At 61.7% G+C, this 56,415-nt stretch carries 55 protein-coding genes (2 of these 55 running past the window's edge); 29 read left to right on the top strand and 26 right to left on the bottom strand.

The features are described 5' to 3' along the window. Positions 1 to 152, bottom strand: partial view of a [protein-PII] uridylyltransferase gene (locus AB8A33_RS23440; protein WP_439094946.1) — the 5' portion only. It extends 2,644 nt beyond the left edge of the window; 152 of the gene's 2,796 nt are visible here — the first part of the coding sequence; its start codon is at positions 150 to 152; its stop codon lies off the left edge, out of view. Positions 153 to 423: 271 nt separating this feature from the next. On the opposite strand from AB8A33_RS23440, the gene AB8A33_RS23445 reads away from it, so the two are divergent. From AB8A33_RS23445 to AB8A33_RS23470, 6 genes are all read left to right on the top strand, one after another. After that, a complete protein-coding gene (locus AB8A33_RS23445; RefSeq protein ID WP_439094947.1) occupies positions 424 to 1,398 on the top strand; it encodes an aliphatic sulfonate ABC transporter substrate-binding protein in 975 nt (324 codons plus the stop codon). Between the two features lie 96 nt (positions 1,399 to 1,494). Continuing rightward, positions 1,495 to 2,343 (top strand): ABC transporter permease, encoded by an 849-nt coding sequence (locus AB8A33_RS23450; protein ID WP_439094948.1) that lies wholly within the window; start codon positions 1,495 to 1,497, stop codon positions 2,341 to 2,343. Then, positions 2,343 to 3,122 carry an ABC transporter ATP-binding protein gene (locus AB8A33_RS23455; protein ID WP_439094949.1) on the top strand — a complete coding sequence of 260 codons (780 nt, stop codon included), beginning with the start codon at positions 2,343 to 2,345 and terminating at the stop codon, positions 3,120 to 3,122. The genes AB8A33_RS23450 and AB8A33_RS23455 overlap by 1 nt, the downstream gene beginning before the upstream one ends. A 56-nt stretch (positions 3,123 to 3,178) precedes the next feature. Then, positions 3,179 to 3,688: an OsmC family protein gene (locus tag AB8A33_RS23460; protein ID WP_439094950.1), complete on the top strand. Its 510-nt coding sequence runs from the start codon at positions 3,179 to 3,181 to the stop codon at positions 3,686 to 3,688. A 59-nt stretch (positions 3,689 to 3,747) separates the two neighbouring features. Continuing rightward, a complete protein-coding gene (locus tag AB8A33_RS23465; protein ID WP_439094951.1) occupies positions 3,748 to 4,545 on the top strand; it encodes a hypothetical protein in 798 nt (265 codons plus the stop codon). A gap of 76 nt (positions 4,546 to 4,621) precedes the next feature. Continuing rightward, the gene (locus AB8A33_RS23470) at positions 4,622 to 5,134 is read left to right on the top strand and encodes a hypothetical protein (RefSeq protein WP_439094952.1); all 513 of its coding nucleotides are present in this window, start codon (positions 4,622 to 4,624) and stop codon (positions 5,132 to 5,134) included. Here AB8A33_RS23470 and mutS read toward each other — a convergent pair whose 3' ends face one another. After that, on the bottom strand, positions 5,135 to 7,858 hold the full coding sequence (gene mutS / locus AB8A33_RS23475) for a DNA mismatch repair protein MutS (RefSeq protein ID WP_439094953.1): 2,724 nt from the start codon (positions 7,856 to 7,858) through the stop codon (positions 5,135 to 5,137). A 232-nt stretch (positions 7,859 to 8,090) separates the two neighbouring features. Here mutS and pcaF point away from each other — a divergent pair, with 232 nt between their 5' ends. Genes pcaF through pcaG form a run of 3 tightly spaced genes read left to right on the top strand, consistent with a single transcriptional unit; the run spans position 8,091 to position 10,642 of the window. After that, complete coding sequence (pcaF, locus tag AB8A33_RS23480; protein ID WP_439094954.1) at positions 8,091 to 9,299, top strand: 3-oxoadipyl-CoA thiolase; 1,209 nt, start codon at positions 8,091 to 8,093, stop codon at positions 9,297 to 9,299. 60 nt (positions 9,300 to 9,359) lie between these two features. Beyond that, positions 9,360 to 10,061, top strand: a complete 702-nt coding sequence (gene pcaH, locus AB8A33_RS23485) for a protocatechuate 3,4-dioxygenase subunit beta (RefSeq protein WP_439094955.1) — start codon at positions 9,360 to 9,362, stop codon at positions 10,059 to 10,061. Further along, positions 10,061 to 10,642: a protocatechuate 3,4-dioxygenase subunit alpha gene (gene pcaG / locus AB8A33_RS23490; protein ID WP_439094956.1), complete on the top strand. Its 582-nt coding sequence runs from the start codon at positions 10,061 to 10,063 to the stop codon at positions 10,640 to 10,642. The genes pcaH and pcaG overlap by 1 nt, the downstream gene beginning before the upstream one ends. Before the next feature lie 46 nt (positions 10,643 to 10,688). Here the strand turns inward: pcaG and AB8A33_RS23495 are convergent, their stop codons facing one another. The 4 genes from AB8A33_RS23495 to AB8A33_RS23510 form a co-directional block, all read right to left on the bottom strand. Continuing rightward, on the bottom strand, positions 10,689 to 12,260 hold the full coding sequence (locus AB8A33_RS23495) for a DHA2 family efflux MFS transporter permease subunit (protein ID WP_439094957.1): 1,572 nt from the start codon (positions 12,258 to 12,260) through the stop codon (positions 10,689 to 10,691). A 4-nt stretch (positions 12,261 to 12,264) separates the two neighbouring features. Continuing rightward, the gene (locus tag AB8A33_RS23500) at positions 12,265 to 13,419 is read right to left on the bottom strand and encodes an HlyD family secretion protein (protein ID WP_439094958.1); all 1,155 of its coding nucleotides are present in this window, start codon (positions 13,417 to 13,419) and stop codon (positions 12,265 to 12,267) included. Beyond that, positions 13,412 to 13,891 (bottom strand): MarR family winged helix-turn-helix transcriptional regulator, encoded by a 480-nt coding sequence (locus AB8A33_RS23505; RefSeq protein ID WP_439094959.1) that lies wholly within the window; start codon positions 13,889 to 13,891, stop codon positions 13,412 to 13,414. The genes AB8A33_RS23500 and AB8A33_RS23505 overlap by 8 nt, the downstream gene beginning before the upstream one ends. Positions 13,892 to 14,053: 162 nt before the next feature. Then, on the bottom strand, positions 14,054 to 14,899 hold the full coding sequence (locus tag AB8A33_RS23510) for an outer membrane protein (protein WP_439094960.1): 846 nt from the start codon (positions 14,897 to 14,899) through the stop codon (positions 14,054 to 14,056). 257 nt (positions 14,900 to 15,156) lie between these two features. Between AB8A33_RS23510 and AB8A33_RS23515 the strand changes: the two genes are divergently transcribed. The 4 genes from AB8A33_RS23515 (at position 15,157) to ispG (ending at position 19,086) form a co-directional block, all read left to right on the top strand. Next, positions 15,157 to 16,152 (top strand): AraC family transcriptional regulator, encoded by a 996-nt coding sequence (locus tag AB8A33_RS23515; RefSeq protein ID WP_439094961.1) that lies wholly within the window; start codon positions 15,157 to 15,159, stop codon positions 16,150 to 16,152. Positions 16,153 to 16,310: 158 nt separating this feature from the next. Beyond that, positions 16,311 to 16,796, top strand: a complete 486-nt coding sequence (locus AB8A33_RS23520) for a Fur family transcriptional regulator (RefSeq protein ID WP_092139844.1) — start codon at positions 16,311 to 16,313, stop codon at positions 16,794 to 16,796. 42 nt (positions 16,797 to 16,838) lie between these two features. Beyond that, positions 16,839 to 17,753 (top strand): DMT family transporter, encoded by a 915-nt coding sequence (locus AB8A33_RS23525; RefSeq protein WP_439094962.1) that lies wholly within the window; start codon positions 16,839 to 16,841, stop codon positions 17,751 to 17,753. Positions 17,754 to 17,802: 49 nt separating this feature from the next. Then, positions 17,803 to 19,086, top strand: a complete 1,284-nt coding sequence (gene ispG / locus AB8A33_RS23530; RefSeq protein ID WP_439094963.1) for a flavodoxin-dependent (E)-4-hydroxy-3-methylbut-2-enyl-diphosphate synthase — start codon at positions 17,803 to 17,805, stop codon at positions 19,084 to 19,086. Between the two features lie 66 nt (positions 19,087 to 19,152). Here ispG and AB8A33_RS23535 read toward each other — a convergent pair whose 3' ends face one another. From AB8A33_RS23535 to AB8A33_RS23545, 3 genes are all read right to left on the bottom strand, one after another. After that, a complete protein-coding gene (locus tag AB8A33_RS23535) occupies positions 19,153 to 20,757 on the bottom strand; it encodes a Na+/H+ antiporter (RefSeq protein ID WP_439094964.1) in 1,605 nt (534 codons plus the stop codon). Between the two features lie 72 nt (positions 20,758 to 20,829). After that, positions 20,830 to 21,528, bottom strand: a complete 699-nt coding sequence (locus AB8A33_RS23540) for a DUF1345 domain-containing protein (RefSeq protein WP_439094965.1) — start codon at positions 21,526 to 21,528, stop codon at positions 20,830 to 20,832. A 13-nt stretch (positions 21,529 to 21,541) separates the two neighbouring features. After that, positions 21,542 to 22,468, bottom strand: a complete 927-nt coding sequence (locus AB8A33_RS23545) for a polyprenyl synthetase family protein (protein ID WP_439094966.1) — start codon at positions 22,466 to 22,468, stop codon at positions 21,542 to 21,544. Positions 22,469 to 22,634: 166 nt separating this feature from the next. On the opposite strand from AB8A33_RS23545, the gene mtgA reads away from it, so the two are divergent. From mtgA to AB8A33_RS23560, 3 genes are all read left to right on the top strand, one after another. Then, on the top strand, positions 22,635 to 23,312 hold the full coding sequence (mtgA, locus tag AB8A33_RS23550; RefSeq protein ID WP_439094967.1) for a monofunctional biosynthetic peptidoglycan transglycosylase: 678 nt from the start codon (positions 22,635 to 22,637) through the stop codon (positions 23,310 to 23,312). A 171-nt stretch (positions 23,313 to 23,483) separates the two neighbouring features. Continuing rightward, entirely contained in the window at positions 23,484 to 23,669 is a 186-nt protein-coding gene (rpmF, locus tag AB8A33_RS23555) for a 50S ribosomal protein L32 (RefSeq protein WP_068732923.1), read from the top strand. A gap of 257 nt (positions 23,670 to 23,926) precedes the next feature. Beyond that, entirely contained in the window at positions 23,927 to 24,601 is a 675-nt protein-coding gene (locus AB8A33_RS23560; protein WP_439094968.1) for a hypothetical protein, read from the top strand. Between the two features lie 15 nt (positions 24,602 to 24,616). On the opposite strand, the gene AB8A33_RS23565 is transcribed toward AB8A33_RS23560, so the two are convergent. Next, positions 24,617 to 24,943 (bottom strand): hypothetical protein, encoded by a 327-nt coding sequence (locus tag AB8A33_RS23565; protein WP_439094969.1) that lies wholly within the window; start codon positions 24,941 to 24,943, stop codon positions 24,617 to 24,619. A 231-nt stretch (positions 24,944 to 25,174) separates the two neighbouring features. Here AB8A33_RS23565 and AB8A33_RS23570 point away from each other — a divergent pair, with 231 nt between their 5' ends. The 3 genes from AB8A33_RS23570 to AB8A33_RS23580 all read left to right on the top strand — a co-directional run bounded on the left by AB8A33_RS23570 (position 25,175) and on the right by AB8A33_RS23580 (position 28,984). Then, positions 25,175 to 26,905: an EAL domain-containing protein gene (locus AB8A33_RS23570; RefSeq protein WP_439094970.1), complete on the top strand. Its 1,731-nt coding sequence runs from the start codon at positions 25,175 to 25,177 to the stop codon at positions 26,903 to 26,905. A gap of 188 nt (positions 26,906 to 27,093) precedes the next feature. Next, complete coding sequence (locus AB8A33_RS23575; RefSeq protein ID WP_439094971.1) at positions 27,094 to 27,459, top strand: DUF1304 domain-containing protein; 366 nt, start codon at positions 27,094 to 27,096, stop codon at positions 27,457 to 27,459. 322 nt (positions 27,460 to 27,781) lie between these two features. After that, the gene (locus AB8A33_RS23580) at positions 27,782 to 28,984 is read left to right on the top strand and encodes an ABC transporter substrate-binding protein (protein ID WP_439096021.1); all 1,203 of its coding nucleotides are present in this window, start codon (positions 27,782 to 27,784) and stop codon (positions 28,982 to 28,984) included. Between the two features lie 97 nt (positions 28,985 to 29,081). Here AB8A33_RS23580 and AB8A33_RS23585 read toward each other — a convergent pair whose 3' ends face one another. Continuing rightward, a complete protein-coding gene (locus AB8A33_RS23585; RefSeq protein ID WP_439094972.1) occupies positions 29,082 to 29,444 on the bottom strand; it encodes a hypothetical protein in 363 nt (120 codons plus the stop codon). Positions 29,445 to 29,568: 124 nt separating this feature from the next. Then, a complete protein-coding gene (locus AB8A33_RS23590; protein WP_439094973.1) occupies positions 29,569 to 31,767 on the bottom strand; it encodes a KAP family P-loop NTPase fold protein in 2,199 nt (732 codons plus the stop codon). 919 nt (positions 31,768 to 32,686) lie between these two features. On the opposite strand from AB8A33_RS23590, the gene AB8A33_RS23595 reads away from it, so the two are divergent. Further along, positions 32,687 to 34,966, top strand: a complete 2,280-nt coding sequence (locus AB8A33_RS23595; protein WP_439094974.1) for a transglycosylase domain-containing protein — start codon at positions 32,687 to 32,689, stop codon at positions 34,964 to 34,966. Positions 34,967 to 35,019: 53 nt separating this feature from the next. On the opposite strand, the gene AB8A33_RS23600 is transcribed toward AB8A33_RS23595, so the two are convergent. The 4 genes from AB8A33_RS23600 to AB8A33_RS23615 form a co-directional block, all read right to left on the bottom strand. Next, the gene (locus AB8A33_RS23600; RefSeq protein ID WP_315840470.1) at positions 35,020 to 35,856 is read right to left on the bottom strand and encodes a M48 family metallopeptidase; all 837 of its coding nucleotides are present in this window, start codon (positions 35,854 to 35,856) and stop codon (positions 35,020 to 35,022) included. Between the two features lie 290 nt (positions 35,857 to 36,146). Then, positions 36,147 to 37,472, bottom strand: coding sequence for a polyhydroxyalkanoate depolymerase (locus AB8A33_RS23605; protein WP_439094975.1), 1,326 nt, complete (start codon positions 37,470 to 37,472; stop codon positions 36,147 to 36,149). 136 nt (positions 37,473 to 37,608) lie between these two features. Next, complete coding sequence (locus tag AB8A33_RS23610) at positions 37,609 to 38,424, bottom strand: ABC transporter permease (protein ID WP_439094976.1); 816 nt, start codon at positions 38,422 to 38,424, stop codon at positions 37,609 to 37,611. After that, on the bottom strand, positions 38,421 to 39,215 hold the full coding sequence (locus AB8A33_RS23615; RefSeq protein ID WP_439094977.1) for an ABC transporter ATP-binding protein: 795 nt from the start codon (positions 39,213 to 39,215) through the stop codon (positions 38,421 to 38,423). Before AB8A33_RS23615 ends, AB8A33_RS23610 begins: the two co-directional genes overlap by 4 nt. Positions 39,216 to 39,324: 109 nt before the next feature. Between AB8A33_RS23615 and AB8A33_RS23620 the strand changes: the two genes are divergently transcribed. After that, the gene (locus AB8A33_RS23620) at positions 39,325 to 40,641 is read left to right on the top strand and encodes an ActS/PrrB/RegB family redox-sensitive histidine kinase (protein ID WP_089262725.1); all 1,317 of its coding nucleotides are present in this window, start codon (positions 39,325 to 39,327) and stop codon (positions 40,639 to 40,641) included. 221 nt (positions 40,642 to 40,862) lie between these two features. Beyond that, a complete protein-coding gene (locus AB8A33_RS23625; RefSeq protein ID WP_439094978.1) occupies positions 40,863 to 42,086 on the top strand; it encodes an LON peptidase substrate-binding domain-containing protein in 1,224 nt (407 codons plus the stop codon). Between the two features lie 88 nt (positions 42,087 to 42,174). On the opposite strand, the gene AB8A33_RS23630 is transcribed toward AB8A33_RS23625, so the two are convergent. Together AB8A33_RS23630 and AB8A33_RS23635 are read right to left on the bottom strand one after the other, a co-directional pair. Next, the gene (locus AB8A33_RS23630; RefSeq protein ID WP_439094979.1) at positions 42,175 to 43,413 is read right to left on the bottom strand and encodes an MFS transporter; all 1,239 of its coding nucleotides are present in this window, start codon (positions 43,411 to 43,413) and stop codon (positions 42,175 to 42,177) included. Positions 43,414 to 43,527: 114 nt separating this feature from the next. Beyond that, entirely contained in the window at positions 43,528 to 44,208 is a 681-nt protein-coding gene (locus AB8A33_RS23635; protein WP_439094980.1) for a DUF938 domain-containing protein, read from the bottom strand. 145 nt (positions 44,209 to 44,353) lie between these two features. Here AB8A33_RS23635 and AB8A33_RS23640 point away from each other — a divergent pair, with 145 nt between their 5' ends. Together AB8A33_RS23640 and AB8A33_RS23645 are read left to right on the top strand one after the other, a co-directional pair. Next, positions 44,354 to 45,394: an MBL fold metallo-hydrolase gene (locus AB8A33_RS23640; RefSeq protein ID WP_439094981.1), complete on the top strand. Its 1,041-nt coding sequence runs from the start codon at positions 44,354 to 44,356 to the stop codon at positions 45,392 to 45,394. A gap of 49 nt (positions 45,395 to 45,443) precedes the next feature. After that, a complete protein-coding gene (locus tag AB8A33_RS23645; RefSeq protein ID WP_439094982.1) occupies positions 45,444 to 46,274 on the top strand; it encodes a class II aldolase/adducin family protein in 831 nt (276 codons plus the stop codon). Between the two features lie 10 nt (positions 46,275 to 46,284). Here the strand turns inward: AB8A33_RS23645 and AB8A33_RS23650 are convergent, their stop codons facing one another. After that, positions 46,285 to 47,340, bottom strand: a complete 1,056-nt coding sequence (locus AB8A33_RS23650; protein ID WP_439094983.1) for a HoxN/HupN/NixA family nickel/cobalt transporter — start codon at positions 47,338 to 47,340, stop codon at positions 46,285 to 46,287. Between the two features lie 167 nt (positions 47,341 to 47,507). Here AB8A33_RS23650 and AB8A33_RS23655 point away from each other — a divergent pair, with 167 nt between their 5' ends. Both AB8A33_RS23655 and AB8A33_RS23660 read left to right on the top strand, forming a co-directional pair. Continuing rightward, positions 47,508 to 47,795 carry a transcriptional regulator gene (locus AB8A33_RS23655; protein WP_439094984.1) on the top strand — a complete coding sequence of 96 codons (288 nt, stop codon included), beginning with the start codon at positions 47,508 to 47,510 and terminating at the stop codon, positions 47,793 to 47,795. Next, positions 47,795 to 48,049, top strand: coding sequence for a hypothetical protein (locus tag AB8A33_RS23660; RefSeq protein WP_068732885.1), 255 nt, complete (start codon positions 47,795 to 47,797; stop codon positions 48,047 to 48,049). Before AB8A33_RS23655 ends, AB8A33_RS23660 begins: the two co-directional genes overlap by 1 nt. 6 nt (positions 48,050 to 48,055) lie before the next feature. Here the strand turns inward: AB8A33_RS23660 and AB8A33_RS23665 are convergent, their stop codons facing one another. Continuing rightward, complete coding sequence (locus AB8A33_RS23665) at positions 48,056 to 48,304, bottom strand: hypothetical protein (protein ID WP_439094985.1); 249 nt, start codon at positions 48,302 to 48,304, stop codon at positions 48,056 to 48,058. Between the two features lie 161 nt (positions 48,305 to 48,465). Between AB8A33_RS23665 and AB8A33_RS23670 the strand changes: the two genes are divergently transcribed. After that, on the top strand, positions 48,466 to 48,615 hold the full coding sequence (locus AB8A33_RS23670; protein ID WP_439094986.1) for a hypothetical protein: 150 nt from the start codon (positions 48,466 to 48,468) through the stop codon (positions 48,613 to 48,615). 82 nt (positions 48,616 to 48,697) lie between these two features. On the opposite strand, the gene AB8A33_RS23675 is transcribed toward AB8A33_RS23670, so the two are convergent. From AB8A33_RS23675 to AB8A33_RS23690, 4 genes are all read right to left on the bottom strand, one after another. After that, positions 48,698 to 49,624 (bottom strand): dihydrodipicolinate synthase family protein, encoded by a 927-nt coding sequence (locus AB8A33_RS23675; RefSeq protein WP_439094987.1) that lies wholly within the window; start codon positions 49,622 to 49,624, stop codon positions 48,698 to 48,700. A gap of 71 nt (positions 49,625 to 49,695) precedes the next feature. Then, complete coding sequence (locus AB8A33_RS23680) at positions 49,696 to 50,679, bottom strand: TRAP transporter substrate-binding protein (protein WP_439094988.1); 984 nt, start codon at positions 50,677 to 50,679, stop codon at positions 49,696 to 49,698. A 28-nt stretch (positions 50,680 to 50,707) separates the two neighbouring features. Next, positions 50,708 to 51,973, bottom strand: a complete 1,266-nt coding sequence (locus tag AB8A33_RS23685; RefSeq protein WP_439094989.1) for a TRAP transporter large permease — start codon at positions 51,971 to 51,973, stop codon at positions 50,708 to 50,710. Then, complete coding sequence (locus AB8A33_RS23690; protein WP_439094990.1) at positions 51,973 to 52,596, bottom strand: TRAP transporter small permease; 624 nt, start codon at positions 52,594 to 52,596, stop codon at positions 51,973 to 51,975. Before AB8A33_RS23690 ends, AB8A33_RS23685 begins: the two co-directional genes overlap by 1 nt. 180 nt (positions 52,597 to 52,776) lie before the next feature. Between AB8A33_RS23690 and AB8A33_RS23695 the strand changes: the two genes are divergently transcribed. Next, the gene (locus tag AB8A33_RS23695) at positions 52,777 to 53,454 is read left to right on the top strand and encodes a GntR family transcriptional regulator (protein WP_439094991.1); all 678 of its coding nucleotides are present in this window, start codon (positions 52,777 to 52,779) and stop codon (positions 53,452 to 53,454) included. 29 nt (positions 53,455 to 53,483) lie between these two features. Here AB8A33_RS23695 and AB8A33_RS23700 read toward each other — a convergent pair whose 3' ends face one another. Continuing rightward, positions 53,484 to 54,662, bottom strand: a complete 1,179-nt coding sequence (locus AB8A33_RS23700) for a M20 aminoacylase family protein (RefSeq protein ID WP_439094992.1) — start codon at positions 54,660 to 54,662, stop codon at positions 53,484 to 53,486. Positions 54,663 to 55,203: 541 nt separating this feature from the next. On the opposite strand from AB8A33_RS23700, the gene AB8A33_RS23705 reads away from it, so the two are divergent. After that, positions 55,204 to 55,674, top strand: coding sequence for an aminoacyl-tRNA deacylase (locus tag AB8A33_RS23705; protein ID WP_439094993.1), 471 nt, complete (start codon positions 55,204 to 55,206; stop codon positions 55,672 to 55,674). 92 nt (positions 55,675 to 55,766) lie between these two features. Here the strand turns inward: AB8A33_RS23705 and AB8A33_RS23710 are convergent, their stop codons facing one another. Continuing rightward, positions 55,767 to 56,415 carry the 3' portion of an AMP nucleosidase gene (locus AB8A33_RS23710; protein WP_439094994.1) on the bottom strand. Its footprint extends 152 nt past the window's final position, so only the last 649 of its 801 coding nucleotides appear in the window; the start codon falls outside the window, past its right edge; it ends in the stop codon at positions 55,767 to 55,769.

Consider the following 56,415-nt stretch of genomic DNA (forward strand, 5'->3'; position numbering starts at 1 on the left):
AGTTCCGCCTTCAGCAGCTTGGCGACCGCGGCGCGAAACAAATCGTTCTTGCCGCGATGCTGCGCTGCAAGCGCATCGATCTCGGCGGTAATCCGCGTCGTGTCGAAGTCGGTTTCGGTTGTCGGTCTGTCTTGTGTAGCAACGCTGTCCATGAACAACCCGGATATCGGACGGCGCAAGCGCTGTCACTGTGATTGTAGCCCCACAGCTAGTCCATGCTGCCTTTTGCGCAATCCGGGCAACAACGTTCTCGCGGCGGTGTCCTTGGCGCATCATATCTTCTCGTTGACGAAACACCATAACTAATTGAAATTAAAGCACGTTTTCGCACACAGAGCGACCCCGGCATGGTGCCATGACGCCCGCAGGATGTAAGTCGCCTTCGAACCTCACGTTTCGACAGTCCATCAGGGAGAGACCAGAATGTTCACGATGTCACGGCGCGCTGTCGCCGGTCTGATTGCTGCGGCTGCACTGCTGCCCGGAGCTACCTTCGCCGCCGAGCCGCTCAAGGAAATCCGGCTCGATTGGGCGACCTACAATCCGGTCTCCATCATCCTCAAGCAGAATGGCCTGCTGGAGAAGGAATTCGCCAAGGACGGCGTGAAGATCACCTGGGTACAGTCGGCCGGCTCCAACAAGGCGCTCGAATTCCTCAATGCTGGGTCCATCGATTTCGGCTCGACCGCGGGCTCCGCCGCGCTGGTGGCAAAGATCAACGGCAACCCGATCAAGTCGGTCTATGTCTATTCGCGTCCGGAATGGACGGCGCTGGTCACCGGCAAGGACTCCAAGATCACCTCCGTCGCCGATCTCAAGGGCAAGCGGGTCGCGGTGACCCGCGGCACCGATCCCCACATTTTCCTGGTCCGCGCTTTGCTCGGCGCCGGCCTGACCGACAAGGACATCACGCCAGTTCTGCTGCAGCATGCCGACGGCAAGGCCGCGCTGATCCGCGGCGACGTCGATGCATGGGCCGGACTCGATCCGATGATGGCGCAGGCCGAGGTTGAGGACGGCGCCAAGCTGTTCTTCCGCAAGCCCGACGCCAACACCTGGGGCATCCTCAATGTGCGCGAGCAGTTCCTGAAGGACTATCCGGATGCCGCGCGCCGCGTGCTCGCCGTCTATGAAGACGCGCGGAAGTATTCGCTGGAGAATTATCCGGAGCTGAAGAAGGCCTTCATCGGCGTCACCAAGCTGCCCGACGCCGTCGTCGACAAGCAGCTCAAGGAACGCACCGAACTGACCCACAGCCGCATTGGCGCACCGCAGCGCGAGTCGATCCTCGCCGCAGGCCTCGCATTGCAGCAGGCCGGCGTCATCGACGCCAAGGTCGATGTGAAGGCGACAGTGGACGCGCTGATCGACGATCAGGTCCCGCTGCCGAAGAGCTGATGCTCTCGCATCTGCGAAGCTATCCTTCACCCTCCCCGCAAAGGGAGGGTGAAGCTTTTGACCACCTTGCAAACCAGATCGAGACGCGCTTCAGCTATGGCCATGACGCTCGACACGACCGCACCCGACGTCGCGGAGATCCATGAAAAATCCGCATCCAACAGGCGCTGGCAGCGTTTTGCGCGGCCGGCGCTCGGCGTTGTGCTCCCGCTCACACTGGCGCTGGCATGGGAGCTGGCCGTCTGGTCCGGCTGGTCGAACGGCCGGCTGGTGCCGCCGCCGTCGCGCGTCTTTGCCACCGTCATGGAGCTCGCCCGAAGTGGCGAACTCTGGCGCCATATCACTACGACGCTGTCGCGCGTTGCCGCCGGCTTCGGGCTTGGCGTCGTCGCCGGCACGCTGCTCGGCGCTGTCTCCGGCTATTGGGGCATCGCACGGCGACTGCTCGATCCCACCGTGCAAGCATTGCGCGCCATCCCGTCGATCGCCTGGGTGCCGCTGTTCATCCTGTGGCTCGGCATTTTCGAGACCTCGAAGGTCGCGTTGATTGCCGTCGGCGTATTCTTCCCTGTCTATCTCGGCGTGATGGGCGCGATCCTCTCGGTCGATCGCAAGATCGTCGAGGTCGGCCGCACCTTCCGCCTCTCCGGCCCCGCCATGATCCGCCGCATCCTGCTGCCCGCAGTGCTGCCGGCCTATGTTGTTGCACTCCGCGTCGGCCTCGGGCTCGGCTGGATGTTCGTGGTTGCCGCCGAATTCATGGGCGCGTCCGAAGGGCTCGGCTATCTCCTGATCGACGGCCAGCAACTGGGCAAGCCGGCGCAGATCCTCGCCGCAATCACCATCTTCGCGCTGCTCGGCAAGACCACCGACTGGCTGATCGAATTGATCACGACGCCACTGCTGCGCTGGCAGGATGCGTTCCGTCCGGGCGGAGAGAGCTGATGCTCGCCCTAGACAAGGTCGGCAAGACCTATCCCAACGGCGTCCATGCGCTCGAGCGCTTCACCGCGCAAATCCCGCAAGGCGAGATCGTTGCCATCATCGGCGGCTCCGGCTGCGGAAAATCGACGCTGCTGCGCGCCGTCGCAGGACTCGATCGCGCATCAACCGGCAGCATCCGTATCGACAATATCGATATCAACGCACCGCACGAGAAGATCGGCATCATCTTCCAGGAACCGCGCCTGCTGCCGTGGCTGACCGTCGCCGACAATATAGGCTTCGGCCTCTCCGAACTCCCTGTCGCGACACGCCGCGAGAAGGTCGCGCAGGCCCTGGCTCGCGTCGGCCTGTCGGATAAAGCCAAGGCGTGGCCGCGCGAGTTGTCCGGCGGACAAGCGCAGCGCGTCGCCATCGCCCGTGCATTGGTCCCGCAGCCGGAGGTGCTGTTACTCGACGAACCGTTCTCCGCGCTCGACGCCTTCACACGCCGCGATCTGCAGGATCATCTGCTCGATCTCTGGGCCGATACACGGCCGACGCTGATCCTTGTCACGCATGATGTCGACGAAGCCGTTGTGCTGGCAGACCGCGTGCTGGTGATGCGGCCGCGACCGGGTCGGCTGTTCGCCGAGATCGATGTCGGCCTCGCCCGCCCGCGCGACCGCGCTTCGCCGCTGTTCGACGCTGTGAAGCGCCGCGTGCTCACCGCACTGGATCGATCTCTCGATCGCGACGTGCCCGATAGCGCACCTGCCGAGGCGGTCGGCGCGTGGTGGTGACAACAGCACCGCGAGCTAATAAAGCTGCAACTAACAAAATCTCAGGGAGAGATATCATGGACGCCGCCGCGCTTCGCGCCACCCAGGCCCCTATCAAAGAGCTCTACAAGACCGATCCCAAGGCTGCCTTCATCACGCTCAAAGCCAAGGGCTCGATCGACAATGACGGCATCGCCTGCAAGGTCGAGACCGGTCGGCAGATCGCAGCCGCTGGTCTGCATCCGGCCACAGGCGGCTCCGGCCTCGAACTCTGTTCCGGCGACATGCTGCTGGAAGCACTGGTGGCCTGCGCCGGCGTCACGCTGAAATCAGTGGCCACCGCCGTCGAAATTCCGCTGAAGTCCGGCAACGTGACGGCCGAGGGCGATCTCGATTTCCGCGGCACGCTCGGCGTCGACAAAGAAGCCCCGGTCGGCTTCGCCGAAATCCGCCTGCGCTTCGATGTCGACACCGACGCGCCGCAGGACAAGCTCGATCTGCTGCTGAAGCTGACCGAGCGTTATTGCGTGGTCTACCAGACCATCAAACATGGCCCGAAGGTTTCGGTGACGCTCAACAGGGTGTAAGCAGGCCGGACGATCCACCAAGAAAGAGGAGGCCAAGCACCTCCTCTCGTCAGGCTGCCATGTCCCCCGAACTTGCCTTCCTCCTGACGCTCACTCTGCGCATAGCGATCACCGCCGCCTTTGTGATCTCGGCCTCCATCATCACCGAACGATCCGGCCCGGTGATCGGCGCACTAGTGGCGACGCTGCCGATCTCGGCAGGACCTTCCTACGTTTTTCTCGCGCTCGATCACGACGCCGCCTTCATTGCACAGGGCGCGCTGGCCAGCCTTCCGATCAATGGCGCGACGATGTTTCTCGGGCTGACTTACGTGCTGCTGGCGCAGCGCCACAACGTGATCGTCAGCCTCGGCGCCGCCGTGCTGGTGTGGTTCGCCCTCGCCCTGCTGGTGCGGCAGTTCGAATGGACTTTGCTTGGCGGCATCCTGGCCAATGTCGTGGCCTTCGGCATCTGCCTGCCGCTGATGGCGCGGTTTCGCCATGCGAAGATGCCGCTGATCACCAGGCGCTGGTACGATATCCCGCTGCGCGCCGCACTCGTCGCAACGCTGGTCGCCACCGTGGTGACGCTGTCCTCGACCATCGGCCCGACCGGCAGCGGCATTCTCGCACTTTATCCCGTAGTCTTCACCAGCCTGATGCTGATCCTGCATCCGCGCATCGGCGGCCCGCCCACCGCCGCCATGATCGCCAATGGCGGCTGGGGCCTGATGGGTTTCGGCATCGCAGTCGCCATCCTGCACGTCACCGCGCTGCGCTTCGGCTCGGCCATCGCGCTGAGCCTGGCGCTTGCCACCTGCGTGGTATGGAATCTCGGGCTGTGGACGCTGGGACGCAGGAAGATCCGCGCGGTCTAGCAAGCGGGTCGGAAAGCGGGTGGCAATCGACTCATTGCTGCGCAAGTCTGTTCATGTGAACGAACGGAGGGCGACCATGAGCATCGACATCGAGGCCGTGCACCGGATTTTGGGCGGCAGACGAGACGGGGTCCGCAATCCCTTTCAGGTGATAGACCCACCTTTGCCCAACGATCAGGATGCGACTGCGTTCGCGGCAAGCGTCGATCTCACCGGTTCAGCCGATGATGATAATGCGCGCCGCTGGTGCGATGGCGATCAATCGGCCGCTGCCGATCTCGACGGCGACTGGTTCAGCCGCTGGAACGGTGGCGCCGATCCGACCATTCCCGGCGACGCCAACGACACATGGAAGCACGGCGCCGCCAAACTGAGAATGACGGATGAGCGGATCTATCTGCTGTTCACCTGGAACGACGGCCATCGCATTGGCCTGATCGACGCCAGTCGCGACGGCGCGTGCAACTTGGTTGGCAAATATATCAATCTCACTGCACCAGAGATCGTGCGGCCATGGGCGGGACTGATCGTTGACACCAACCGCATCGACGGCCGCTGGACCAACGGCCGCCTCGACTTCCGCCGATAATTACTTCGGCAGTTTCGCCTTCAGCGCATAGAGCGCATCCAGCGCCTCGCGCGGCGACATCTCGTCGGGATGCAGCGCCTTCACGGCGTCCATCAGCAATTCCGCCTCCGACGGAGGAGCCGCCTCGACCGGTGCACGCGCTGTGATCGCGAACAGCGGCAGATCGTCCATCAGCGCCTTCGCGCTCTGACCGCGATCCTGCGCTTCGAGCTTGGCCAGCACCGACTTGGCGCGCGCGATCACCGCCGGCGGCAGGCCTGCCAGCTTGGCAACCTGGATGCCGTAGGAGCGATCCGCCGAGCCCGGCAGGACCTCGTGCAGGAACACCACGTCGCCGTGCCATTCTTTCACCCGCACCGTGGCATTGAACAGCCGCGGCAGCTTCGCCGAGAGCGCGGTGAGTTCGTGATAATGCGTCGCGAACAGCGCACGGCAGCGATTGCTCTCGTGCAGATGCTCGATCGCCGCCCAGGCAATCGACAGACCATCGAACGTCGCGGTGCCGCGACCGATCTCGTCGAGGATCACTAGCGCGCGTTCCGTGGCCTGATTGAGAATGACGGCGGTTTCGACCATCTCGACCATGAAGGTCGAACGACCGCGCGCGAGATCATCCGCAGCACCGACGCGCGAAAAGAGCCTGTCGACAATGCCGATGCGCGCGCGCGATGCCGGCACGAAGCTGCCGATCTGCGCCAGCAGTGCGATCAGCGCATTCTGGCGCAGGAAGGTCGATTTACCGGCCATGTTCGGGCCGGTGATCAACCAGATCTGGCCGGACTTCTGCCCCGGCCCGGGCGACAGATCGCTGGCATTGGCGATGAACGGCTGGCCGTCGCGGCGCAGCGCCTGTTCGACCACCGGATGCCGGCCGCCCTCGATGGCGAACAGCAGCGAGTTGTCGACGTCCGGGCGGACGTAGTTGTCATCGACCGCCAGCTTTGCCAGCGCCGTCGCCACATCCAGCAGTGCGAAGGCATGGGCGGCAGCGCGCAGATCTTCCGACGCCTCGGCGACCATCGCGGACAGCCGCTCGAAGATTTCCAGTTCCAGCCCAAGCGCACGGTCGCCGGCATTGGCGATCTTAGCTTCGATCTCGCCCAGTTCAGACGTGGTGAAGCGCACCTGCCCGGCCAGTGTCTGGCGATGGATGAAGGTCGCGTTCAGTGGCGCCTGCATCAGCTTGTCGCCGTGCTGCGCGGTGACTTCGACGAAATAGCCGAGCACATTGTTGTGACGGATCTTGAGGCCCTTCACGCCGGTGTCATCGGCATAGCGTGCCTGCATCGCGGCGACCACGAGGCGCGAGGCGTCGCGCAGATTGCGGGTCTCGTCGAGCGCAGCTTCGAAGCCTTCGCGCACGAAACCACCATCGCGCTTCAACAGCGGAAGATCGTCGGCCAGCGCCCGCGCAAAGGTCGCGGCGAGTTCGCGAGATGGCCGGCGCAGGCCGGTCATGGCGGCGGTGATATCCGCCGGCAGGTTGTCGATGGCGCCGAGGCGCGTCAGCACCTGATCGGCGGCAAGCACACCATCACGCAGACAGGCGAGATCGCGCGGACCACCGCGACCGACCGAAAGCCGCGCCAGTGCGCGCGACATGTCAGGCGCAGACTTCAGGGCCGAGCGCAGATCGTCGCGCAGCCCGCTATCTGCCACGAAACTCGCGACGGCATCGAGCCGGCGACCGATGGCCGCTTCATCGGTCAGCGGCGCGGCGAGGCGCTGCGCAAGCAGGCGCGAACCGGCGGCAGTCACCGTGCAGTCGATCGCATCCAGCAGCGAGCCCTTGCGCTCGCCTGATAGCGTCCGCGTCAATTCGAGATTGGCGCGCGTCGCCGGATCGATGGCCATGGTGGTGCCAACCGCTTCGTGGGTCGGCGGCGACAGCGGCACGCGTTTGCCAACCTGGGTGCGTTCGACATAGGTGACGCAGGCAGCAGCGGCGGTCGCCTCCAACCGCGACATGGCGCTGAGGCCGTCCATGGTGGCGACGGCGAAATAATCGCACAGCCGGCGTTCGGCGGTCGCGCCATCGAACACGTCGCGGGTCAGCGGCGTCACTGCCGGGAGTTCGCGCAGCAGCTGGCTGAGGTCCGGATCGCTGTACAGCGCATCCGTGACGATCACTTCATTCGGATTGATGCGGGCCAGTGTCGCACCGAGTTCGCCGGTGGCGCATTCGGTGACGATGAATTCCGCCGTCGAGATGTCGATCCACGCCAAGCCTATGCGGTCGCCGCCGGTCGAGCCCTTCGCGCGCGCAATCGCCAGCAGATAATTGTTGGCGCGGGCATCGAGCAGGTTTTCTTCGGTCAGCGTACCCGGCGTCACGACGCGAACGACATCACGTCGCACCACGCTCTTGCCGCCACGTTTCTTCGCCTCGGCCGGATCCTCCATCTGTTCGCAGACGGCGACACGGATGCCGAGCGAGATCAGGCGGTGCAGATAATCATCGGCGCGGACCACAGGCACGCCGCACATCGGGATATCCATGCCCTGATGCTTGCCGCGCTTGGTCAGCACGATCCCCAGGGCGCGCGAGGCGACCTCCGCATCCTCGAAGAAGATCTCGTAGAAATCGCCCATCCGGTAGAACAGCAGGAGGCCGGGATTGGCGGCCTTGATCTCGAGGTATTGTTCCATCATCGGCGACACTTTTGCGGTGTCTTCAATGCGGGGAGCGGGTTCTGGGGCGGTAATGGGCTGCTGGATCGTCATGGCGGCGGACGCTAGCAAATTTTGCCCGGCCGATCCCACCCGCGGCTGTCGCAAACCGTAGTTTTCCCCACCGCGGCGAGGAAGTTGACAAGTCAACTGCGATTTCATATCCGCAATTGTGGGACAGGCCTGCCATCTGGCGGGCGCATTTGACCGGGTCAGCGGGGCTTCCTAAAAACACCGCGAAAATCCGGCAATCGAGCGCGGATGCAGTCCCCCAGGGAGAGAATTGATGAGCGATGTCTTTATCTGCGACGCCGTCCGCACCCCCATCGGCCGTTTCGGCGGCTCCCTTGCCAAAGTCCGCGCCGACGACCTCGCCGCAGCGCCCATTAAAGCGCTGATCGAGCGCAATCCCGGCGTGGATTGGAGCGCCGTCGAGGAAGTCTATTTCGGCTGCGCCAACCAGGCCGGCGAAGATAACCGCAACGTCGCCCGCATGGCCTCGCTGCTGGCCGGCCTGCCGGATTCCGTTCCCGGCGCTACGCTGAACCGCCTTTGCGCATCCGGCCTCGATGCCGTCGGCGCCGGCGCCCGCGCCATCCGTGCCGGTGAAATCGATTTCGCCATCGCCGGCGGCGTCGAATCCATGACCCGCGCCCCATTCGTACAGGGCAAGGCCACTGAAGCCTTCTCCCGCTCGGCGGAAATCTTCGACACCACCATCGGCTGGCGCTTCATCAACCCGCTGATGCGCGAAAAATACGGTGTGGATGCGATGCCTGAGACCGGCGAGAACGTCGCGCAGGATTTCCAGATCTCGCGCGCCGACCAGGACGCTTTCGCCATCCGCTCACAGCAGAACGCCGGCAAGGCGATCGCTTCGGGCTATTTCGCTGAGGAAATCATCCCGGTGATGGTGCCCGGCGGCAAGGCCGGTCCGATCGCGGTCGACAAGGACGAGCATCCGCGCCCCGAAACCACGCTGGAAGGCCTCGCCAAGCTGCGTCCGATCGTCCGCAAGGACGGCACGGTCACCGCCGGCAATGCCTCGGGCGTCAATGACGGCGCCTGCGCCATGATCCTCGCTTCGGGAGCTGCGGTGGAGAAGCACGGCCTCAAGGCCCGTGCGCGTATCCTCGGCCTCGCCTCGGGCGGCGTCGCGCCGCGCATCATGGGTATCGGCCCAGTGCCTGCGACCAAGAAGCTGATGGAACGTCTCGGCCTCAAGATCAGCGACTTCGACCTGATCGAGCTCAACGAAGCCTTCGCCTCTCAGGGCATCGCGGTGCTGCGCCAGCTCGGCGTCAAGGAAGACGCTGATTTCGTCAATCCGCATGGCGGCGCGATCGCGCTCGGCCATCCGCTCGGCATGAGCGGTGCCCGTCTCGCGATGACCGCCGTGCACGGCATGGAGAAGCGCGGCGGCAAGCTGGCGCTCGCCACCATGTGCGTCGGCGTCGGCCAAGGCGTCGCCATGGCGATCGAGAAGCTGAACTAACAACGACGTTTTCAAGACTGCCGCCGCGGGATCCGCGGCGGCCAAAAAGGGAAAACCAGCATGACGCTAATCTATCCCGTCGAGAGCAATGCGGCGCACGCGCCGCGCCTCTCACCCGGCTACAAGAGCACCATCAAGCGCGCGCCGCAGAAGCAGCGCATCCTGATGCCGCACACGCTGTCGGAAACGACAGGACCGGTCTATGGCCACGAGACGGTGCGTCCCGGCGATCATGACCTCACCACCATGCATGCCGGCGAGCCGCTCGGCGAACGCATCATCGTGCACGGCACGGTGATGGACGAGGACGGCCGCGGCGTACCGAACACGCTGGTCGAACTGTGGCAGGCCAATGCCTGTGGACGTTACGTGCATGTCTGGGACCAGCATCCCGCGCCGCTCGATCCGAACTTCACCGGCGCCGGCCGCACCGTCACCGACGCCCAGGGCAATTACAAGTTCATCACCATCAAGCCCGGCGCCTATCCGTGGGGCAATCACCACAATGCGTGGCGTCCTGCCCACATCCACTTCTCGGTGTTCGGCCACTCCTTCGTCTCGCGCCTCGTGACGCAGATGTATTTCCCGAACGATCCGCTGTTCCCGTTCGATCCGATCTTCAACTCGGTCACCGACGAAAAGGCACGCCTGCGCATGGTGTCGGATTTCGACCTCGACGTCACCGAGCCAGGCTGGGCGCTGGCCTATCGCTTCAACATCGTGCTGCGCGGCCGCAACGCCACCCCGACGGAGAATCACTGATGCCCGGTATCACCCCGTCGCAGACCGTCGGCCCGTTCTATGCCTACGGCCTGACGCCGAACGGCAAATATGCCTGGAACGACGCCTTCACCAACAACCTGCTGACACCCGACATCACCGGCGACAAGATCCGCGTCGAAGGCGTGATCTATGATGGTGACGGCAAGGTCGTGCCCGACGCCGTGCTGGAAATCTGGCAGGCCGATGCGCATGGCCGTTTCGCGGATCCGCAGGATACCCGCGGGTTGCCGAATTCGAGCTTCAAGGGTTTTGGTCGTTCCGGCACCACCGACGCCGGCGAATATTCGTTCGACACCGTCAAGCCCGGCGCCGTGCCCGGCATCGATGGCAAGCCGCAGGCCCCGCATATCGTGATGGCCGTATTCGGCCGCGGCATGACCATGCAGTCGATGACGCGGATCTATTTCGAGGATGAAGCGGCGACCGCTAGCGATGCGGTGATGAACCTCGTGCCGGCGGATCGTCGTGCAACGCTGATTGCGAAGAAGACGGCAGCGGGTGTGTACCGGTTCGATATTCATCTGCAGGGTGACAACGAGACGGTGTTCTTCGACGTGTGATGCGTCACCTGATCGAAACGAAAAAGCGGCCTGCGGGCCGCTTTTTTTATTCCATCACCGCCGGATGCTCGTCCGCGCCCGGCTTCGCCGCCTGCGCGCGCAACGTTGCCTTGGACGACCCGATGATCAGCGCCATTGGAATTGCGCAGAGCGTCACCAGCATCACCATCTGATAATCGAGCCCGAAGGCGATGACCGTTGCCTGCAGCGTGACGATGGCGTCCATCACGGCGCGGCCACTGTCGGTGGCGAGGTTGATCGCGCTGGTCACATTGGGCATCTGCAGCGCGTTGTTGAACGGCGTGATGTGCTCGACCAGCACCGCATGAGCCATACGGGTGTTTGAGGTGAGCTGCGCGATCACGATGGAAATACCGATCGAACTGGCGACATTACGCAGCAATGTGAGCATCGAGGTGCCGTCGGTGCGCAGATGATTTGGCAGCGTCAGGAACGCCACCGTGGACAGCGGCACGAAGACGAGACCAAGGCCAAATCCCTGCGCGATCGAGACGATCACGATCTCCTGCACGCCGGTCTGGTCGGTCCACATCGACGTGAAGAACAGCGACACCGACATCAGCGCCATTCCCACCATGATCAGGGTACGCGCCTCGATATATTTCATGATGCGCCCGACCAGCATCATCGCCACGAAGGTACCGGAGCCACGCGTCGCCAGTAACAGACCTGCCGTGAGGATCGGATAGCCGATCACGTTCTGCAGATAGGGCGACGACAGTGCCATGGTCGAATACAGCACCAGCCCCATGACGGCCATGAACACGCAGCCGCCGACAAAATTCTTGTCCTTGAAGATGGCGAACTGGATGAACGGCTTCGAGGTCGTGAAGGAATGCGCGAAGAAATAATAGAAGCCGATGATCGAAACGATCGCCTCGATGACGATTTCGTTGGATTCGAGCCAGCCGAGCTGCTCGCCACGATCGAGCGCGAGCTGCATTGCACCGATGCCGACCGCCAGTGCGCCGAAACCGAACCAGTCGAATTTCAGTTCTGCATTGGTCTTGGTTTCGTCCATGAAGGCCAGCAGGCCAAACACCGTGACGATGCCGAAGGGCAGATTGACGAAGAACACCCAGTGCCAGGAATAGGTTTCAGTCAGCCAGGCGCCCAATGAAGGCCCCATGATCGGGCCGAGCATCACGCCCATGCCCCAGATCGACATCGCCTTGGCGCGCTCATGCAGCGCGTAGCTGTCGAGCATCACCGCCTGCGACAGCGGCACCAGTGCTGCGCCGAACACGCCCTGCAACAGGCGAAAGCCGACCATCTGGTTGATGTCCTGCGCGAGGCCGCACAGTACCGAGGCGACCGTGAAGCCCGCCGAACAGACAATGAAGATCTTCTTGCGGCCGAACCGGTTGGCAATCCAGCCGACCGGTGCGGTCATGATTGCCGCAGCCACGATATAGGAGGTCAGCACCCAGTTGACCTGATCCTGCGACGCCGACAGCGTGCCCTGCATATAAGGCAGCGCCACATTGGCGATGGTGGTATCGAGCGCCTGCATGATGGTGGCGGTCATGGCGCAGATCGTCACCATGTTCCGGCGAAAGCCGGGGACCGCACTGGGAGATGGCGCCGACGTGCTCATCGGATCAATCCTGAGCAGCCTTGGCCGATGACAGACCGAGCAGGCCCGCCAGCGAACGATGGTGTTCGGTGTCGATGGTGGTGTAGGTGCTCATGCCGGCCTTTAGTCGCTTTACGAAGGGATCCGCATAATCGAGATAGATCCGCACCGGCACACGCTGCACGACCTTCACGAAATTGCCGGTGGCATTCTGCGGCGGCAGGATCGCAAATTGCGCGCCGGTGCCGGGGCTCAGCGAACCGACAGTGCCCTTGAAGGCATGGTTCGGGAACGCATCGACATCGATCTCCACGGTCTGGCCGACGGCGATGTAAGTGAAATCGGATTCCTTCAGATTGGCATCGACCCATGGCCTGTTGTCGTCGATCACCGTCAGGATCGGCGTGCCGGCCATCGCGAAGCGGCCGAGCTGGATGTTATCGACCTGCGTCGCGACACCGGAGATCGGCGCCTTCAGCACAGTGTGGTCGAGATTGCGCTGCGCCTGATCGAGCGCCGACTGCGCCTGCGCGTAAGGCGGGAATTGGGCCAGCGGCAGGTCGGGATTGCCGAGCAACTGGTTCATCGAGGTCGCGAGCTGCTGCCTCAGGAGTTCGAGCTGTGCTTTCGCGGTCACCGCCGCGGTCGCCGCATTATCGAGATCGAGCTGCGAGCCGAAGTTGCTCTTCACCAGCGTCGACTTGCGTTCGACGTCGCGCTGTTTGAAGTCGACGCCCTGCTGCGCCAGATCCTGCATCTGGCCATAGATCTTCACATTGCTGACGAGGTTGTCGTAAGTAGTCTTGGCCTGCGCCAGCTTGGCCCTGGCATCGTCGAGCGCCAGCCGGAACGGGACCGGATCGATCTCGAACAGCACATCGCCTTCTTTGACATGCTGGCCTTCGCGCACCACGACCTTGTCAACCTTGCCGGAGATATCCGGCGTAATCAGCACCTTCTGCGCGCCGACATAGGCGTCGTCGGTGCCGACATAACGGCCACCCGAGAGATAGAACGCAACGCCGGCGACCAGAACCACAGCCGGCAACACGACCAGCAGCAGCGACCGGCGATAGCGCTTCAGGAGACCTTTCGCGCCCTCACGCTGCGTCGTCGCGGCGCCATCGGATCCGCCCTCGGGCGCATCCTTGTCGGGAAATTTCAGCACGGGCTCAGCCATAGACTTGTTCCTTGGTCTTTGTGGCTGCGGGGTTCAGCGCAGCGCGGATATTGTCTTTGATGGTTTCGAGATGCGCGACCAGCTGGTGCATATCGGCCTCGCTCACGCCGTCGAACGCGACCTTCATCAGGTTGCCGCGCAGCACCGCCAGCTTTGCCGTCAGCGGGCGCGCAGCCTCGGTGAGATAGAGGCGCTTGATGCGGCGGTCGGCGTCGTCATTGCGGCGTTCGATCAAGCCGCTGTCGCAGAGCTTGTCGATCAGCCGCGTCAGGCTGATCGGCGCCATTTCCATGGCGTCGGCGAGATCGGTCTGTTTTTGCCCCTCATTGCGCTCGACCTTGGCGAGCACCGCCCATTGGGCGCGGGTCATGCCGAACTGGCGCGCTTCCTTGTCGGCCAGCAGCCGCAACATGCGCTGGGTCTCGAACAAGGCGGACAGGAAATCGGTGCCGGTGTCAGGCTGGCAGGACATGGAGGCGCTCCGTAAACCTAGCTTATTATAAGCAAGCTTATGAATGCCGCATCGGTGGACAATACGACGCAGCCCCGCGACAAGCGCATGGCTAGATGTTCCGGACAGCAAAAAGCCCGGCTCGAGGGCCGGGCTTGAAGTTTTCGGGAGCGATCGAAAGGGTCAGTATTTGGCCACGACAGCCGGGCTGAAGGTGTAATTGATGCCGGCGCGGAAGACGTGGTCGTGGAAGCCGACCGAGGTCTGGTTGGCCGTCCCCCCGAAATAGGTCGCCGAACCCAGATCGAGATAGAGATATTCGAGCTTGGCCGACCAGTTGGTGCCGAACTTCTTTTCCAGACCGGCGCCGAGCGTCCAGCCGACACGGGTCTGCGATTCCGACAGCGGCGTGCCGGGAACCGTCACGGCGGCGCTCGCCGGTGTCGTGCCCTGCGATCCCGGCCCAAACAGCTGCCCGGTCACGGTCGTCTGTGTTGAATACTTGACCTCGCCGACAGCGAGACCACCGGTACCGTAGAGCAGCAGATCCGGCGTTGCCAGCAGGCCTACCCGCCCGCGGAAGGTCGCAAACCACGGGAAGCTCCATGAGCTGTTTGCCGAGGTCAGCGCAAGCAGATTGAAGTCGCCGCCGGGCAACGTGGTCCGCAGCGAACTCACTGGAGAGTTCGCGCTGCCACGTTCACCGGTCCCCTGGATATCGGCTTCGAGACCGACGACCCATGTGCGGTCGAGCTGCCAGTTGTAGCCGATCTGGCCGCCGCCGAGGCCGCCATTGACGTCCTGCTTGACCGGCGACGCAAAAGCGGTGCCCGGCAAGAAGGTCGCGTCACCCTTGCCCCAGCTGTAGCCGCCGTTGAGGCCGATATAAAATCCAGTCCAGTTGATGCCGGGGTCCACCAGAACCGGCGCCTTGGCGTACATGCGGGGCGACAGATCCGCAGCGCCGGCGGTCGACGAAAACGCCATGATGGCGAGGCCTGCAGCGGCCAATACGGTGCGTTTCACCATCAGTCTCCTCAACAACAGATCGACAAAGGCAGGCCGAAGGCCCTGCTTCGATGATGTGTAGTTGAATGAGACATCAGCGACTTGGAACGGGCGCGACGCGGCAGGACTGGGCGAGACTGGCACCGCAATTCGCTCTGCTTGTTGCGTTCAAGCCACATGGCGCATCGCGAACTATCAAAGACAAAAATACCAGAAGGCACGCTAGCGGCGATCAATATGAACGTGATCCGGCACTGGCACGACCAAGATGTAGTTCAATGCTTGCAGGACTGATCCTCGTGACTTCAGGGCCCGGTCCCGAAATGCCCGATTCATTAATCGCGGCTACTTCCGAAAATCTGCCAACACCGCAGCTCCAATTCGGGCGCCTGACGTTCAACGTCGAGTCCCCTCTTCCGACGGACTCCCCGTTTTCGACCGATGCCGCGTTGCACAGGTTGCCCGGTGCGATTGTTTTTATCGGCACGGGATTTCCAGCGAACGATCGCATGCCGGATGCTGCGACTGCGTCATCGCCCGACGATGTCGTGTTTGCAGTCGTTCTGAAAGGTCGTGCTCGCGCATCGCAGCACGGTCGTGAAGAAATCATCGAGCAGGACCATGCGGTCCTGATGACAACCAGGGACGCCGGTTGGCATACGTCATCTTGCGAGACGCAGCATCTGATCGTTCAGATCGACCGTGCTGCACTGTCGATCAAGGTGCCGAATCTCGGCGCGTGGTTCATGCGACCTGTGCTCCTGGAGACTCAGACGTTGCGGCTATTGATGGCGCATTGTCAGGAAGCAATCGACCTCGATGGGTCCGCCCCCACCCATCTTCAGCACCATGTCGTGGCCGATCTGTGTAGCCTGATCGCACTTCTGACAATCGGTTGCGAGAACTACTCCGAGACATCTCCACCTTCCAGCACCCGCATGCTGCGCTTGCACGCGATCAAGGCAGCCATCGAAGCAGGGCTCGGAAATCACGGCCTTTCGGCCGAAACGCTGGCGGCGGCTCAGAAAATCTCGCCGGATTATGTCCGCAAGCTGTTTCGCGAACACGGCCTCAGCCTGTCGGAATATTTGCTCGAACGGCGTTTGGCCCTTGCTCATGCACTGCTACTCGACCCATTGCGGGCCGATGAGCGGATCGGGAAGATCGCCGACGAGGCCGGCTTTAACGATTTGTCGTATTTCAACCGGACATTCCGGCGCCGATATGCCACCTCGCCATCGGATCTGCGCCGGGAGCGCAAAAGCTCCACCTGATCCGGCCCTGTATCGCGCGTTCAACCTTTGCAATCGGCCGGCAGCCCCCCATTTGGATGAAGCGCTCGTCGTTTGGCGACACTGGATTTAGTGTAAGACTGGGGCCCAACGCCAAAAAGACGGGCACAATCACACCCAACGGGTTAAGCTACCTCCATATGGCAGTTCCGAAACCAACTTTCCCGGCTCCTGGCCACGATCACGACCGCTGTACGGCGGACGCGATGCATCATGCCGAGCATGTCTGTGCGGCCCGGTCGCAAAAGCTGACCCCGATCCGCCGGCAGGTGCTTGAAGCGCTGCTCGCAAGCCATCGCCCGCTTGGGGCCTACGAGATCATCGATGAGCTTGCCAAGACCACTTCGCGTCCGGCCCCCATCACCGTGTATCGCGCACTTGATTTCCTGATGGAGAACGGCCTCGTTCACCGCATCGAAAGCCGCAACGCCTTCCTGGCCTGCGCGCACGACCACGGCACGGCCTCGATGGTCGCGTTTCTGATCTGTGACCAATGCGGGTCGGTCGGCGAAGTGCCGGCTACGAAAGTCGCGCAGAGCCTGAACGATGCCGCACGGACGACTGGCTTCGTCCCGAAACTGTCTGTTGTCGAAATCACAGGAACCTGCGCGCACTGTCAGGCGTGACGATCCCATAACAACACGGCGACAAGCCGGGCCCGAGGCTTCATGTCTGCAGAAACCGTCATCAGCCCACCCGGCGGACGCGCACTCACCGCCGGCGCCATCGCCCTCGTGCTGATGCTGTGCCTGACCTGGGGCTTCAACCAGATCGCCATCAAGCTGGTGCTGCACGATATCCCGCCTTACACGCAGGCGATGCTGCGCTCGGCCGGCGCGCTGCTGGTCATTCTGGCCATTGCGCGTGTACGCGGCGTCAAGCTGTTCGAACGCGACGGCACGCTGAAGGCCGGCCTATTTGCCGGCGTGCTATTCGGCATCGAATTCGTGCTGATCTTTCACGGCCTGCAATTCACGACGGCCTCACGGGCCGCGGTTTTCCTCTACACAATGCCGTTCTTCGTGGCCTTCGGCTCCTATCAGTTCCTGGGCGAACGCCTGCGCCCGGTGCAATGGGCCGGACTCGCGGTGAGTTTTGCCGGTGTCGCCGTGGCGATCGGCGTCCCGCAGCCCGACGTCACCGCCGATGTGCTGATCGGGGATCTGATGATCGTCGCCGGTGCGGGGCTATGGGCCGCGACCACGCTGGTGGTCAAAACGACCCCGTTGCTCTACGTCGCGCCTGAAAAGGCATTGGGATACCAAGTCGGTCTGTCTGTCCCGATTCTGGGCCTGGCGGCGCTGCTGGCGGGCGAGACCGTGACCCGGGTTCCCGGTCCACTGGCGCTGTCCCTGCTCTCGTTTCAGGCGTTCTGGGTGGTAGGCTTCACGTTTTTGCTCTGGTTCGGGCTGATTAAGACCTATTCCGCCAGCAAATTGTCGGCTTTTACCTTCATCACCCCTTTGTTTGGCGTCGCGGCGGGCTATCTCATCATGGGCGACCACCTGACCCCCGCCTTTGGCCTCGCTGCGCTATTGGTCGTCGCCGGGCTGGTTCTCGTTAACCGACCGGTCAGGGCCTAGCCCACTAACGCATTGCTGGATGTCATCTAAATCTGATATTCGAGACCCCATGAACAAGATTGAAATTCCGTCTGATATCGCCGGTCCGGCGCCCCGGCACCTCACCACACAGGTCATGGTTGGCAACGTCGCTGTCGGCGGCGGCGCCCCGATCGTCGTGCAGTCGATGACCAACACCGACACGGCCGACATCCAGGGCACCATCGACCAGGTCGCAGCGCTGTCGCGCGCGGGCTCGGAAATGGTCCGCATCACCGTCGATCGCGACGAGGCCGCAGCCGCCGTTCCGCATATCCGCGAAGCGCTCGACAAGCAGGGCATCACCACGCCGCTGATCGGCGACTTCCATTATATCGGCCACAAGCTGCTTGCTGAATTCCCGGCCTGTGCCGCGGCGCTCGACAAGTACCGTATCAATCCTGGCAATGTCGGCTTCAAGAGCAAGCGTGACACGCAATTCGCCGACATCATCGAGATCGCGAACAAGAACAACAAGGCCGTCCGCATCGGCGCCAATTGGGGCTCGCTCGATCAGGAGCTGCTTACCAAGCTGATGGATGAGAACGCGCTGTCCGCGAACCCGAAAGACGTTCGCGCGGTGACGCGTGAAGCCATGGTGCAGTCGGCATTGCTGTCGGCGGCCCGCGCCGAAGAACTCGGCATGCCGAAGAACAAGATGATCCTGTCCGCCAAGGTCTCGGCGGTGCAGGACCTCATCGCCGTGTATCAGACGCTGGCCTCGCGCTCCGACTATGCGATCCATCTCGGCCTTACCGAAGCCGGCATGGGCTCGAAGGGTATCGTCGCCTCCTCGGCTGCGCTCGGCATCCTGCTGCAGCAGGGCATCGGCGACACCATCCGCATTTCGCTGACGCCGGAGCCCGGCGGCGATCGCACGGTGGAAGTTCAGGTTGCGCAGGAACTGCTGCAGACCATGGGTTTCCGCACCTTCGTGCCGCTGGTCGCGGCGTGCCCGGGTTGCGGCCGCACCACGTCGACCACGTTCCAGGAACTGGCGCGTTCGATCCAGGATTTCATCCGCGACTCGATGCCAGGCTGGAAGACGCAGTATCCCGGCGTCGAAAACCTCAACGTTGCGGTCATGGGCTGCATCGTCAACGGCCCCGGCGAATCCAAGCACGCCAATATCGGCATCTCACTGCCCGGCACCGGCGAAAGTCCGGCCGCCCCGGTGTTCGTCGATGGCGAGAAATTCCGCACGCTGCGCGGCCCGAGCATCGCTGCCGATTTCAAGGCCCTGGTGATCGACTATATCGACCAGCGCTACGGCGCCAACGCCAAGGCACCGGAAGTCGTGAGCGCGGCGGAGTAAGCTGCGCTATTGCGGGTTTTAAGTTTAACGGCCGGGCATTGTCCCGGCCGTTTTCGTTTAATGGCTTTACAGCGGAATCCGCCGAAACTCCCGATTGCTCAGCCCCGCTTCTTCCAGATCGAGATCACGCTCGATGCGGCGACGGCTTTCGTCGGTGATCTTGCCGTCGCGCAATTGCGTATGGATGAATTTGCGCTCGGCCTTGATAAGTTCTCGTACCAGATCGATGCCCACCGCCGAGACGTCGACGTCGGGATCGAGTTCGCCCGGCAACTGGTTCGACCGACTTTCGTGGCGCGCGCGCAGCAGTTTCACGACTTCGTCGGACAGCTCCCGATCATCGGTCATGACATCGAGCCGCGCCAGGGCTGTCGCCAGTGCCTCGCGGCGCGTGGCGAGTTCGGCCTCATGTTCGGCGATATATTCCTCGCGGCCGATTTTGGTGACGCCGAGCCACTTCACCACCATGGGTAGACACAGGCCGAAGCCGACCAGTGTGATCAGGATGATATTGAACGACACGAACAGGATCAGGTCGCGCGACGGAAAAACGTCGTTTGAGACCAGCGTGAACGGCAGCGCCAGCGCCGCGGCGAGCGACACCGCGCCGCGCACGCCGGTGAAGGCGACGACGAAGGTCCATTGCCAGTTCGGCGCGGGATCGCGCTTGCGCAGATCGGCGCTGAGCCAGCGCGGCACATAAATCGCCGCATAGACCCAGACGAACCGCGCCACGATGATCACGACGGTAACCAGCGCCGTGGCCAGCATGATATCGGCGAATGGAAAGGCCTTCGATTTCTCGATCAGCGCCCGCATCTGAAAGCCGGTCAGAAGAAACAGCAGGCCCTCGACCAGATAGATGACCAAATCCCAGAAGAAGATGCCTTGCAGACGCGTCGCCGCCGAGATCAGCAGCGGGCCGTTCCATGAGATGTACAGACCGCAGGCGACGGTGGCGATGATGCCGGAGCCGCCGAAATGTTCGGGGATGAGATAGGCGACATAGGGCGTCAGCAGCGACAGCGTGATCTCGACCTGCGGATCGCGCGCGCGATGACGCATGCGCAGGCTGAGCCAGCCGATGGCAACGCCGAAGACGAGTTCGCAGGCGAGAATGGCCACAAAGGTGCCGGCCGCCTTTGGCAGCGAGAACGCCCCGGTGGTGATCGCCACCACCGCGAAGCGATACAGGATCAGCGTCGTCGCATCATTGGCGAGACCCTCGCCTTCCAGCACGACCAGAATTCTGCGCGGCAGACCAATTTTTCGCGCAATTGCCAGCGGTGCGACTACATCAGGCGGCGCGACGATGGCGCCGAGCAGGAAGCCGACCGACCATGGCAGGCCGATCAGGAAATGCGTGGCGGTCGCGACGAGGCACGCGGTGAAGATCACGCAGCCGACCGCGAGCAGCGTGATGATGCGCAGATTGGCGCGGAATTCGCGCCAGCTCATGGCGACGCTGGCCGAATAGATCAGCGGCGGCAGCACGCCGAGCAGCACCACTTCGGGCGGCAGTTCGAGCGCGGGCATGCCCGGCACGAAGGCCAGCGCAATGCCGGCCAGCAGCAGCAGGATCGCCGGGGCAATGCTGATGCGCTTGGCCAGCCACGCCGTACCTGCGAGCGCAGCGATCAGAACCAGAAAGATCGGAAATTTGGTTTCCACGCGGGCGATATCCTCTACAGGCCTAATTTGCCCGGCGCGGCGACCAGGTCAATGCAGGCGCGTGCTGAAGTATCAGATCGCGCTTGCCGCGATATTGACCATCAGCGCGACCAGCGCCGTGTTGAAGATGAAGGAGACGATGCCGTGGGCCGTGGCGGTACGGCGGATGGATTTCACGGTGATGCCGACGTCGGAGACCTGCGCGGTCATGCCGATGACGAAGGAGAAATACACGAAGTCCCAATAATCGGGCTGTTCCTTCGTGTCGTCATCACCAGACGGAAATGCCAGCCCGCCGGGTTTGGCCCCGCGATAGAACTGATGGGCATAATGCAGCGAGAACGTCGTATGCACCGCGGCCCAGGACGAGGCGATGGTGACGATCGCCAGCGTCAATTCCCAGCCCGTGCGATGGCCCTCGCCAAGTTCGAACACGATGGCCGCGATGCTGGCGAAGGCGCCCAGAGCCGCCACCAGCAGGATGATGAAACTGCCATCGTCCTGCAGCGCGGCGTTGCGGCGGATGTGTTTCTGACCGCCGCTTGACAGCATCATGCCGTAGACCAGCATGAGATAGAACGCGATGAACACGTCCCAGCCGATCAAGAGCCGCGTCACCAGCCGCAGCGAGGACGGCAGGACGAAGAACGCTATCACGCCGATCAAAAGCGCCAGAAACGTGCGCGGTCGCGCATAGACGACGCGGATCGGCGCCGGCATCTTGCGAAAACGGACAAGGAGCTCATCGAGATCCTTGCCCGTCTCCGACATGATCAGGGCTTCCTTAGTTCTTGCGTTCGGCCACGAAGCGGGCAGCGGCGCGGAGCACGTCGCCCTTGTTGCCGAAGATCGACAGCGATGCGTCAGCGGTGGCGATCAGATCGGCGACACGCTTCTTCGCGCCGTCGACACCGAGCTGCGTGACGAACGTCGTCTTGTTGAGCGCAGCATCGGCGCCGGCCGGCTTCCCGAGGGTAGCGGCATCGGCTTCGACGTCCAACAGATCGTCGGCGATCTGGAAGGCTTCGCCGAGCGCACGGCCGTAATCGTCGAGCGCCTTGTATTCTTTCTGCGTGGCCTGGCCGAGCAGCGCGCCGGCGATGACGCCGTAACGCAGCAGCGCACCGGTCTTCATCTGCTGAACACGCGCGACATCCACCGGCTCCTTGTCGCCGAAGCGGCCTTCGCCGGCGAGATCGAGCATCTGGCCGCCGACCATGCCGCCGAGGCCGGCGCAGCGGGCGAGTGCGCGGGTCAGCAACAGGCGGACCGTGGCATCGGAATGGATCTCGTCACGAGTGACGATGTCGAAAGCGAGCGTCAAAAGCGCGTCACCGGCGAGGATCGCGGTGGCATCGTCGGTGGCCTTGTGCAGGGTCGGACGGCCGCGGCGCAGGTCACTGTTGTCCATCGCCGGCAGGTCGTCATGAATCAGCGAATAGCAGTGGATGCATTCGAGGGCGGCGCCGACCAGCAACGCCTGCTCGCGATGCACACCGAATACCGCCGCGCTCTCCACCACCAGGAACGGACGCAGCCGCTTGCCGCCGCCGAGCGAGGAGTAACGCATCGCATCCATCAGCCGCTTCGGCCGGGCGATCTCGTCGGGTAGCACGCCATCGGCGAGCACTTTGGTCAGTACAGCTTCGGTATCGTCCGCGGTCTGGTCCAGGCGCGAGGCAAAATCTTTGGTGGAAGCACCGGTCGACATTAAGAATAGCTCCAGAACAATTTGGCCGGACAATCCTCTATGGCAAAGGCCACGTCAATTGCGCCGCAGGACTTGCGCCATCATCCGCGCGGCAAGCTTAACCGGCTTGAAAAGAGCGGGGAAAGCCCGCTTTATCAGCGGCATAGCTCCGACCGGGAACGCCCTCTTGCGCCTCATCCGCCGCCTCATCCTGATCGGAATCCTGCTCCTCGCGCTGCCCTATCTGCTGACGCCGCTTTATGCCGTCGGCCGGCCGATTTCGGCGCTGATGGCCTGGCGCTGGATCACCGGTTCCCCCGTGCAGCGGACCTGGGTTGATCTCAAGACCATGTCGCCGGCGCTGCCACGCAGCGTGGTGGCGTCCGAAGACGCCAAATTCTGCAGCCATCGCGGCATCGACTGGGATTCCCTGCAAAATGCCATTGAGGACGCCCAGGACGGCGAAGTCTCCGGCGGCGGTTCCACTATCACCCAACAGGTGGCGAAAAACCTGTTCCTGTGGTCGGGCCGCAGCGTGATCCGCAAGGGCCTCGAAATCCCGCTGGCCATGTGGGTCGATCTGGTCCTGTCCAAGCAGCGGATCCTGGAAATCTACCTGAATATCGCCGAAATGGGCCCATCCGGGCAGTTTGGCGCCCAGGCCGGCGCCGAATACGCCTTCAATCGGCCCGCCTCCAGCCTGTCGGCCCGGGAAGCTGCGCTTCTGGCGGCGATCCTGCCCAATCCGGTCACCCGCAGCGCCCGGACGCCGGGGCCGGGGGTGCGGCGTTTGGCGGGAACCTATATGGCGCGGGCGCAGGCGGCTGAGCTACAACGCTGCTGGCTGGAGAACCGCGGTTCTTGAGGCTTTTGCCGCGTATATCGCGCAAAATTCTCGGACACCCGCCCTAGCCATGTCGTCGTCATTCCGTTATAAGCCGGCCCTTATCAGCGATTTTGCCCGCGCGATCCGTGCTGGCCGCCTGTCACCGGGCGCCGATCGAAACCATCTGCCAAAGAATCAAGGATCTTTCCTATGGCCGTTCCGAGAAGAAAAACATCGCCGTCGCGGCGTGGCATGCGTCGTTCGGCTGACGCGCTCAAGACCCCGACCTATGTCGAGGACAAGGACTCCGGCGAACTGCGCCGTCCGCACCACCTCGACCTGAAGACCGGCATGTACAAGGGTCGTCAGGTTCTGAAGGTGAAGAAAGAATCCTGACCACTGGATGGAGGGCAGCGCCACGTCAGGTGGCGCCGCCTTCGCTCGTCCATGTAAGGTCCGGGTCAGGCGGGTCGAAGCGCCAGCGGGCAAGTCGAGAAAGCTGTTCAGACAACAATTCTGAACTGGTCTTCCGCCCGAATTCGCTCCAACTCTGGAGCTAATGCGTTGTCCCGGTGATGCGCGCGCGTCACCTTGGTGATGTCCTGCATCGCCCACATACGTTCTGGTTCTCTCGCTCGCAAAGAAGGCCTTCGATGGCGTCGATCGGTTTCCCGCTGCTGCTGATTCCAGTGGCGATCTGCAACATCATCGCCTTCCTGATGCCCGACCTCGCGCTGTCGGGCCCAATCCCCCTCTTCCCGATCACGCTGATGTCGAAAGACATCTGGATGGTGACGCTCAACGACCTGCTCGTTGCGCTCAGCATTCTCTTGCTGTGGCTCGAAGTGATGCGCGCCGCGCGCCCGGCGCCGAAATATTTCACCGACCATTTCCTGTCGCTGCTGGTGTTCGGCGCTGCTGCTGCCGAATTCGTGATGCTGCCGAAATTCGGCAATGCGACCTTCTTCCTGATCACCCTGACGGCGATGGTGGATTTCCTCGCCGGCATCTCGCTCCGCGCCCGGCGTCCGCGCCGCGTCGCCGCGCCGGTCTATGCACCGGAGCCGGTGCGCGCCGAGCCAGCCCCGCGCTACGAGCCGGCACCGGTCGCGCCGACTCCTGCTCCCGTTCCGGCCGCGACGTCCGTCGCCGAAGCCGTGTTGACCGATCGTCCGGAGCCGAAGGTCGAGAAGCTCGAACGGATCGAACCGAAGCTCGAATCGACCCCGGTCCCGCCGGAAGTCGTGGCGCATACGTCCCCGCAAATCACGTCGCCGGATTTGCAGCCGGGTGGCGTGGCATCGCCTGACAACAAGCCGAAGACGTAAGCGGGGAGTGCCGAGTCAGGCCGTACGCTGCGTGCGATTGATCGCCGATCCCACCGCATTCGTGTTCGCCACCGCCCGATAGGCCGCCTCGACATCGGCGACAGTTGCACGACGTAGTTCGCGGGTTTGCGGCGCCTGTTCGGCCGTCGCGATCAGATGCGCAATGAAGGATGCATCGGGCCGTGCTACGCGCGACGACACCGGCGCGCTGGGTTGAACCGGCTCAAGCCGCGTCAGCGCGACAGCCTCCACGATGACCGACTCTTTTTCGACCACGAAATCGCCCGCGCGCCGCATCGGATGCGGCGTCGTGGCGTAAGCTCGGGTCGCGGAAATCGACATCGTTAACAGTGCTCGCGTCTCAATTCGGGACGAGGGTTGCCCCTCCACCCTCTGCGTCGCAAGGGTCGTGCCGCGGCTCTCCACAACGTAAATCCGGGCCTGATCAGGTCTGCGAAGGCCTGCCCGGCTACACTTTCTTAAGTCTTTAGGAACTTTGACTAACGATTGTGGCGATCTGAGCCGTATTGTCGGGGGGCGAATCACCCGACGGCGTCCCAAAACGAGGCGACTTTGACATCCGCTGTTTCCCAGAGCGCCGATTCTTCCTCGCAGGCAGGTCGCGTTTCCGAGCCGCAGGCAGCAGAGATTCTGGCCGCACTCGGCCAGGCCGCTTTCATCTGGGACATCGCCAGCGACCGGATCACCTGGACCGACCAGGCGAGCGCGATCTTCACCGATATTCCCGCCGCGACCATTGCCAGCGGCGCCGAGCTGGCGACTCTCATTGAGCCGCAGCGCAGCATTCGCACCGAGGCACTGGCCAAGGCACTCGCTTCCGGCGGCGGCACCTACCGGATCGAATACGGACTACGCGCCTCGACCACCGCCGCCGTGCTGTGGATCGAGGAAAGCGGCAATTGCCGCGCTGATACTGCGGGAAAGGCGATACGCGTCGAAGGCGTCGTCCGCATCAACAACGAACGCCATGCCCGCGACGAGCAATTGCTGAAACTGGCGCAGCACGATCCCGTCACCGGCGAACTCAATCGCGCGCATCTTCTGGCATCCCTCGCCGAGGCGATCGAGGAAGCCACCCGCTTCCGCTCGTCCTTTGCCTTCATGCTGATCGGCATAGATCATCTGGCCCGGATCAACGACGCCTTCGGCTTCGATATCGCGGATGAAGTGATCGTCGAGATCGCCAAGCGGATTCGCCAGCGGCTGCGCGGCGGCGACGTGATGGGTCGCTTCTCCGGCAATAAATTCGGCCTGATCCTGAAGAACTGCACTGTTGACGATGCCACCATCGCCGCCGAGCGCTTTCTGGTCGGCATCCGCGACGACGTCATTCCGACCCAGTCCGGCCCGGTCTCGGTAACCGCTACCATCGGCGCCGTCAGCGTTCCCCGCTATGCGCAGAACGTCAACGAAGCCGTCAACCGCGCGCAGGAAACCCTGAACGGCGCCAAGCGCCGCCGCCACGGCAGCTTTGCCCTGTGGCGGCCCAATGTGGAGCGCGATGCGCAGCGCCGCGTCAATATCCGCGTCACCGACGAGATCGTGACCGCGCTGAACGAGCGCCGCATCGTCACGGCCTTCGAACCCGTGATGCATGCCGACAGCCGCACCCCCGCTTTCTATGAAGCGCTGGTGCGCATGAAGCAGGATGACGGACAGTTACTGCTGGCGCCGGATATCGTGCCGGTGGCCGAGAAATTGGGGCTGATCCGGCTGGTCGATCACCGCGTGCTCGAACTCGTCGTCGCCGAGCTCGCCGCCGCGCCGGATGTGCAGCTCTCGCTGAACATCTCGCCGGACACAACGATGGACCCGGACTGGTGGACCTCCATCGAGTCGATGATGCGTGCGCATCCCGGCGTCGCGCAGCGGCTGATCGTCGAGATCACCGAGACCGTGGCCATCCAGGACCTCGACGACGTCCGCGGCTTCGTCACGCGGCTGAAGAATTTCGGCAGCCGCATCGCCATCGACGATTTCGGCGCCGGCTACACCTCGTTCCGCAACCTGCGCAAGCTCGGCGTGGACATCGTCAAGATCGATGGCGCCTTCGTGCAGAACATCGCGCATTCCGCCGACGACCGCGCCTTCGTGCAGACCCTGATCGATCTGTGTCACCGGCTCGGCATCAAGACCGTCGCCGAATGGGTGCAGGACGAAACGTCCGCCGTGATGCTGCGCGACTGGGGCTGCGACTACATTCAGGGTCGCCTCACCGGCCTCGCATCATCCGCGCGTCCGTGGTTGGACCCGGCACCGCTGCCGAAGCCGGCGGTGGGGTAACGCACGCGGCGTCCACGCAAAACGCATGCGAACGCGGCCACACGCTGTCATTCCGGGGCGAACGCAGCGACAGCTGCGGGCGAACCCGGAATCTCAGTATAGTATGAACACATCGGGATTCCGGGTTCGTGAGCGCCCAAGAGGCGCTCCCGCCCCGGAATGACAGTTGAGGACATTGGGGGCACTACATGACATTCATCGGTAATCTTCTGACCGCGCTGGTCGCTGCGCTGCACATCTATTTTCTCGTGCTGGAAATGTTTCTCTGGCAGAAGCCGCAGGGCCTGAAGACCTTCAGGAACACGCCGGAGAAGGCCGAGATCACCGCGGTGCTCGCCGCCAATCAGGGCCTCTATAACGGCTTCCTCGCCGCCGGTCTGATCTGGGGCCTACTGCATTCGGCGCCAGCCTTCGCATTCCAGATCAAGGCATTCTTCCTGCTCTGCGTGATCGTGGCCGGTGCCTATGGCGCAGCAACGGTGAGCAAACGCATTCTTTATGTGCAGGCCGCGCCGGCGGCGCTGGCGCTGATCGTGTTGTGGCTGGCGAAGTAAGCGCCGCCACACACTCGTCATTCCGGGGCGAGACCAGACGGCACAGCCGGCTGGGATCGAACCCGGAATCCCGAAGTGATAGAGCCGCCTGAGATTCCCCGCCACTCCAATTGGAGTGGCTGAGGTTCGCGCAAGAGCGCGCCCCGGAATGACGGCCGTGTGCCTATCTCCTCGCCTTGCCAACTCAAAATCCTTGCCTCACACTCCCCGATAACGACGGCGCCCGCACGGGAACGACTGTCGAGTGACATATCATCAGGGAGGCAACGACATGAGAACTACGCGTCTTCACCGTTTCGCCGCGTCGACCAAATTCGTCGGAATGGCAGCCATTGCGCTGACAGCCACATCATTGCTGGCCACATCGGCCTTCGCGCAGAAGAAATACGATCCCGGCGCCACCGACACCGAGATCAAGATCGGCCAGACCGTGCCGTTCTCCGGCCCCGCCTCGGCCTATTCGTCGATCTCCAAGACGCAGCTCGCTTATTTCAAGATGATCAACGAGCAGGGCGGCATCAACGGCCGCAAGATCACGCTCATTCAGTATGACGACGCCTATTCGCCGCCGAAAGCCGTGGAGCAGGTGCGCAAGCTGGTCGAATCCGACGAGGTGCTGCTGACCTTCCAGATCATCGGCACGCCGTCCAACGCCGCCGTGCAGAAATATCTCAACACCAAGGGCGTGCCGCAGCTCTGGGCCGCCACCGGCGCGACGCGCTTCACCGACCCCAAGGGCTCGCCCTGGACCATGGGCTACAATCCGAACTATCAGACCGAAGGTCGGATCTACGCCAAATACATCCTGAAGAACTATCCGACCGCCAAGGTCGCCATCCTCTGGCAGAACGACGACCTCGGCCGCGACTATGTCACCGGCATGAAGGCCGGCCTCGGCGACAAGGCGGCGTCGATGATCGTCTCGGACGCCTCCTACGAACTCACCGACCCGACCATCGACTCGCAGATCGTCAAGCTGAAGTCCTCCGGCGCCGACCTGTTGTTCAACGCCTCGACGCCGAAATTCGCGGCGCAGGCGATCAAGAAGGTCGCTGATCTCGGCTGGAAGCCGACCCATATCGTCGACATCAACGCGACATCGGTGGGCGCGGTGCTGGTGCCCGCAGGCCTCGACAATTCCAAGGGGCTGATCTCGACCAATTACGGCAAGGACCCGCTGGATCCGCAGTGGAAAGACGATGCCGGCATGAAGCGCTATTTCGCCTTCATGGAGAAATACTATCCCGACGGCGACAAGAATTCGAACTTCAACACCTATGGCTACGGCAATGCGCAGCTGATGGTGGAAGTGCTGAAGCGCTGCGGCGACGATCTCACCCGCGCCAATGTGATGAAGGTCGCGACCTCGCTCTCCGGCCTCGTCTTCGATCTCAACCTGCCGGGCATCGTCGGCTCGACCTCGCCCACCGACTATCGCGTCAACAAGCAGTTGCAGATGATGAAGTTCAACGGCGAGCGCTGGGAACTGTTCGGCCCGATCATCGAGGATGATTCGGCGGGTTAGGCTGCAAACGACAAAGCCACGCGCGGGATCCCCTGCGCGTGGCTTTTTTGTAGGGTGGATTAGCGAGGCGTAATCCGCGCTACGCGTTCATGCCCTCTTACGCCGTCTTCGCAAACATCGTCAGCACGCCATCGGCGATATTGATCGCCACCACCTGCGCCGAACTCATGCCCTTTTCCTTGAGCGCATTGGCAGCCGCCGGCGAGGCGTCGATCGAGGCGCGCAGCGCCTTCAGGTCTTCCTCGCTGGATTTCGACACGACCTCCTCGACCTGAGCCTTCACCGCGTCCGGCAATTGCTTCACATCCACCACCTGGATGCTGGAAATCTTCGCGCTGGTCTGCCCGCCAGATTTAGCCGGTGCATTTTCAGCGGGGGTCGCAGCTCCCTGTGCGAGCACGAAACCCGGCGTGCCGAGCGAGAGAATGGCCGCGATGGCCGTCGCTGTGATGATGCGCATGGTCGTTCCTTTCCGGTTGGGAAGGAGCGAAGCAGTAGCGGCGAAGTGTGCGGAAGGTCTGGAATAGGTGTGGTGGTTTGGTGAAACCAATGAGGCGACAGGATGATTCGATCTGATTAATCAATTATTCTTCACTGCCTCGCAGTTCAGCCTCAAGAAATTCACTCTGAATACGACGGCTCTCGTCCGAGCCAGCATTCTGCGCGGCACTGTAAAGTCTCTCCTTGAAGTGCGGGACGTCAATCAATTCGGAGAATGTCTTTGCATTAAAAATTCTAACCTCTGACCTAGTCGTTCCAACTGTACGATATGACGTGCTTGCAAGAACCTGAGCTAACCGCAAAACAGAATCATCAACGGCGATCTCTTTCATTAGCCACTCTCTAACTGGTTCAACACCAGCGATCGATCGCCAAATGAAGATAAGCCGAACGGGCCGAATGAGTTGAAGAAGCTCACCATTCTCAGCGATGCCGCTGATCCTGGTTGCGATCATCTCCGCCGCATTGATAGCTTCCTCGCGTCCCATATAACAATCATCGCCGTAAGTGGCCTCGCCTCCATAAAGACCATGCTGACCCGCAAGACGGATTACAGCGTTGCTCGCAAGCGTGATTCCTCTAGGATGTGCTTCTAAAATTGAAAGCCTTTTCAGCCTCTCAGTCGCAGAGAGTGGAGTGAGGCCATGCACGGCAATAGATTCCAACCTCTGAAGATTATCCTCCACAAAGAATTCCCAGACCTTATCCTCCCTTTGGATCAGCTCATCACTAACGTCGAGGAATGTTCTTAATGTCTCCTCGGACAATAGTGGCTTCACGTGCACAGTCTCGAAGACCTGCTCCAAAAAGTTTGCGACAGGTGGGTTCCGCTTGCCAACATTCCTCTGAGCGAGTTCCCTCAGAAAAATGGGAAGCCTCTCACTTACATCCTCCGCCGAAAGTAACGCTTCAATATCAGCTTTAGATTGTCGGCTTGGGTCGCGCCCAAACAGAAAATAATTTCTATAGTATTGTTTAGTACATATCCTTCTGTGTTCGCGCTTTTTTAAGTAGGGAATATCGCCAATGTGCTCATTCCAACCTTTTGCAAGTGCGGGGAAGAGATAAGCGAGAGCCTTCTTCGCCGCCTGTGGATTCCTCGCATTTCTCGGCTCGAAGCCAGAGGAAAATTCTTTCTCATCCTTGAAGGTCCAGTTTTCGCCAGACAGTTCCCCGATGTTGTCGAAAACTTTCTCATACTCTCCTGGCTCGAACAATTGCAACGACGTTAGAATCACAAGATCCGTTAGATCAACGTCACCTGCAACATTCGGCCATATGATCTGCATCGCATTGTAGATACGTGATACATCCCGCGGCGTCTGAATATAGGGCAGAACCGCCTGAAAGAAAGCCATCTGCCATCTCTCGGAATCGTTCGGCTCCGTATCGCCAATGACGGAATTTAGGCGCTGAAAGAAGAGGTCTCGTATCTCCGCCTGCCAAGGAGGCGGTAACTTAACCTGCACTTGTATAATCTTCTCGAGGAAATCCGGATCAACGCGATCTACTCCGGCTCCCATGGCCTGCGTCACCACACTCCTGTCGAAGGATAGAACGTAAAGAATATTCGGCAGATCACCCAGACTTTTGACGAGCGAGAAGATCGATCTCATTTCAGAGGGCATAAGCCGATCGACGTCATCAATTACAATGATGATTCTCTTCGCAGATTCTCTAAGAGCAACAGCAAGATCACGCTTTAAAGATTCAAGGCTCGATGTTTTTGAAGCAAAGCTTTGAATGCCTTCACCGACGGCTCGCCCGGCCGCGCTACCAACGCCAAACGCCGCAACGCCACCTGCTGCTAGCGCACTAGCACCACCAGCAACTACACCTACGCTCGGAAGGTAGGCCGTTAGCTTCTTAATTGCATTCGATATTGCCCCATTTTCTGAATGACCAATGGCGGCGCCAACTTCACCGAAGAAGGCGCGCACCAAGTTCTCTTGACCGCTAAAATTCCATGGATTGAAGCGAATTAAATGGGTCTTCCTCTTACCATGGAAGGCTTCCCATTCGACCTCAACGGCAGACCACTCACGTTCAACTAGGTCTGCAACTGCAATACCGCTCTCGCGCGCCAACTCGCGAATAATGATGCGACGCTCAATTAGTCTAAGCGCGCTTGTCTTACCTGCTCCCCAGGCCCCTTCGATCGATACGACAATCCCTTCGTCCGGCGCCATCTCGGTTAGTGATCGGGCTAACGCATCGGCGAACTGAGAGAATCCCAGCACGTCGTCATGTTCACTGGCGATAGGGCGATCGCTCGATAGCATCGTACGAATCCTTCTATTTTGAGACAGAAGCTAGAGCTAATAGTACACGTTGTCCCGAACAGGATTGACAACATCCGTAGCTGTGATTATATTCCATCCTATCCTACTCACGAGGGGCGCTTCTCGAGGGCGCTTTCGAAGTGGAGTTTGGATGCGGCGCCCGCGGACGTGCCTCGCAAGCACGGACTCGGGAGGTCGGGGGTCACCGTCCGGGCCCACTACGGGGCTCTGCCGGAAACGGCTGGACTGGGACAGGCCGAAGCGGGGAAACCTGCAGAGGCCACGTCCCAGGAAGCACGGTCCCTCGAACAGAAAAGCCGCGATGGCGCGCCGAAAGGCGATGCGCGGATCGCAAGGGCCTTCGCAAGGCCGGAGCGACACGCGAGGACGACCAGGTTTGCGCCTTTCGGCGCGTCATCCCCCTCATTATCGAGGGGGAAAACTGGTCCACCCGCTTTGCGCCAATGGCGCGATACGGACGGCGCGTGGGCGGTGAAATTTTTTCCAGGGAATGACGTGGCTGTTTGACAGTTGAAGCGGAAGCCGCGGCAGCGTGTGACACAGGGCGCGCTCCACATGCTCGCATGTCATCCCCGCCTAGTGCGCCGAAGGCGCACGCGGGGCGGGGATCCATAGACACGTGCAGAGATAGTTAGGGCGAGAACATCGTAGCCTTCGCCGCGCAACACGAACTCGGAGGTTATGGGTCCCCGCCCCGCGCGCGCCTTTGGCGCGCTAGGCGGGGACGACAGCGGAGTTTGTGGAACCATCGTGTGCAACATTCCGCACAGCAACAGTACGCATCACGGCATCAGTGCCCCCAATCGGGAACCGCGTTTCCCTTACGTTAACTTCTGCGTAACCGCCCCTTAAACCGCGGCCGCTAGGCTCGCGGTATCGGGTGGCGTGGTGTTTGCGTATGGCGTGGGGCAAGAAAAAGAGCGGGCGCAAGGAGCCGACCTTCGGGCTCGGCGCGGCGCTGTCCGATCTGCGCCTCACGGCGGATGATCGCGTGCCCGGCGGCGGCGATGACCGACCGAAGAAAACTCCCAAGCAGGCGCCGAAGCGCGAGTCCAATGGCGGCGGCGACAAGCCGCGGAAATCCCGAACATCGAGCAAGGCGCGCAGCAGCGGCGGCTTCGGCAAAGGCATCAAGCGGCTGTTCTACTGGGGCGCGGTGCTGGGCCTGTGGGCAGCGATCGCCATTGTCGGCGTCGTGATCTATGTCGGCGCGCATCTGCCGCCGATCCAGTCGCTGGAAATTCCCAAGCGCCCGCCGACGATCCAGATCGTCGGCATGGACGGCACGGTGCTCGCGACGCGCGGCGAACAGGCCGGCGCCAATGTGTCGCTGAAGGATCTGCCGCCCTATCTGCCAAAGGCGTTCATCGCGATCGAAGACCGGCGGTTCTATTCGCATTACGGCGTCGACCCGATCGGCATCGCGCGCGCGGCCGCGACCAACCTGATGCATCGCGGCGTGTCGCAGGGCGGCTCGACGCTGACGCAGCAGCTCGCCAAGAACCTGTTCCTGACGCAGGAGCGCACCATGGCGCGCAAGCTGCAGGAAGTGGAGCTGGCATTCTGGCTGGAGCGCAAGCATTCCAAGGCCGAGATCCTCGAACTGTATCTCAACCGCGTCTATTTCGGCTCCGGCGCTTACGGCGTCGAAGCTGCGGCGCAGAAGTATTTCGGCAAGCCGGCCAAGAACGTCACCGTCGCGGAAGCGGCGATGCTGGCGGGACTCGTAAAGTCGCCGTCGCGCCTTGCGCCGAACCGCAATCCGGAAGGCGCGGAGGCCCGTGCCAAGATCGTGCTGGCGGCGATGCAGGACGCCGAATTCATTACGGCCGCGCAGGCCAAGGGCGCGACCGGCGTGCCGCAATACAACGTCAAGCCGGTCGGCGCCGGCACGGTGAATTATGTCGCCGACTGGATCGGCGAAGTGCTCGACGACCTCGTCGGCCAGGTCGACGAGAGCATCATTGTCGAGACCACCATCGATCCCAAGCTGCAGAGCGTGGCGGAAGCCGCCATCATCGACGAGCTGGCCGCCAAGAGCGTGAAGTTCAACGTGACGCAGGGCGCGCTGGTGGCGATGACGCCGGACGGTTCGGTCCGCGCCATGGTCGGCGGCCGGAACTACTCCGAGAGCCAGTTCAACCGCGCGGTGACCGCGAAGCGCCAGCCGGGCTCGAGCTTCAAGCCGTTCGTCTATCTCACCGCCATCGAGGCGGGGCTGACGCCGGAAACGATCCGCCAGGACGCGCCGATCGACATCAAGGGCTGGAAGCCGGAGAACTACACCCACGAATATTTCGGCTCGGTGACGCTGACCCAGGCGCTGTCGATGTCGCTGAACACGGTGGCGGTGCGGCTCGGCCTCGAGGTTGGCCCGCAGAATGTCGTGCGCACGGCGCATCGGCTGGGCATCGCCTCGAAGCTGGAAGCCAATGCCTCGATCGCGCTCGGCACCTCCGAAGTGTCGATGACCGAACTGGTCGGCGCCTATGCGCCCTTCGCCAATGGCGGCCTCGCCGTGTCGCCCCATGTGGTGAACCGCATCCGCACGGTGGAAGGCAAGAAGACGCTCTATACGCGGCCGGCGGAGACGGCGAGCCAGGTGATCGACGCCCGCGCCGTGGCTGCCATGAACACGATGATGCAGCAGACCATTCTCTCCGGCAGCGCCAAGAAAGCCGAACTGCCCGGCTGGTACGCTGCCGGCAAGACCGGCACCAGCCAGGATTTCCGCGACGCCTGGTTCATCGGCTACACCTCGCAGCTCGTCACCGGCGTCTGGCTCGGCAATGACGACAACTCGCCGACCAAGAAGGCTACCGGCGGCGGATTGCCCGTCGAGATCTGGTCGCGCTTCATGAAATCAGCGCATCAGGGCCTGCAGCCGCAGCCTGTGCCTGGATTGGCGCCGTCGAATTCGTTCAGCACCAATCCGATCGGCCAGGCACTGTCGAGCCTGCTGCCCGGATCGAACGCACCGTCGCCATCAGCGCCACCGGAACGCGGCTATGTGCCAAGCGCGCCGGTCTATAACGGCACTCGCGCGCAGCCCAACGACGCGCCGCCGACGCAAGCGAATTATCCGGCGCAGCAGCGTCAGCGTCCGCAGCAGAATGTGCGTCCGGAGGCCGCGAGCGGATTGGATGGCTGGCTGACGGAGCGATTGTTCGGGAGATAGCGAGCGAGCGTCCCGGACACGCGATGCACAGCACCGCGGCCGGGACCAAGAGCTCAGTCCTGCACACCGAAGCGATGCAGGTCGTTGCCATGGGTATCGAGCCAGGCCTTGGCGCGTTCGGTCGCCGGGCAGATCCGCCCGACCACGCGCCAGAACTTCACCGAGTGGTTCATCTCGACGAGATGCCCGACTTCATGGGCCGCGAGATAATCCAGCACGAAGGGCGGTGCGAGGATCAAACGCCATGAGAACGACAGCGACCCCTCGGTGGTGCAAGAGCCCCAGCGGCTCGATTGATCGCGGATCGAGATCCGCTTCACCTTGACGTTCAGCTGCGCCGCATAGCGGTTCGACGCCTTGACGAGATCGGCCTTGGCTTCGCGCTTGAGGAAATCGTGGATACGTCGGTCGATATGCTCGACATCGCCGGCGACACAGATGATCTTCTCGCCGCTGTCGCGAGTCTCGGTCCACACCGTCCCCCGCCCCGCACGGTGCACGATCCTGTGCGGAGTTCCCCGCAGCGGAACCGTTGTGCCGTGTTCAAATGGTGCTGCCTTCGGCAAACGACCGAGACGCGCGGCGATCCAGGCGCCATGACGCTGTGCGAAGTCCTTCGCATCGGCCAATGACCCACGCGGCGGCATGGTCAGGATGGCTTCGCGCTCGCTCGGATGAATGCGCAGCGTATAACGCGTCGCACGGCGGTGCCTGCGCAGGCGTATGGCGAAGATCTGGGAGCCGTGTTTGACGGCAAGCGTGTCTGGTTCGGTGGGGCGGCGATAGAGAAGTGCGCGGAAGGCCATGTCAGTAGTCCCGGTCGTCAGTAGATCGACCGGATTCTGCCATAACCGCCGCCACGGGAATTGCTCGGCGCAAAAACAAATCATTTGCCCAATATACGGGGTCAAAAGGCGATTTGTCCCCTACCGGATGGGGTCCGGAACAGGAATCTTGATTCAAAAGAACGCTGAATTTCGGAATCTAGGAGTGAATCGCGCACCGCTGCTAGAAATAGGCGAAAAATCCAGTTTCCGCGCCTGTTTTCAAGGGCTTAGAAAGCGCGCCATCGCAACTCACACGCGATCATCGCGTATTCAGTGACGTCGGTTTTGCTTCACGCATATTCGTCGCGCGCGTGCGATGACGATGCATTGTCATCGCACGCACTTGTAGTGAATCACTCTGCAGCAGCGGCGCGATGTCGTCCGCTCGCTGCACTCAGCATGAAGTCGGATACGCGCGGCACGATTTCAGATTTGAATCGCGATCCATTGAACACGCCGTAGTGTCCAACGCCCTTCTGAACGTAATGCACACGACGCTCATCGGGGATCGAACTGCACAACATATGCGTCGCTTCGGTCTGACCGAGACCCGAGATGTCGTCGTTCTCGCCTTCGACGGTCATCAGCGCAACGTTGACGACCTTCGACGGATCAACAGGCTTGCCGCGATGGATCATCTCGCCCTTCGGCAATGCGTGTTTGACGAACACGGTATCGACCGTTTGCAGGTAATACTCTGCAGTCAGATCCATCACCGCGAGATACTCGTCGTAGAATTCGCGATGCTTGTCGACGAGGTCGCCATCGCCCTTCACGAGATTTTCGAACAGCTTCTTGTGCGCTTCCATGTGGCGGTCGCGGTTCATGCTGATGAAGCCGCTGAGCTGCAGGAAGCCCGGATAGACGTCGCGCATCACGCCTGGATGCGGAAACGGCACCTTGGTGATGACGTTGTTGCGGAACCAATCCATGCCCTTTTCGGCCGCGAGATTGTTCACAGCGGTCGGATTGCGGCGCGTATCGATCGGGCCGCCCATCAGCGTCATCGACAGTGGCACATAGGGATCGTTCTCGGCTTCCATCACCGACACGGCAGCAAGCACCGGCACGGCGGGCTGACAGACGGCGAGGACGTGGACGTTGCCACCGAGCACGTGGAACATCTCGATCACATAGTCGATGTAGTCTTCGAGATCGAAGCGGCCGGCAGCCAATGGCACCTGACGCGCATCCGACCAGTCGGTGATGTAGACCTCATGGGTCGGGAGGAAGGCTTCGACGGTACCGCGCAGCAATGTCGCGTAGTGACCGGACATCGGCGCCACGATCAACACACGCGGCTGCGGTGCGCGCAACGGGCGCGGATGCTTGCGATCGAAATAGAGAAGACGGCAGAACGGCTTTTCCCACACCGAACGGATTTCGATCGGCGTGCGAACGCCGTTCACGTCGGTATCGTACAGGCCCCATTCCGGCTTGCCATAGCGACGTGTGGTGCGCTCGAACAATTCGCAGCCCGCCGTCACCGACTTGCCGAACTCGGTCCGCGAGAACGGATTCAGCGGATTCTGAAACAGCATCTTGGTAGCGTCTGTCATCGCGCGCGCCGGACTGAGCGACGCGTAGGCCATCTCATACATCCAGTACATCGGAGTGGTCAGAGCCGGGCTCGTCTCGGACGGCAGGGCTGGCGGCCTGCCAAATTCACCTATCGGCATCTGTCCTCACTTGATTGGCGTCTGCTTTCGCACTGCAGTATATACTGGTGTCTGCGTAAGAAAGCGTCAATGCGCCGCATGCATGGCTTTCAGGCCATTGGCGGTAAAAACGGCGGTTATCCCTTGATAAATGGTCTTATTCGCCGCCGGAGATCAGCGACCCGGCGCGCCTGGCGCTGTTCAAAAGCCCAAGAAATATCGCGAATGACACAATAAACAGCACCACATTGATGGCCAGCGCGGTCAACATCAGGTCAGCGCGGAAGGTGTGATCGAACAGCAGCGCCCGCATGCCCTCGAACACGTAGGTCGGCGGCAAGGCCCAGGCGACATATTGCAACCACATCGGCAGCACCGAGACAGGATAGTAGACGCAAGCCAGCGGCATCAGTCCGAACATCAGCGTCCAGACAAGGCTCTCGGCGCCGAGGCCGTAGCGCAGCACCAGACCTGACACGAAGACACCGAGCGACCAGCTGGTGAAGATCAGGTTGCAGAAGAACGCGATGAGCGGCAGGCCGAACGCGAACAGGTTGAAGTTGAAGAACATTGCGAGAATCACCATCGGGATGATGCCGATGGCGAGGCGGATGAGGCTCATGATCATCAGCGAGATCAGAAACTCGATCGGCTTCAGCGGGCTCATCATCAGGTTACCGAGATTGCGCGCCCACATTTCCTCGAGGAAGGAGATGGAGAAGCCAAGCTGGCCGCGAAACAGGATGTCCCACAGGATCACCGCGCCGATCAGCGTGCCCCCCGCCTGGGCGAAGAACCCGGCATTCTGCGAGATGTAACTTTGCAGGAAGCCCCAGGTGATGATCTGCAGCGCCGGCCAATAGACCAGCTCCAGCATGCGCGGCCACGACGACACCAATAGATACCAGTAACGAAGCACCATCGCATTGATGCGATGCATGGCGATGCCGTGTGACCGCTCTACGAGGCTCATGGCGCCTGCTCCCGGTCGCGACCGCGCGCGACGTCGAGGAACACCTCTTCCAGCGTCGTACGGTTATAGCGCAGCAGGATCTGCTCCGGGCTGTCGTCGTCCTCAATCCGGCCCTTCTTCATGATGATGACGCGGTCGCATAGCCGCTCGACTTCCAGCATGTTGTGCGAGGCTAGGAGGATCGTAGCGTTATGGCCCCTGCGATAGGTCTCGATATGTCGCCTGATCCAGTCGGCCGTATCCGGGTCGAGCGACGCCGTCGGCTCATCGAGCAGCAACAGCTCCGGCTCGTTGATCAGCGCCTTGGCAAGCGCGACACGGGTTTTCTGGCCTGCGGAGAGCTTGCCGCTGGCGCGGTCGAGAAAATCCTTGAGATCGAGGTCTTCAGCCAGTTGCGCGATGCGGCCCTTGAGGTCCGGCACGGCATAGAGTTTTCCGAACACGGTGAGGTTTTGCCGGACCGTGAGCCGCATCGGCATATCGACGTAAGGGCTTTCAAAATTCATCCGGCCGAGTACTTCGGCTGATTGCGCCGGCATCGCGCAGCCGAGCACCGAGACCTTGCCCGAGGTCGGCAGCGTCAGCCCCATGATCATGGCGATGGTGGTGGTCTTGCCAGCGCCATTGCCGCCCAGGAGGCCGGTGATGCTGCCGCGCGCGATCTTGAACGAGATGTCGTCCACGGCGCGGTTGGTCTTGTAGAATTTGACGAGATGAGCGACGTCGATCGCCGCCGCAGCACTGCGATCAACCGTCGCCGCATGACCTGACTTGGTGTCTTCAATCGTCATTGCTGCCGTTCCATGCGGCATTGTGGCGGCGAAGGCAAGCTTGGGCGCTTCAAGTGGCCGCAGCCCGCATGGGTTTGTGGTCATCGCCCGGGGCGTCTAATGTCCTGATATGACCGATATTTCCGCCTCCGACTTTCGCCAGCCGCGCCGTTATGTTCGTCTCGACACGATCCTGCGTTTGCGCTGGCTTGCTGCGCTCGGCCAGTTGGCGGCGATCTTCGTCGTGGTGCAGGGCCTTGAATACGACGTCGCGATCATTCCCTGCGTGACGATCATCGGCCTGTCGGCAACCCTCAATCTCGTGCTGCAGACGCTGTTCAATCCGGTCCACCGGTTGGAACCGCTCTTCGCAGCGGCCCTGCTCGCGCTCAATATCATCGAGCTCGCAGGCCTGCTCTACTGCACCGGCGGATTGCAAAATCCGTTCTCGTTCCTGTTTCTGGCGCCGGTGCTGATCTCGGCGACGGCATTGCCGACGCGTTTCACCATCGCGCTCGGCGTTCTCGCGGCAGCCTCTGCCACCGTGCTGGCCTTCTTTCATCTGCCGTTACCGTGGGACTCCGCAGAACCGCTGGTGCTGCCGCAGATCTATCTGCTTGGTGTCTGGTTCTCGATCCTGACCGCCATCGGCGTAACCAGCCTCTATGCGTTTCAGGTCACCGAGGAAGCCCGCAAGCTTTCGGACGCGCTTGCCGCCACCGAACTGGTGCTGACGCGCGAGCAGCATTTGACCCAGATCGACGGTCTCGCCGCCGCTGCCGCGCATGAATTGGGCACGCCGCTCTCGACCATCTTCCTGATCTCCCGGGAGCTTGAGAAGAACATCCACAACAACCCGGAACTCGCCGACGACCTGAAGACCGTCCGCGAACAAGCGCAACGCTGCCGCGAGATTCTGTCCAAGATCACGCAGCTGAATTCGAGCGGCGCACCATTCGACCGCATGCCACTCTCGCAGCTGATCGAGGAAGCCGTGGCGCCGCATCGCGACTTTGGCATTGCCATCAAGATACGTATCGCCGTCGCCAATGCGCCCGAACCGGCCGGCATGCGCAATCCGGCGATCCTCTATGGCGTCGGCAACATTCTGGAGAATGCGGTCGATTTCGCGCGGGAGCAGGTCGAAGTGAACGCCTGGTGGAATGCGGAAAGTATCGTGATCTCGATCTCGGACGACGGCCCGGGCATTCCGCCGGACCTGCTGAAGCGGATCGGCGAGCCCTATCTGTCGCGCCGGCGCCCCGCCGAGGAGGGCGAACATCGCGGCCTCGGCCTCGGCGTATTCATTGCGCGCACGCTGCTGGAGCGCACCGGCGCCAGAGTCACCTTCAGCAATCGTGTCTTTCCGGATCACGGCGCGGTGGTGCAGATCTCATGGCCGCGCGACGCGTTCGAGACTGCGGACCAATTGGCCGATGTGGACTGATACAAGTCTCACTACCGCGTGAAGGCAGCCGACAGTTGCACCTCATTGACAGCTAGACGCCTTTGAGCCAATTTTATCTTGGTTGATACGACCTGCCGGTTGCGCCCTGAACGGGACGGTGAACGTATCACTTCCTTTGCCGACACCCTTTGTCCGAGCGACCGGGTCAGCAACGCAACCACCTGATGCCTCCTGGTTCGCTCATGCAAAGGACGAAACAGATGCGCGATTTTCGCGATGCAAAGGCTATGGCGCAGTCCCTGCGCGAAAACCTCGCCACCAAAGCCGTCACGATTAGTCACAGCGAAAGCCTGGAGTTGATATCAAGGATATTGGGTGTCGCTGACTGGAATACCTTGTCGGCGATGCTGCAGGTCGGTCGACCTTTGCCAGAAGTGCCGACTATCAAACTTCAAACCGGAATATCAAGCTACCCGGCCATTCCGCTGAGAGATCTCGTTCCATTCCCGACAGCGACCTACCCGCTTTTTGTCGGACGGGAGAAAACAATACTCGCTCTGAAAGATGCCTTCGCGCGACAGCGAGAGGTCGTGCTTGCTATTCAAAAGAACGAAACTGTTGACGAACCTGGCTTCGAGGACATCTACGACATCGGCGTTCTCGCCCAGTTGCTTGAAATTCAAAGGCTTGATGGCGGCACGCTCAGGGTTCTGGCACAGGGACGTCAACGCGTCGTGATTCAGCGTTTCGTAGACGAGACCGGCTCGTATAGAGCCGATGTTACAGGCGTGAGTGAGGGTCCTATTCCCGATGAGCCCGAACTGATCCAGCAGGCAGTCAAACGGTTCGAGAGCTACGTTTCGGCTCACAACATACGCGTGCCACCGATTTGGCCGCCGCTGGAGAGAACCCTCGATCCCGGACGGGTTGCCGACGTCATCGCCTCGCATATCGTCCTGCCGATCAGCGAAAAGCAGAAGCTGCTGGCGACCCTCGATCCAGTGAAGAGGCTGAAAAGCGCCGACGCCCTTATCGACCTCTCGACGCTGCCGCTTTCGCCCGCGCTTCACGCGACACGGCGACGCGCTATCGAATATGCCGACCAGAGAGGTCATCAATATGCAACGTTGGAGCACCTGTTACTTGCACTGGTCGACGACGCCGATGCCGCGGCGGTGCTGCGGGATTGCAATGCCGATTTCGGCACGTTGAAAGCCGACCTGATCCGCTACCTCGATAAGGAACTGAAAAATCTCATGATCGAGACCGGCAAGAATGGCCAGCCGACGGCAGCATTTGTACGTGTGTCTCAGCGTGCTGCAGTTCACGCGCAGGAGCTTGGCTGGTCTGAAGTGAAAGGGTCAAACACCCTGCTGGCCATCTTTCCCGAAACAAGAAGTCCGGCTGTCCGCCTGCTGAGCGGACAAGGCATCACCCAGAAACTGGTCGCTGCCTCGATCACTGGAGCCACAGGATCGGTCTGACGACGTCCGGACATCTCAACGTGTCGTTCACAAATGCCGGCTTGGGCGATGATGATCGCCCGGCCGGCGAGTATGTGATGCGCCTTGGTTAGACTGCAGGATCGGGAAACACCGCAGCCTGCTGCATCGCACGGCGCTTGACGAAACCCGCCATGACTAGCGCCACCAGGCCGAGAATGACGGGCGGGAAGACCACGGCATTCACGGTGGGCCAGCCATAATTCGCCAGCAACTGGCCGGACGAGAACGAACCAACCGCCATCAGGCCGAACACCAGGAAGTCGTTGAAGGCCTGCACCTTATTGCGCTCCTGCGGCCGATGGGTCTCCAGCACCAGTGCGGAGGCGCCGATGAAGCCGAAATTCCAGCCGATGCCCAGCACCACGAGACAGATCCAGAAATGCATCGCGCTGATGCCGGCGATGCCGATCACGGCAGCGATCGCCTCCAGCGCCAGACCTGCGGCCACGACCTTCGACGCGCCAAAGCGCGCGATCAGCGCCCCCGTGAAGAAGCTCGGCCCGTACATCGCCACGATGTGCCACTGCAGGCCGAAATTGGAATCGCTCAGCGTCAGCCCGCAAAGCTTCATCGCCAGCGGCGCCGAGGTCATCACGAGATTCATCATCGAATAGGACACCACGCCGCAAATCGCGGCGGCGACGAAGCGCGGTTGCCGCACGATCTCCAGCAGCGGCCGGCCACCATGCATGTCCGCGGGCGCAGGTTTCGGTGCATCCACGGTCGAGAGCAAAGCCATCGCGATCAGGGCAACCACCGCCTGCGCCGCGAAGCTCGCGGCAAACAGATAGGGCGACCAGATATCCATGGTCCATTGCACGAGCTGCGGGCCAAGCACGCCGGCGAATACGCCGCCGGCCATCACCCACGAGACAGCTTTCGGGCGATAGGTCGGGCTGGCGCCATCCGCCGCCGCGAACCGATAGGACTGCGCGACAGCGCCGTAGAAGCCGCCGAAGAACGTCGCGCAGCAGAACAGGGCAAATGATGCTTTCAGGATCGCGATTGCGCCGAGCAGGCCGCAAAGTGCTCCTGCGCCGCTGCCGATGATGAAGGCGACGCGGCGGCCATAGGCGCGGGAGATCATACCAACCGGCAACGTTCCGCAGGCAAGGCCGACAACATAGACCGAGATCGGCACCGTCGCGAGCGACACGCTCGGCGCCAGCGTCGCGCCGACAATGGCGCCGGTGGCGAAGATGACCGCCGAATTGGCGCCGCCAAGCGCCTGCGCTGCCGCCAGCCTGATCACGTTGGAACGTGCGCGCGCGTCATCGTGAATCTCTGGGGTAGCCGCGTCGATCATGGGGAAATCCGCCCGGATGTGGCCCGGTTCGTCCCGGGGCCTTTATTCGCCATGACTATGACAACCGCCCCGCGGCAGATCAACACACGCCAGCGCGCACGCACCATGCACCGATCAGACGAGAGACTGGGCGAAGACCAGAATCAGATTGTTGGCCGGCATCTCGATGACCTCTGCCAGTCGAAGGCCGACGCCCTGCGCGACCCGCTCCAGCTCCTCGACATCGCGTACACCCCATTCAGGATTACCGTCGCGCAGGCTGGTATCGAACACGGCATTGCTCACGGCCGTATGTTTGCCGCCGCGCTTGAACGGGCCATAGATAAAGAGACGTCCATCCGGCCGCAGATATTTTGCAGCGCCCCCGATCAAACCTTCGGCGACGGGCCAGGGTGCGATGTGAACGACATTGGCGCAGAACACTGCGAGCAACGCGGCCGGGCCGTTGCCGTTCTCCATCTCCGGGCACCATGCGGGATCCAAGAGATCGATCCGTAGCGGCGGCCTGACATTCGTCAATTGCGCATGGGTGCGCCAGGCGGCGATGCTTTTGAGATGGGCGTCGTTGAGGTCGCTCGGCCACCAGGTGATGTCGGGCGTTTGTCCAGCGAAGTGAATGACATGCTGGCCGGTGCCGCTACCGACTTCCACAACATCGCCGCAAGACTGCTGCAGGAAAGTCGCAAGAACCCGCCAGATCGCCTCGTGGTTGCGATGGAAAGCTGCGGCATCGAGCCGGCCATCATCTTCCACGCGCCGGCCATCCCGACCGAACTCGACCACATATTCCGCCATCAGGCCCTCACTGCTGCGGGCAGTATCCCGAAGTTGCGTTCACGAACAAGAGAAAAAAGAGGTCGTCCAAACGCAGCCAAATGGGTTAATATTCTGACGAATACCCGATCTGAAGAAGGATCGACCACGCAGAATTGGTGCGCCCATGATCTTCCGTCAGCTGTTCGACAGTGTGTCCGGCACATATAGCTATCTGCTTGCCAGCCGCCACGGCGGCGAGGCACTGATCCTCGATCCTGTCCTGGAAAAGGTCGATCGCTATTGCCAGTTGCTGCGCGAGCTCGACCTGAAGCTCGTGAAGGCAGTCGATACGCATCTTCATGCAGACCACGTCACCGGCCTCGCCGAACTGCGCGACCGCACCCATTGCGTCACCATCATGGGCGATCAGAGCAAGGCCGACGTCGTCGCCATGCGCGTCAGCGACGGCGACAAAGTGACGATCGAAGGCGTCGAGCTCGACGTGATGTATACGCCCGGCCACACCGATGACTCCTACAGCTATCTGATGGGCGACCGCGTCTTCACCGGCGACACGCTGCTGATCCGCGGCACCGGCCGCACCGATTTCCAGAACGGCAGCGCGCGGGCGCAGTATGATTCACTGTTCAATCGCCTGCTCAAGCTGCCGGACGAGACGATGGTGTTCCCTGCGCACGACTACAAGGGCGACACCGTCAGCACCATCGGCGAAGAGAAGCGCTACAATCCGCGCCTGCAGGTGAAGTCCGTGGAGGACTACATCGAGCTGATGAGCAAGCTCAACCTGCCGAACCCGAAGCTGATGGATGTGGTCATCCCGGCCAATATGAAGGTCGGGCTGAAGCCCGACGCACTGAAGAAGCAAGGCCTGGCGCTGTCTCCGCGGGAGGCCATTGCTCATCTCGGCGATCCCGCCATCCTGCTGGTTGACCTGCGCGAGAGCGGCGAGCGCGCCAAGCACGGCGTGCTCGCGGGCGCGCTGCATGCGCCCTACCCGTCGATATCGGACAGCCTCAAGCCCGGCGGCATGTTGCGCGAGGTGGCCACTGCCACCAAGCGCCGCATCGTGTTCTTCTGCGCCTTCGGCGAACGCTCGGCCATGGCGGTCACTGCCGCGAAGGATGCGGGGATCGACAATGCCGCGCATCTGGACGGCGGCATCTATGCGTGGAAGAAAGCTGGCGGCCCGGTGCTGGCTGCATGATATAGCGAGCAAGGCGGACCAACCCGCCACTCGACAGGGGGAGACTACAATGGCGTCGACACGATCGGCTGCGCCAATGCTGCTGGCAATGGTGTTCGCACTCTCCCTGCAACCGGCCTCCGCACAAACCGCAGCACAGCCCCCCGCGCCAACATCTGCCGGCCCCATCGATCCAGCGTTGACGCAAGACCTCGTGGTGGCGAACCGCGTCCTCACCGATCTCAATGTGATTGACGGTTTCGGCCATGTCAGCATGCGCCACCCGACCGACCCCAACCGCTATCTGATGGGGCGCTCCGTGGCTCCGGCGCTCGTGACCGCCGACGACATCATGGAATACGACCTCGATTCCAATCCGGTCGATGCGAAGGGACGCGCCAGCTTCCTCGAACGCTTCATCCATGGCGAGATCTACAAGGCCAGGCCCGACGTCAAAGCCGTCGTCCATACGCATTCGCCCGGGATCATCCCCTTCAGCGTCAGCAGCACGCCGTTGCGGCCGGTGTTCCACCTTGGCGCCTTCCTGTTTCCCGAGGTGCCGGTGTTCGAAATTCGCGACAGCGCCGGCATGAGCAACATGCTGGTCAGCAACGCGCAACTCGGCAAGGCGCTGGCCAGTACGCTCGGCGATCGCAGCGTCGCTCTGATGCGCGGCCATGGCAGCGTGGTCGTGGCATCCACCATTCCGATGGCGGTGTTTCGCGCCCATTACAGCAACGTCAATGCGCAGCTGCAGTCGCAGGCGCTCGCTTTGGGCGGATCGGTGAGCTATTTGCTGGGCGAGGAAAGCCAGAAAACGCTGGCTGTCATCGACCAGATCCATGGCCGGGCCTGGGACCTGTGGAAGCGCGCAGCGCTGGAGAAGATGGCGCCCAAATAGCGAGGCCGCATCAGGCCTCGTGAACCCGAACCTCGATGTCGTCATAGCCTTTGACGCGATACACGATCACCGAGATCATCCAGCTCAGGATGAAAATCGCGATGATGAGGTAGCCGAGCGCGCCGAAATTCTCGTTCAGCGCCTCGATGCCGTCCCAGAAACTGCCTGACAGGTCGAGCTTGCGGCCGATCAGACCAAGCGCCTCGACGCCGCCAATCACCAGCGCCACGATCACCGACACCAGGGTGATGATCATGTTGTAATACAGCTTGCGGATCGGCTTGACGAAGGCCCAGCCATAGGCGCGCACCATCAGCACCGAGTCCGTCGCATCGACCAGCGACATTCCGGCCGTGAACAGTGCGGGGAATACGAGTATTGACCACATCGACATGCCGTCAGCGCTTTGCGAGGCCGAGATGCCCAGCAGTGCGATCTCGGTCGCGGTATCGAAGCCGAGCCCGAACAGGATGCCGAGCGGATACATGTGCCAGCTCTTCGAGATCACGTCGAAGACCGAGCGCAGCATGCGACCGATGACACCGCGTTGCGCGAGCAGAATATTGAGGTCTTCATCGATAAACCGCTCACCGCGCTTCACCGCCTTGAACAGGCGATACACCGATACGAGAATGAAGATATTGGCCACTGCCACGATCAGCAGGAAGAAAGCCGAGACGCTGGTGCCGATCAGGCCGCCGATTTCCTTGAAGTTCGCAAATTTGTCCTGCAGCGCCGACACTGCCAACGCCACAAAGACCGATGCCACGACCACTACGGTGGAATGACCGAGCGAGAAGAACAGGCCCACCGACAGCGGCCGTTTGCCGGACTGCATGAGCTTGCGCGTCACATTGTCGATGGCCGCGATATGATCGGCGTCAACCGCGTGGCGCAGGCCGAAGGTGTAGGCGAGCAGCGCCGTGCCGAGCAGCACCGGCTGATCGCGGAAGGCGATCAAGGCCCATATCCAGGCCAGCACATTGGCCGGAATCAGAATAGCGTAAATGGCGATGATGCGGCCGCGCAGATTATCGGCGCCATCGTTGAAGAGTGTGCGGATCATGGGAATTTGGCAGTCCGAATTACCACCGGATTGTTTCAGGAAGGCCCGGCGGACGCAACCTGACCTCATTCGCATCGAATTCGCCGCATTTCCGGCACAAAGCGATTAACCGCAGGGCCCGGTTAGGTGGCGGCAGGGGTGCCGCTTCCTATATGTACGTGATAAGAATGACACAGAATTCGCTGCGCGCCGATCGCACGGCCCAACCCGAGGCGTTGATGGACACCGAACAGGAACAGAAGACACCCGCAGAACTGAAGGAAATCCGGCTCGCCCGCAAGGCGGCGCAGGAAGCCGAAGGCGTGAAGGCGATGGCGGACATTGCAGCCGCCGATGTCGCCATCCGCAAGCGGACCGAGGAACTGCGCGCGCTTCGCCTCGCCCGGGAAGCCGAGGAGCTGGCCAATCCACCCGCGCCGAAACCGAAAGCTGCTAGAAAAAAGAAAACGACCTGATGCCAACTGACGACAAAGCAACGAAATCCGAACGCGACGCCGCGGCCAAAGCGGTTCTCGACAACATGGCCCGACTGAAGGCCATGCGCCTTGCCCGCGAAGCGGTATCGCCCCCCGCACCGGCCAAGAAGAAAGCCGCAACGAAATCGGGCAAGACGTCTTCGGGCAAGACATCGTCAAGCAAATCGACGGAAAAAGCACAGGCTCTGGCTGCGTGGCTCGCCGATCAGCGCAGCGGCGGCCGCAGGACCTGATCTATCTCAGGCCGCGCTCGGCGCCGGCCATTCGATCATGGTACGGGTCTTGGTCGCAGAATCGTAGACCTGGATCTGAAGCATCTGAAACTGGTTCTTCAGCTTCATGCCGGCTTCTTCCGCGGCTTCGACCGTATCGTGATGCGATTTGAAATGGCCATCCACCACCAGTGAATAACCTTCGGTCGGCGCCCTGTCGGCGCGGAGGAATTTGCGCGCCTGCGGTTCGTCGATTTCTAACTTGGGCTTCTTCATCATCACTCCAGAACAGGATTCGCCCGATTTCAAAGCGGGCAGGATTCGCCCCCATTTACACGGTCATGCGGAAAAGCACAGGGCAATTGCGGGATTACGGCAATATCTGCTTCAATCACGGTCAGAATGAGGTCAACGCAAGCAATCCGGCGAGGAAAATGATGAGCGGACGAGTGGGCAGGCCCGGCGACGACAAGCCGGCCAAGGACGATCCGAAGAAGCCCACGCCCGCACCGGCGCGGCCTGAGGATGACGAGGAAGACGGCGACATCGCCACGCCGAAACGGGATCGCGACGACGAAGACATCTAGTGCGCGGCGAGGTCGCTAAATAAGACGTCGGCGCACCATGACTGACGCGCCGACAAATTCGATTAGTGATGATCGCTACGCGTCAGGCGGCTTTCAGGCCGACATCCGGCAGAGACGGACGGTGACGCAGCGCCTTTGCCATGATCCCCTCCACTTCCGCTTTCTCATGCGGCAGCAGCGCGAGGCGCGGCGGGCGTGTCAAAGCAGTGCCGCGGCCCATGATGTTTTCACACAGCTTGATGCACTGGACGAGATCCGGGCGCGCATCGAGATGCAGCAGTGGCATGAACCATTCATAGATCGCCATCGCCTCTTGGAGGCGGCCGGCCTTGGCCAGACGGAACAGCGTCTCGCCCTCGCGCGGGAAGGCATTGGACATGCCCGACACCCAACCAACCGCGCCCATCGCCACGCTCTCCACGATGACGTCATCAAGACCGGCGAACAGCACGAAGCGGTCGCCGACCATGTTGCGCGTGTCGATGAAGCGGCGTGTATCGCCGGACGAATCCTTGAAGCAGACAACCGTCTCGACATCGGCCAGTGTGGCGAGAATGTCGGGGGTGACATCATTCTTGTAGATCGGCGGGTTGTTGTAGAGCATGACCGGCAGATCGGTGGCCGTGGCGACCGAACGGAAGTGCGCGGCGGTCTCAAACGGCTTGGACGAATAGACCAAAGCGGGCATCACCATGATGCCATCGATGCCGACGCGCGCGGCTTCCTTGGCGGTGTCCACGGCAAAGGCCGTGGTGAACTCGGCGATACCGCAGAGCACTGGCACGCGGCCCTTCGCGACCGACTTGGCCGCTTCCATGATCGCGATCTTTTCCTTGCGCTCCAGCGAGGTGTTCTCGCCGACCGAGCCGCAGATGATCAGGCCGGACACGCCGTCGCGGATCAGGCCGTCCATGACTTTGGTGGTGGCGTCGATGTCGAGCGACAGATCGTCATGGAATTGGGTGGTGACAGCCGGGAAGACGCCTTCCCAGGAAATACGGGGACTCATGGCAAAACTCCGTGTGATGCCGGCGCGCATGGCGCGCCGGCCGATGAGGATGATGGGCGGGAATTAGAGGATCAGATCGTCGCGCCGACCTTGCGCAGCTCGGCGAGCACTGGCGCTTTCGGTAGCCAGATCTTGTCGAACTCGGCAATGACGGCTTCGGTATCCTTGACGGCCACCTGACGCACGGGCACCGACGTGCCCTTGAAGTTCTCGATCAGTGCCGGCTCGCCAGCAGCCAACTCGTCGATCTGTGCATCGAGCGTCGATTTGACCGCCTTGGTGATCAGCTCCTTGTCGGCGGCGGGCAGCGACTGCCAGACGCGGCCGGACACGACGGCGGCCATCGGCATGAAGACGGCATTCATCTGCAGGATCGACTTCGACACCTTGTCGAAGCGCTGGTTCCAGGAGAATTCCAGATCGGCTTCCAGACCATCGACCTGTCCATTCGACATGGCGTCGAACACCTGCGGCGTCGGAATGGGCGTCGGTGCAGCGCCAAGCGACGAATAGAAGTCGCGATAGACCGGCGTCGGATTGATGCGCAGCTTCATGCCCTTGATGTCGGCAAGCGTGTTGAGATCCCTGACCGCGAAGACCGCGCGCATGCCGGTGATACCCCAGCCGAGGCCGATGGTGCCGGTTTCCGCAGGCAGCACGTCGAACAGTTTCACGGCCGCCGGATGACGCACGAACTTCGCCACGGCCGGCGTCGAACGCACAATATAGGGCGCGTTGATCGCCGCGATATGCGGCACGCGCGAACCGAGCTCGGCAGCCTGGATGAAGCCCATATCGAGCGCGCCGGTCTGCAACTGCTGCATCATCGCCGCCTCGTTGCCGAGCTGGCCGGAGTGAAACACCGTCATGGTCAGACGGCCCTTGGTCTCTTCCTTGAGCTGATCGGCGAGCTTCAGCGCAGCCTTGTTCCAGGAATGGCCGTTCGGCGTGATGAGGCCGAGACGCAGCTCCTTGGCCTGCGCCAATGACAGCGACGGGGCGAACACCGAAGCAGCTGCCGATGCGGCGAGGAAGCGACGACGTGAGATGGTCATGACGGAGGCTCCTTGATGTGTGGGGGGCTTACTTGATGAGGGCGAGAGACAGATACGGATAGAGCGAGAGCAGCACCAAGAGGATGCAGGAGATGAAGAAGAACGGCAGTGTCACCATGAACATCTTGCCGGGCTTGGCGCCGGTGACGGCAGCCGCGACGAAAAAGCAGAGCCCGACAGGCGGCGACAACAGGCCGAGCACGAGATTGATCACAACCACCACGCCGAAGTGCCTGGGATCGATGTGATAGATCTCGGTGGCCACCGGAAGAAGGATCGGCACAGTCATGATCAGGCCGGGCACGCCATCGATCACCGTGCCGATGACAAGCAGGATGACATTGCAGATCAGCATGAAGCTGATCGGATCCTTGGCTACGGTCTGGATCCAGGCGGCGGTCTCCTGCGGCACCTTGCCGAAGATCAACACCCAGGAGAACACCGCGGCAGCGGCCACCAGAAACAGCACGATGGCCGAATAGATGCCGGAGCGCAGCATCATCTGCGGCAGCTGCGACCACTCGAATTCTTTAGTCCAGTATTTGCCGACAACAGCAGCGGCGACTGCGCCGACCGCAGCCGATTCCGTTGCGTTTGCCAGACCGCCAAGAATGGAGCCGACGATGACGATGGGAATCAAGAGGGTTGGCGAGGTGCGCAGAATGGTCATCATACGCTGTTTCGGCGTCTGATATTCGGCGCGCGGATAGTTATAGATGTAGCCCATCAGCGCGATGACGATGCAGAACATGCCGGTCAGGATCACCCCGGGAATGATACCGGCGATCAGCATGTCACTGACCGACACCTGCGCCAAAACGCTGTAGACCACGAACATCACCGATGGCGGGATGATGGGGCCGAGCATGCCGCCATAGGCCGTGAGGCCGGCAGCAAAGGTCTTGTCGTAGCCTTTCTTTTCCATTTCCGGGACCATGATCTGCGCCATGATCGCGACCTGTGCGGTCGCCGAGCCGAGAATGGAGGAGATGAACATGTTGGCGAGAATATTGACGTAGGCCAGTCCGCCCTTCAGCGAGCCGACAAAGGCCATCGCCATGTCGACGATGCGCTTGGTGATGCCGCCGCCATTCATGATCTCGCCGATCAGGATGAACAGCGGAATCGCGATCAGGCCGTAGCTGTCGACGCCGCCGAACAGCTGCAGCGGATAGGATTGGAACAGCACCGGATTGCCGGATGCCATGATGTAGACGAAACCGGCAAGGCAGAGACAAAGGCCGATCGGCACGCCGACCAGCATGATCACCGTGAATGCAGCGAAGGTGATCATCAGTTGACCCCGTCGAGTTCAGAGAGCTGGAAGCCTTTCGGCGGCACCTTGGCGACGAGACCGAGGTCCTCGAGCAGATTGGCAATGCCATGGATGGTGATCGACACCGCGAAGATCGGCAGTGTCAGATACAGCACCCATGTCGGCCAGTTCAGCGTCTGCGTGCGCTCGGTGTAGAGGAAGTTGAAGGTCTGGCCGGCGAACTTCTTCGCGTCGAAGCCTGCTTGCGCAAGGCCGATCGGGTCCATCCAGAGGAGGCAGGTGACGATCAGGCCGACACCGAACACGATCACCGTGCTCGTGGCGATGATCTTGAAGATCTGCTGGCTTTTGGCCGACAGGCGCTCGGTCATCATGGTGACCGCAAAATCGAGCCGCAGGCGGGTCATCGCGGAGGCGCCGATGAAGGTCAGCCAGACCACCGAATACACCGCCGACTCGTCGATCCAGTAGATCGGGAAGTGCGAATAGCGGGTGACGACATTCACCAGGATCAGCGCCGTCAGCAGATACATCAGGCCCATCAGCGCCAAGCGCTCGAAGGCGAGCAGCCCCGCGGACGCCGCCAGGATGACCCGGCGGACCCCGATGGCTGGGGCCGTCGACATCGTCTGGTCACTCATAAACGGCCCCCACTGTCACGATTGTGATATGATTTTTGGATCGTATAATTTATACAATTTCTGTGTCAAACGCTGATTTGCACAAATTCGCGCCTTGAGGAGTTTTTGTGCGGCAGCGAAGACGGGACAAGATCTGAGATCAATCCGGCCGGAATCCGGAGAAAAAGGCTCGATAAATCAATGAGCGCGCCGCTAAAGCACCGCACACTCTCGGCCATGATCACCGATCAGCTGCGCCAGGCGATCCTCGACGGTACCCATCCGGCCGGCTCCCAGCTGCGCCAGGACGCGCTGGGCGAGGCCTATGGCGTGAGCCGGATCCCGGTGCGGGAAGCGCTATTTCAGCTCGAGGCCGAAGGGCTGGTGAAGATCGTCCCGCAAAAGGGCGCCATCGTTTCGGAACTGTCGCTCGACGAAATCAACGACGTGTTCGATCTCCGGGTCATCCTCGAGCCACGGATGCTGGCGCAGTCCGCGCCGCATTTTGTCGATGACGACTTCGCTGCACTCGACGACATCCAGCACCGCTTCGAGAAGGCGATTGCCGCCGGCAATATCAGCGAATGGGGACAGCTCAACGCCGATTTCCATATGGCGATGTATGTCCGGGCGCGGCAGCCGCGCACGCAGTCGATCGTGACGGCGCTGCTGCAAACCAGCGACCGCTACACGCGTATGCAACTCTCGACGACCGCCGCGATGGGCATCGCCGAGAAAGAACATGCCGAACTCATTGCGCTGTGCCGCAGCCAGCAAATCGACGACGCCTGCCGTTTCCTGGAACGTCACATCGAGTCGGTGCGCGCAGACCTTCTACGCGTCATCGGCCGCACCATTCCGAAGAGTGGCGCGGCGTAGACGCGCCGCTCGAATCGCGCGATTGCGGTCTAAGCGAGCTCCTGCTCCACCAGCCCGGCGAGATAGCTCGCGCCGATCGGCAGCAGATCGTCGTTGAAATCGTAGCCGGGATTGTGCACGGGCACGCCGCCCTTGTCGGCGCTGCGCTGCCCGAACATCAGATAGGCACCACGGTTGCGTTCGAGCATGAACGCGAAATCTTCACCGGCAAGAATTGGATTGCCTTCGCGCAGCACCTCAGTGACGCCCGGCACCGCCGCGGCCGCCTCTGCCGCGCGCACCGTCTCGTCGGCCGTGTTGATCGTGGCCGGATAGGCGTGGCGATACTCGATCTCCGCCGTGCCGCCGCAGGCTTGCGCGGTCAGCGTCACCGCGCGCATGAACAACTCCTCAACGCGTTCGCGCACCTCGGGCTTCAGCGTACGCACCGAGCCGCGCAACTCCACCGTCTCGGGCAGAACGATGTCCGAGGTACCGCCGTGGATCTGGCCGATGCTGATGATGGCAGATTCCAGTGCATCAACCTGACGGGACGGAATCGCGTTCAGCGCATTCACCACCTGCGCCGCCATGGCCACCGTATCGATGCCCTGATGCGGATGCGCACCGTGCGAGGAACGGCCACGCAGCGTCACCTTGAAATAATCGATCGCCGCCAGCGCCGTGCCGGTCAGCGCTTTGACGGTACCGAGCGGCATGTCCGGGCTGTTGTGGATCGCATAGATGGAATCGCAGGGAAAACGCTCGAACAACCCGTCGTCCATCATCGCCTTGGCGCCGGCGAGGCCTTCCTCGGCCGGCTGAAAGATCAGATGCACCGTGCCGGCGAAATTGCGCGTCTCGGCAAGATACTTGGCCGCCCCGAGCAACATGGTGGTGTGACCGTCATGACCGCAGGCATGCATGCGGCCGGCATTCTGCGAGCGATGGGCAAAACCGTTGCCCTCCTCCATCGGCAGCGCGTCCATATCCGCGCGCAAGCCAATGGCCCGGTTGCTGCCGGCCGCCTGATGACGGCCGCGGATCACGCCGACCACGCCGGTGCCGCCGAACCCGCGATGCACCTCGATACCCCACTCCGACAACCGCTCCGCCACCAGCGCGCTGGTGCGCTCCTCCTCAAAGCCAATCTCTGGATGTGCATGGAAATCCCTGCGCCAGGCAGTCATTTCCGGGTGCAATTGGTCGAGACGTTCGCGCGGGGTCATATGCTCTCACCTTTGGGCTTGTCCTGCCCATAGGCTAGCCCGGTGATCATGCCCTCGCAACCAACCGACCGCACACGCAGCGCCACTTACTTCAGTGCTGCCCCCGTGGTGACATCAAGCAGTTAGGATTAACGTGGCGAGATGCGCGCCACCACATGATCGACATCGTGGTCGATCAGCCTATCTGTGAATGCTGTGCGTTCTGGAAAATGGCACGCCATTCAGAATAAAACTGCGCCCCCTATACTTTTGAAATAGATATATAATTTCGATTGAACACCTCATGCGATCCTCGCATGCGATCGAATGGACGGCCACCCCCGTTTGCGGGAAGAAGCGTTGCGGCGCTCGCGCAGTCACCACCGACAGCGCGGGCATCCTGACTATCTCGCGAGAGAGTTGGTCACCGATAACGAATTGCAGCTGGCGGATGGGAGGCCTATGCTGGGCTTATAACCAAGCAGCCGCCCATCGCACGGCGAGAGTCTGCAGACAAAGACCTTACGATGGATGGCTTGCATTTTGCCCCGGAGGTCACGCCATGACCATTGCTCCCACCCTGCAAAAATACCTGGCCGCTGAAAACATCCAATACGAGGTGATCCCGCACGAACTCCGCATGACGTCCTCTGGTACGGCTGAGGCATGCCATATCTCGGGCGATCGCCTCGCCAAGGGCATCGTGTTGCGGCGTGACGGCGAATATATACTGGCCGTCTTGCCCGCATCGCATCACCTCCGCCTGTCGGACCTGAGGACATCACTCGGCGACAATGTCCACATGGCCGATGAAACCGAGATCCATCAGCTGTTCCGCGACTGCGCGCACGGTGCAGTTCCTGCCGTCGGTAAATGCTACGGTCTGGATATCATCGTCGACGACAGCATCCAGGCGCAGCCGGAGGTCTATCTGGAAGCTGGCGATCACGAGACGCTGCTTCATATGGGTCACGCGCAGTTTGCGCGCCTGACGGCCAACGCGCCGCACGGGCGTTTTAGCGCGCATGACTGAGGATTAGTCGGACGATCCGGGGCGACCGTCGCGGTCCCGAATGGGAAGATTGTGCCGCTGCTTAACTATTGCTGCAGCGGTGCGACGCTTCTTTACGTCTCATGCCCTGCATCAAAATCGTCTTCGAAACGCAAATGCTTGACGCTGCGGCCGCGGCGCCGCACAAGCTTCAGGGCCTCCACCCCGATCCTGATATGCCTTTCGACATAATTCGCGGTCACCTCCTGATCCGACGCTTCGGTCTTCACACCCTCGGGAATCATTGGCTGATCAGACACAAGAAGCAGCGCGCCAGTCGAAATGTGATTGGCAAATCCTGCAGCAAAGATTGTTGCAGTCTCCATATCGATCGCCATGCTTCGTGTACGACGCAATATATCCCTGAAGCGATCATCGTGTTCCCAGACACGACGATTGGTTGTGTAGACGGTGCCGGTCCAATAGTCGTGACCGAGATCGCGGATCATGGTTGACACCGCGCGTTGCAACTGGAATGCGGGCAGCGCAGGAACCTCCGGGGGCAAGTAATCATTTGAGGTGCCTTCGCCCCGAATGGCCGCAATCGGCAGGATCAAATCGCCAATTTGATTTTTGCGTTTCAACCCGCCGCATTTGCCCAGAAATAATACGGCTTTCGGCGCGATGGCGCTTAACAGATCCATCACGGTCGCGGCATTCGGGCTTCCCATGCCGAAGTTAATCAGAGTGATACCATCGGCAGTCGCGTTGGGCATCGGTCGA

The organism is Tardiphaga sp. 813_E8_N1_3 (genome assembly GCF_051811025.1).
Classification (GTDB): domain Bacteria; phylum Pseudomonadota; class Alphaproteobacteria; order Rhizobiales; family Xanthobacteraceae; genus Tardiphaga.

Coding starts and splice junctions, on each gene's coding strand:
- AB8A33_RS23445 (WP_439094947.1), top strand. CDS start 424: ATGTTCACGATGTCACGGCGCGCTGTCGCCGGTCTGATTGCTGCGGCT.
- AB8A33_RS23450 (WP_439094948.1), top strand. CDS start 1,495: ATGGCCATGACGCTCGACACGACCGCACCCGACGTCGCGGAGATCCAT.
- AB8A33_RS23455 (WP_439094949.1), top strand. CDS start 2,343: ATGCTCGCCCTAGACAAGGTCGGCAAGACCTATCCCAACGGCGTCCAT.
- AB8A33_RS23460 (WP_439094950.1), top strand. CDS start 3,179: ATGGACGCCGCCGCGCTTCGCGCCACCCAGGCCCCTATCAAAGAGCTC.
- AB8A33_RS23465 (WP_439094951.1), top strand. CDS start 3,748: ATGTCCCCCGAACTTGCCTTCCTCCTGACGCTCACTCTGCGCATAGCG.
- AB8A33_RS23470 (WP_439094952.1), top strand. CDS start 4,622: ATGAGCATCGACATCGAGGCCGTGCACCGGATTTTGGGCGGCAGACGA.
- mutS (WP_439094953.1), bottom strand. CDS start 7,858: ATGACGATCCAGCAGCCCATTACCGCCCCAGAACCCGCTCCCCGCATT.
- pcaF (WP_439094954.1), top strand. CDS start 8,091: ATGAGCGATGTCTTTATCTGCGACGCCGTCCGCACCCCCATCGGCCGT.
- pcaH (WP_439094955.1), top strand. CDS start 9,360: ATGACGCTAATCTATCCCGTCGAGAGCAATGCGGCGCACGCGCCGCGC.
- pcaG (WP_439094956.1), top strand. CDS start 10,061: ATGCCCGGTATCACCCCGTCGCAGACCGTCGGCCCGTTCTATGCCTAC.
- AB8A33_RS23495 (WP_439094957.1), bottom strand. CDS start 12,260: ATGAGCACGTCGGCGCCATCTCCCAGTGCGGTCCCCGGCTTTCGCCGG.
- AB8A33_RS23500 (WP_439094958.1), bottom strand. CDS start 13,419: ATGGCTGAGCCCGTGCTGAAATTTCCCGACAAGGATGCGCCCGAGGGC.
- AB8A33_RS23505 (WP_439094959.1), bottom strand. CDS start 13,891: ATGTCCTGCCAGCCTGACACCGGCACCGATTTCCTGTCCGCCTTGTTC.
- AB8A33_RS23510 (WP_439094960.1), bottom strand. CDS start 14,899: ATGGTGAAACGCACCGTATTGGCCGCTGCAGGCCTCGCCATCATGGCG.
- AB8A33_RS23515 (WP_439094961.1), top strand. CDS start 15,157: ATGCTTGCAGGACTGATCCTCGTGACTTCAGGGCCCGGTCCCGAAATG.
- AB8A33_RS23520 (WP_092139844.1), top strand. CDS start 16,311: ATGGCAGTTCCGAAACCAACTTTCCCGGCTCCTGGCCACGATCACGAC.
- AB8A33_RS23525 (WP_439094962.1), top strand. CDS start 16,839: ATGTCTGCAGAAACCGTCATCAGCCCACCCGGCGGACGCGCACTCACC.
- ispG (WP_439094963.1), top strand. CDS start 17,803: ATGAACAAGATTGAAATTCCGTCTGATATCGCCGGTCCGGCGCCCCGG.
- AB8A33_RS23540 (WP_439094965.1), bottom strand. CDS start 21,528: ATGTCGGAGACGGGCAAGGATCTCGATGAGCTCCTTGTCCGTTTTCGC.
- AB8A33_RS23545 (WP_439094966.1), bottom strand. CDS start 22,468: ATGTCGACCGGTGCTTCCACCAAAGATTTTGCCTCGCGCCTGGACCAG.
- rpmF (WP_068732923.1), top strand. CDS start 23,484: ATGGCCGTTCCGAGAAGAAAAACATCGCCGTCGCGGCGTGGCATGCGT.
- AB8A33_RS23560 (WP_439094968.1), top strand. CDS start 23,927: ATGGCGTCGATCGGTTTCCCGCTGCTGCTGATTCCAGTGGCGATCTGC.
- AB8A33_RS23565 (WP_439094969.1), bottom strand. CDS start 24,943: ATGTCGATTTCCGCGACCCGAGCTTACGCCACGACGCCGCATCCGATG.
- AB8A33_RS23575 (WP_439094971.1), top strand. CDS start 27,094: ATGACATTCATCGGTAATCTTCTGACCGCGCTGGTCGCTGCGCTGCAC.
- AB8A33_RS23580 (WP_439096021.1), top strand. CDS start 27,782: ATGGCAGCCATTGCGCTGACAGCCACATCATTGCTGGCCACATCGGCC.
- AB8A33_RS23585 (WP_439094972.1), bottom strand. CDS start 29,444: ATGCGCATCATCACAGCGACGGCCATCGCGGCCATTCTCTCGCTCGGC.
- AB8A33_RS23590 (WP_439094973.1), bottom strand. CDS start 31,767: ATGCTATCGAGCGATCGCCCTATCGCCAGTGAACATGACGACGTGCTG.
- AB8A33_RS23595 (WP_439094974.1), top strand. CDS start 32,687: ATGGCGTGGGGCAAGAAAAAGAGCGGGCGCAAGGAGCCGACCTTCGGG.
- AB8A33_RS23600 (WP_315840470.1), bottom strand. CDS start 35,856: ATGATTTGTTTTTGCGCCGAGCAATTCCCGTGGCGGCGGTTATGGCAG.
- AB8A33_RS23605 (WP_439094975.1), bottom strand. CDS start 37,472: ATGCCGATAGGTGAATTTGGCAGGCCGCCAGCCCTGCCGTCCGAGACG.
- AB8A33_RS23610 (WP_439094976.1), bottom strand. CDS start 38,424: ATGAGCCTCGTAGAGCGGTCACACGGCATCGCCATGCATCGCATCAAT.
- AB8A33_RS23615 (WP_439094977.1), bottom strand. CDS start 39,215: ATGACGATTGAAGACACCAAGTCAGGTCATGCGGCGACGGTTGATCGC.
- AB8A33_RS23620 (WP_089262725.1), top strand. CDS start 39,325: ATGACCGATATTTCCGCCTCCGACTTTCGCCAGCCGCGCCGTTATGTT.
- AB8A33_RS23625 (WP_439094978.1), top strand. CDS start 40,863: ATGCGCGATTTTCGCGATGCAAAGGCTATGGCGCAGTCCCTGCGCGAA.
- AB8A33_RS23630 (WP_439094979.1), bottom strand. CDS start 43,413: ATGATCGACGCGGCTACCCCAGAGATTCACGATGACGCGCGCGCACGT.
- AB8A33_RS23635 (WP_439094980.1), bottom strand. CDS start 44,208: ATGGCGGAATATGTGGTCGAGTTCGGTCGGGATGGCCGGCGCGTGGAA.
- AB8A33_RS23640 (WP_439094981.1), top strand. CDS start 44,354: ATGATCTTCCGTCAGCTGTTCGACAGTGTGTCCGGCACATATAGCTAT.
- AB8A33_RS23645 (WP_439094982.1), top strand. CDS start 45,444: ATGGCGTCGACACGATCGGCTGCGCCAATGCTGCTGGCAATGGTGTTC.
- AB8A33_RS23650 (WP_439094983.1), bottom strand. CDS start 47,340: ATGATCCGCACACTCTTCAACGATGGCGCCGATAATCTGCGCGGCCGC.
- AB8A33_RS23655 (WP_439094984.1), top strand. CDS start 47,508: ATGACACAGAATTCGCTGCGCGCCGATCGCACGGCCCAACCCGAGGCG.
- AB8A33_RS23660 (WP_068732885.1), top strand. CDS start 47,795: ATGCCAACTGACGACAAAGCAACGAAATCCGAACGCGACGCCGCGGCC.
- AB8A33_RS23665 (WP_439094985.1), bottom strand. CDS start 48,304: ATGAAGAAGCCCAAGTTAGAAATCGACGAACCGCAGGCGCGCAAATTC.
- AB8A33_RS23670 (WP_439094986.1), top strand. CDS start 48,466: ATGAGCGGACGAGTGGGCAGGCCCGGCGACGACAAGCCGGCCAAGGAC.
- AB8A33_RS23675 (WP_439094987.1), bottom strand. CDS start 49,624: ATGAGTCCCCGTATTTCCTGGGAAGGCGTCTTCCCGGCTGTCACCACC.
- AB8A33_RS23680 (WP_439094988.1), bottom strand. CDS start 50,679: ATGACCATCTCACGTCGTCGCTTCCTCGCCGCATCGGCAGCTGCTTCG.
- AB8A33_RS23685 (WP_439094989.1), bottom strand. CDS start 51,973: ATGATCACCTTCGCTGCATTCACGGTGATCATGCTGGTCGGCGTGCCG.
- AB8A33_RS23690 (WP_439094990.1), bottom strand. CDS start 52,596: ATGAGTGACCAGACGATGTCGACGGCCCCAGCCATCGGGGTCCGCCGG.
- AB8A33_RS23695 (WP_439094991.1), top strand. CDS start 52,777: ATGAGCGCGCCGCTAAAGCACCGCACACTCTCGGCCATGATCACCGAT.
- AB8A33_RS23700 (WP_439094992.1), bottom strand. CDS start 54,662: ATGACCCCGCGCGAACGTCTCGACCAATTGCACCCGGAAATGACTGCC.
- AB8A33_RS23705 (WP_439094993.1), top strand. CDS start 55,204: ATGACCATTGCTCCCACCCTGCAAAAATACCTGGCCGCTGAAAACATC.